At 71.4% G+C, this 56,960-nt stretch carries 57 protein-coding genes (1 of these 57 running past the window's edge); 28 read left to right on the top strand and 29 right to left on the bottom strand.

The annotated features are described in order from the left end of the window. From ACIBD9_RS16865 to ACIBD9_RS16845, 5 genes are all read right to left on the bottom strand, one after another. Positions 1–70, bottom strand: the 5' portion of a protein-coding gene (locus ACIBD9_RS16865; RefSeq protein WP_396718540.1) for a PQQ-dependent sugar dehydrogenase. 2,762 nt of this gene lie to the left of the window's left edge; only the first 70 of its 2,832 coding nucleotides appear in the window; its start codon is at positions 68–70; its stop codon lies off the left edge, out of view. Positions 71–156: 86 nt separating this feature from the next. Continuing rightward, positions 157–1,296 (bottom strand): ThuA domain-containing protein, encoded by a 1,140-nt coding sequence (locus ACIBD9_RS16860; RefSeq protein WP_396718868.1) that lies wholly within the window; start codon positions 1,294–1,296, stop codon positions 157–159. Positions 1,297–1,749: 453 nt separating this feature from the next. Next, entirely contained in the window at positions 1,750–2,460 is a 711-nt protein-coding gene (locus ACIBD9_RS16855) for an alpha/beta fold hydrolase (protein ID WP_396718538.1), read from the bottom strand. An 87-nt stretch (positions 2,461–2,547) separates the two neighbouring features. After that, positions 2,548–2,862 (bottom strand): hypothetical protein, encoded by a 315-nt coding sequence (locus ACIBD9_RS16850; protein WP_396718536.1) that lies wholly within the window; start codon positions 2,860–2,862, stop codon positions 2,548–2,550. A 203-nt stretch (positions 2,863–3,065) separates the two neighbouring features. After that, positions 3,066–3,809, bottom strand: a complete 744-nt coding sequence (locus ACIBD9_RS16845) for an SAM-dependent methyltransferase (protein WP_396718534.1) — start codon at positions 3,807–3,809, stop codon at positions 3,066–3,068. Positions 3,810–3,871: 62 nt separating this feature from the next. Here ACIBD9_RS16845 and mug point away from each other — a divergent pair, with 62 nt between their 5' ends. Then, positions 3,872–4,441, top strand: a complete 570-nt coding sequence (mug, locus tag ACIBD9_RS16840; RefSeq protein WP_396718866.1) for a G/U mismatch-specific DNA glycosylase — start codon at positions 3,872–3,874, stop codon at positions 4,439–4,441. Here mug and ACIBD9_RS16835 read toward each other — a convergent pair. After that, entirely contained in the window at positions 4,438–4,941 is a 504-nt protein-coding gene (locus ACIBD9_RS16835) for an SRPBCC family protein (protein WP_396718532.1), read from the bottom strand. The genes mug and ACIBD9_RS16835 overlap by 4 nt on opposite strands. Beyond that, positions 4,938–5,300, bottom strand: coding sequence for a metalloregulator ArsR/SmtB family transcription factor (locus ACIBD9_RS16830; protein WP_396718529.1), 363 nt, complete (start codon positions 5,298–5,300; stop codon positions 4,938–4,940). Before ACIBD9_RS16830 ends, ACIBD9_RS16835 begins: the two co-directional genes overlap by 4 nt. A 111-nt stretch (positions 5,301–5,411) precedes the next feature. On the opposite strand from ACIBD9_RS16830, the gene ACIBD9_RS16825 reads away from it, so the two are divergent. Further along, positions 5,412–6,512, top strand: a complete 1,101-nt coding sequence (locus ACIBD9_RS16825; protein ID WP_387169829.1) for a calcium:proton antiporter — start codon at positions 5,412–5,414, stop codon at positions 6,510–6,512. 86 nt (positions 6,513–6,598) lie between these two features. Here the strand turns inward: ACIBD9_RS16825 and ACIBD9_RS16820 are convergent, their stop codons facing one another. Further along, positions 6,599–7,855: an RNA polymerase sigma factor gene (locus ACIBD9_RS16820; RefSeq protein ID WP_396718526.1), complete on the bottom strand. Its 1,257-nt coding sequence runs from the start codon at positions 7,853–7,855 to the stop codon at positions 6,599–6,601. 4 nt (positions 7,856–7,859) lie between these two features. Next, positions 7,860–8,252 carry a YciI family protein gene (locus ACIBD9_RS16815; RefSeq protein WP_396718864.1) on the bottom strand — a complete coding sequence of 131 codons (393 nt, stop codon included), beginning with the start codon at positions 8,250–8,252 and terminating at the stop codon, positions 7,860–7,862. Positions 8,253–8,561: 309 nt separating this feature from the next. On the opposite strand from ACIBD9_RS16815, the gene ACIBD9_RS16810 reads away from it, so the two are divergent. Both ACIBD9_RS16810 and ACIBD9_RS16805 read left to right on the top strand, forming a co-directional pair. Beyond that, entirely contained in the window at positions 8,562–9,305 is a 744-nt protein-coding gene (locus ACIBD9_RS16810; protein WP_396718524.1) for a neutral zinc metallopeptidase, read from the top strand. Positions 9,306–9,425: 120 nt separating this feature from the next. Then, positions 9,426–10,082 carry an HAD family hydrolase gene (locus ACIBD9_RS16805; RefSeq protein WP_396718863.1) on the top strand — a complete coding sequence of 219 codons (657 nt, stop codon included), beginning with the start codon at positions 9,426–9,428 and terminating at the stop codon, positions 10,080–10,082. A gap of 14 nt (positions 10,083–10,096) precedes the next feature. Here the strand turns inward: ACIBD9_RS16805 and ACIBD9_RS16800 are convergent, their stop codons facing one another. The 5 genes from ACIBD9_RS16800 to ACIBD9_RS16780 all read right to left on the bottom strand — a co-directional run bounded on the left by ACIBD9_RS16800 (position 10,097) and on the right by ACIBD9_RS16780 (position 16,123). Beyond that, positions 10,097–10,474, bottom strand: coding sequence for a carboxymuconolactone decarboxylase family protein (locus ACIBD9_RS16800; RefSeq protein WP_396718521.1), 378 nt, complete (start codon positions 10,472–10,474; stop codon positions 10,097–10,099). Between the two features lie 158 nt (positions 10,475–10,632). Beyond that, entirely contained in the window at positions 10,633–13,188 is a 2,556-nt protein-coding gene (locus ACIBD9_RS16795) for an ABC transporter permease (RefSeq protein ID WP_396718518.1), read from the bottom strand. Next, positions 13,188–13,955, bottom strand: a complete 768-nt coding sequence (locus tag ACIBD9_RS16790) for an ABC transporter ATP-binding protein (protein ID WP_124771116.1) — start codon at positions 13,953–13,955, stop codon at positions 13,188–13,190. The genes ACIBD9_RS16795 and ACIBD9_RS16790 overlap by 1 nt, the downstream gene beginning before the upstream one ends. A gap of 354 nt (positions 13,956–14,309) precedes the next feature. Then, positions 14,310–14,996 carry a response regulator transcription factor gene (locus ACIBD9_RS16785; RefSeq protein ID WP_112673568.1) on the bottom strand — a complete coding sequence of 229 codons (687 nt, stop codon included), beginning with the start codon at positions 14,994–14,996 and terminating at the stop codon, positions 14,310–14,312. Positions 14,997–15,208: 212 nt separating this feature from the next. Further along, the gene (locus ACIBD9_RS16780) at positions 15,209–16,123 is read right to left on the bottom strand and encodes a PD-(D/E)XK nuclease family protein (protein WP_238661266.1); all 915 of its coding nucleotides are present in this window, start codon (positions 16,121–16,123) and stop codon (positions 15,209–15,211) included. A 140-nt stretch (positions 16,124–16,263) separates the two neighbouring features. Between ACIBD9_RS16780 and ACIBD9_RS16775 the strand changes: the two genes are divergently transcribed. From ACIBD9_RS16775 to ACIBD9_RS16765, 3 genes are read left to right on the top strand one after another with little or no spacing between them, the layout of a single operon-like run. After that, on the top strand, positions 16,264–17,355 hold the full coding sequence (locus ACIBD9_RS16775; RefSeq protein ID WP_396718861.1) for a M50 family metallopeptidase: 1,092 nt from the start codon (positions 16,264–16,266) through the stop codon (positions 17,353–17,355). Continuing rightward, positions 17,352–18,353 (top strand): tRNA (adenine-N1)-methyltransferase, encoded by a 1,002-nt coding sequence (locus ACIBD9_RS16770; RefSeq protein WP_396718513.1) that lies wholly within the window; start codon positions 17,352–17,354, stop codon positions 18,351–18,353. The genes ACIBD9_RS16775 and ACIBD9_RS16770 overlap by 4 nt, the downstream gene beginning before the upstream one ends. Before the next feature lie 46 nt (positions 18,354–18,399). Beyond that, on the top strand, positions 18,400–18,972 hold the full coding sequence (locus ACIBD9_RS16765) for a hypothetical protein (RefSeq protein WP_091408625.1): 573 nt from the start codon (positions 18,400–18,402) through the stop codon (positions 18,970–18,972). 49 nt (positions 18,973–19,021) lie between these two features. Here the strand turns inward: ACIBD9_RS16765 and ACIBD9_RS16760 are convergent, their stop codons facing one another. Next, the gene (locus tag ACIBD9_RS16760; protein ID WP_387170389.1) at positions 19,022–19,315 is read right to left on the bottom strand and encodes a ferredoxin; all 294 of its coding nucleotides are present in this window, start codon (positions 19,313–19,315) and stop codon (positions 19,022–19,024) included. 178 nt (positions 19,316–19,493) lie between these two features. Between ACIBD9_RS16760 and arc the strand changes: the two genes are divergently transcribed. After that, on the top strand, positions 19,494–21,278 hold the full coding sequence (arc, locus tag ACIBD9_RS16755; protein ID WP_030332887.1) for a proteasome ATPase: 1,785 nt from the start codon (positions 19,494–19,496) through the stop codon (positions 21,276–21,278). A gap of 64 nt (positions 21,279–21,342) precedes the next feature. Here arc and ACIBD9_RS16750 read toward each other — a convergent pair whose 3' ends face one another. After that, positions 21,343–21,696 carry a GtrA family protein gene (locus tag ACIBD9_RS16750; protein WP_238660968.1) on the bottom strand — a complete coding sequence of 118 codons (354 nt, stop codon included), beginning with the start codon at positions 21,694–21,696 and terminating at the stop codon, positions 21,343–21,345. A 153-nt stretch (positions 21,697–21,849) separates the two neighbouring features. Here ACIBD9_RS16750 and ACIBD9_RS16745 point away from each other — a divergent pair, with 153 nt between their 5' ends. The 6 genes from ACIBD9_RS16745 (at position 21,850) to prcA (ending at position 27,515) form a co-directional block, all read left to right on the top strand. Further along, complete coding sequence (locus ACIBD9_RS16745) at positions 21,850–23,475, top strand: DUF2142 domain-containing protein (RefSeq protein WP_396718510.1); 1,626 nt, start codon at positions 21,850–21,852, stop codon at positions 23,473–23,475. A gap of 37 nt (positions 23,476–23,512) precedes the next feature. Continuing rightward, entirely contained in the window at positions 23,513–25,030 is a 1,518-nt protein-coding gene (gene dop, locus ACIBD9_RS16740) for a depupylase/deamidase Dop (protein ID WP_372492830.1), read from the top strand. Positions 25,031–25,134: 104 nt separating this feature from the next. Further along, positions 25,135–25,350, top strand: a complete 216-nt coding sequence (locus ACIBD9_RS16735) for a ubiquitin-like protein Pup (RefSeq protein ID WP_030332902.1) — start codon at positions 25,135–25,137, stop codon at positions 25,348–25,350. Positions 25,351–25,427: 77 nt separating this feature from the next. Further along, on the top strand, positions 25,428–25,859 hold the full coding sequence (locus tag ACIBD9_RS16730; RefSeq protein ID WP_396718507.1) for an endonuclease VII domain-containing protein: 432 nt from the start codon (positions 25,428–25,430) through the stop codon (positions 25,857–25,859). Further along, positions 25,778–26,617, top strand: a complete 840-nt coding sequence (prcB, locus tag ACIBD9_RS16725; RefSeq protein ID WP_396718505.1) for a proteasome subunit beta — start codon at positions 25,778–25,780, stop codon at positions 26,615–26,617. The genes ACIBD9_RS16730 and prcB overlap by 82 nt, the downstream gene beginning before the upstream one ends. A gap of 58 nt (positions 26,618–26,675) precedes the next feature. Next, a complete protein-coding gene (gene prcA, locus ACIBD9_RS16720; RefSeq protein ID WP_396718503.1) occupies positions 26,676–27,515 on the top strand; it encodes a proteasome subunit alpha in 840 nt (279 codons plus the stop codon). 49 nt (positions 27,516–27,564) lie between these two features. Here the strand turns inward: prcA and ACIBD9_RS16715 are convergent, their stop codons facing one another. The 6 genes from ACIBD9_RS16715 to rfbB are packed head-to-tail and all read right to left on the bottom strand — an operon-like array spanning position 27,565 to position 32,844. Then, positions 27,565–28,593: a glycosyltransferase family 2 protein gene (locus ACIBD9_RS16715; protein ID WP_396718500.1), complete on the bottom strand. Its 1,029-nt coding sequence runs from the start codon at positions 28,591–28,593 to the stop codon at positions 27,565–27,567. Beyond that, positions 28,590–29,900 carry a lipopolysaccharide biosynthesis protein gene (locus ACIBD9_RS16710; protein WP_396718498.1) on the bottom strand — a complete coding sequence of 437 codons (1,311 nt, stop codon included), beginning with the start codon at positions 29,898–29,900 and terminating at the stop codon, positions 28,590–28,592. The genes ACIBD9_RS16715 and ACIBD9_RS16710 overlap by 4 nt, the downstream gene beginning before the upstream one ends. Continuing rightward, positions 29,897–30,598, bottom strand: a complete 702-nt coding sequence (locus ACIBD9_RS16705; RefSeq protein WP_396718496.1) for a glycosyltransferase family 2 protein — start codon at positions 30,596–30,598, stop codon at positions 29,897–29,899. The genes ACIBD9_RS16710 and ACIBD9_RS16705 overlap by 4 nt, the downstream gene beginning before the upstream one ends. Next, the gene (locus ACIBD9_RS16700) at positions 30,591–30,962 is read right to left on the bottom strand and encodes a DUF2304 domain-containing protein (protein ID WP_139584287.1); all 372 of its coding nucleotides are present in this window, start codon (positions 30,960–30,962) and stop codon (positions 30,591–30,593) included. The genes ACIBD9_RS16705 and ACIBD9_RS16700 overlap by 8 nt, the downstream gene beginning before the upstream one ends. Next, positions 30,959–31,846, bottom strand: a complete 888-nt coding sequence (gene rfbD / locus ACIBD9_RS16695) for a dTDP-4-dehydrorhamnose reductase (RefSeq protein WP_396718494.1) — start codon at positions 31,844–31,846, stop codon at positions 30,959–30,961. The genes ACIBD9_RS16700 and rfbD overlap by 4 nt, the downstream gene beginning before the upstream one ends. Continuing rightward, positions 31,843–32,844, bottom strand: a complete 1,002-nt coding sequence (gene rfbB, locus ACIBD9_RS16690; protein ID WP_396718492.1) for a dTDP-glucose 4,6-dehydratase — start codon at positions 32,842–32,844, stop codon at positions 31,843–31,845. The genes rfbD and rfbB overlap by 4 nt, the downstream gene beginning before the upstream one ends. 85 nt (positions 32,845–32,929) lie before the next feature. Here rfbB and rfbA point away from each other — a divergent pair, with 85 nt between their 5' ends. The 4 genes from rfbA (at position 32,930) to ACIBD9_RS16670 (ending at position 36,139) form a co-directional block, all read left to right on the top strand. Beyond that, positions 32,930–33,817, top strand: coding sequence for a glucose-1-phosphate thymidylyltransferase RfbA (gene rfbA, locus ACIBD9_RS16685; RefSeq protein WP_387169789.1), 888 nt, complete (start codon positions 32,930–32,932; stop codon positions 33,815–33,817). After that, positions 33,814–34,437 carry a dTDP-4-dehydrorhamnose 3,5-epimerase gene (gene rfbC / locus ACIBD9_RS16680; protein WP_396718490.1) on the top strand — a complete coding sequence of 208 codons (624 nt, stop codon included), beginning with the start codon at positions 33,814–33,816 and terminating at the stop codon, positions 34,435–34,437. Before rfbA ends, rfbC begins: the two co-directional genes overlap by 4 nt. 68 nt (positions 34,438–34,505) lie before the next feature. Further along, a complete protein-coding gene (gene pafA / locus ACIBD9_RS16675) occupies positions 34,506–35,864 on the top strand; it encodes a Pup--protein ligase (protein WP_124771093.1) in 1,359 nt (452 codons plus the stop codon). Positions 35,865–35,944: 80 nt separating this feature from the next. Next, positions 35,945–36,139, top strand: coding sequence for a hypothetical protein (locus ACIBD9_RS16670; protein ID WP_088948118.1), 195 nt, complete (start codon positions 35,945–35,947; stop codon positions 36,137–36,139). 132 nt (positions 36,140–36,271) lie between these two features. On the opposite strand, the gene ACIBD9_RS16665 is transcribed toward ACIBD9_RS16670, so the two are convergent. Together ACIBD9_RS16665 and ACIBD9_RS16660 are read right to left on the bottom strand one after the other, a co-directional pair. Further along, positions 36,272–37,357 carry a DUF3866 family protein gene (locus ACIBD9_RS16665; protein WP_396718487.1) on the bottom strand — a complete coding sequence of 362 codons (1,086 nt, stop codon included), beginning with the start codon at positions 37,355–37,357 and terminating at the stop codon, positions 36,272–36,274. Between the two features lie 49 nt (positions 37,358–37,406). Next, positions 37,407–38,411: a cation diffusion facilitator family transporter gene (locus ACIBD9_RS16660; protein WP_396718485.1), complete on the bottom strand. Its 1,005-nt coding sequence runs from the start codon at positions 38,409–38,411 to the stop codon at positions 37,407–37,409. 117 nt (positions 38,412–38,528) lie between these two features. On the opposite strand from ACIBD9_RS16660, the gene ACIBD9_RS16655 reads away from it, so the two are divergent. From ACIBD9_RS16655 to ACIBD9_RS16630, 6 genes are all read left to right on the top strand, one after another. Beyond that, entirely contained in the window at positions 38,529–39,527 is a 999-nt protein-coding gene (locus tag ACIBD9_RS16655; RefSeq protein ID WP_396718482.1) for a helix-turn-helix transcriptional regulator, read from the top strand. Continuing rightward, entirely contained in the window at positions 39,524–40,579 is a 1,056-nt protein-coding gene (locus tag ACIBD9_RS16650) for a helix-turn-helix transcriptional regulator (protein WP_396718480.1), read from the top strand. The genes ACIBD9_RS16655 and ACIBD9_RS16650 overlap by 4 nt, the downstream gene beginning before the upstream one ends. 10 nt (positions 40,580–40,589) lie before the next feature. Then, the gene (locus ACIBD9_RS16645; protein ID WP_387169776.1) at positions 40,590–40,835 is read left to right on the top strand and encodes a hypothetical protein; all 246 of its coding nucleotides are present in this window, start codon (positions 40,590–40,592) and stop codon (positions 40,833–40,835) included. A gap of 159 nt (positions 40,836–40,994) precedes the next feature. After that, positions 40,995–41,309: a Sec-independent protein translocase subunit TatA gene (gene tatA / locus ACIBD9_RS16640; RefSeq protein WP_387169774.1), complete on the top strand. Its 315-nt coding sequence runs from the start codon at positions 40,995–40,997 to the stop codon at positions 41,307–41,309. Between the two features lie 18 nt (positions 41,310–41,327). Then, positions 41,328–42,278, top strand: coding sequence for a twin-arginine translocase subunit TatC (gene tatC / locus ACIBD9_RS16635; protein WP_396718476.1), 951 nt, complete (start codon positions 41,328–41,330; stop codon positions 42,276–42,278). Positions 42,279–42,416: 138 nt separating this feature from the next. Next, on the top strand, positions 42,417–43,340 hold the full coding sequence (locus ACIBD9_RS16630) for a diacylglycerol kinase (protein ID WP_396718858.1): 924 nt from the start codon (positions 42,417–42,419) through the stop codon (positions 43,338–43,340). Here ACIBD9_RS16630 and ACIBD9_RS16625 read toward each other — a convergent pair. Together ACIBD9_RS16625 and ACIBD9_RS16620 are read right to left on the bottom strand one after the other, a co-directional pair. After that, entirely contained in the window at positions 43,303–44,220 is a 918-nt protein-coding gene (locus ACIBD9_RS16625; RefSeq protein ID WP_396718473.1) for an EamA family transporter, read from the bottom strand. The two genes, ACIBD9_RS16630 and ACIBD9_RS16625, sit on opposite strands and share 38 nt — an antisense overlap. 83 nt (positions 44,221–44,303) lie before the next feature. Beyond that, positions 44,304–45,074, bottom strand: coding sequence for an HAD family hydrolase (locus ACIBD9_RS16620; protein ID WP_396718471.1), 771 nt, complete (start codon positions 45,072–45,074; stop codon positions 44,304–44,306). An 86-nt stretch (positions 45,075–45,160) separates the two neighbouring features. Here ACIBD9_RS16620 and ACIBD9_RS16615 point away from each other — a divergent pair, with 86 nt between their 5' ends. Further along, positions 45,161–47,962 (top strand): RNA helicase, encoded by a 2,802-nt coding sequence (locus tag ACIBD9_RS16615; protein ID WP_238659049.1) that lies wholly within the window; start codon positions 45,161–45,163, stop codon positions 47,960–47,962. A 167-nt stretch (positions 47,963–48,129) separates the two neighbouring features. After that, positions 48,130–49,014: an MHYT domain-containing protein gene (locus ACIBD9_RS16610; RefSeq protein ID WP_396718469.1), complete on the top strand. Its 885-nt coding sequence runs from the start codon at positions 48,130–48,132 to the stop codon at positions 49,012–49,014. A gap of 102 nt (positions 49,015–49,116) precedes the next feature. On the opposite strand, the gene ACIBD9_RS16605 is transcribed toward ACIBD9_RS16610, so the two are convergent. From ACIBD9_RS16605 to ACIBD9_RS16595, 3 genes are all read right to left on the bottom strand, one after another. Beyond that, positions 49,117–49,986, bottom strand: coding sequence for an endonuclease/exonuclease/phosphatase family protein (locus tag ACIBD9_RS16605; RefSeq protein ID WP_396718466.1), 870 nt, complete (start codon positions 49,984–49,986; stop codon positions 49,117–49,119). A 130-nt stretch (positions 49,987–50,116) separates the two neighbouring features. Then, entirely contained in the window at positions 50,117–51,055 is a 939-nt protein-coding gene (locus tag ACIBD9_RS16600; RefSeq protein ID WP_396718463.1) for an SMP-30/gluconolactonase/LRE family protein, read from the bottom strand. Between the two features lie 160 nt (positions 51,056–51,215). After that, positions 51,216–53,549 carry a beta-L-arabinofuranosidase domain-containing protein gene (locus ACIBD9_RS16595; RefSeq protein ID WP_396718461.1) on the bottom strand — a complete coding sequence of 778 codons (2,334 nt, stop codon included), beginning with the start codon at positions 53,547–53,549 and terminating at the stop codon, positions 51,216–51,218. 681 nt (positions 53,550–54,230) lie between these two features. Between ACIBD9_RS16595 and ACIBD9_RS16590 the strand changes: the two genes are divergently transcribed. Both ACIBD9_RS16590 and ACIBD9_RS16585 read left to right on the top strand, forming a co-directional pair. Beyond that, on the top strand, positions 54,231–56,015 hold the full coding sequence (locus tag ACIBD9_RS16590; RefSeq protein ID WP_396718856.1) for a family 43 glycosylhydrolase: 1,785 nt from the start codon (positions 54,231–54,233) through the stop codon (positions 56,013–56,015). Between the two features lie 340 nt (positions 56,016–56,355). Next, positions 56,356–56,960: endo-1,4-beta-xylanase (locus ACIBD9_RS16585; RefSeq protein WP_396718458.1), on the top strand; the 605-nt coding region annotated here is incomplete at its 3' end.

Raw genomic sequence — 56,960 nt, 5'->3', positions numbered from 1 at the left:
GGGCCGCGCTTGCGACGGTGAGAACCGCCGCGAAGAGCGCCCGGGGCCAGCGCCGGGGATAGGAGAGCATGATCGTCCTTTCTCGACGACCGGGGGACGGGCGCGCGGGGGCGCACCACGACCAGGTGGTGGTGGAGAGCGAGCGGGGGGACCAGGTCAGTTGGTGGTGACCAGGTCGAACTTCTCCCACTGACCGATGGAGGTCCGGTTGGCGATCAGCGGGGAGGCGCCCGCGTTGTCGGCGGCGACGTAGCGGTTGTTCACCGTGGCCCGCAGGCTCACCGTGCCGTCGGAGTTGCGGACGAGCTGGAACGTCTCCCAGGCGCCGGCGGTGGCCCGGTTGGCGATCAGCGCGGCGGCCCCGGCGTTCTCGGCCGCGACGAACTGCCCGTTGCCCTTGGCGCGCAGCGCCACGTTGCCGTTGGCGAGGTTGACCAGGTCGAACCGCTCGGTGGTGCCGACGCTGGCCTTGTTGGCGATCAGCGCGGTGGTGGCGTTGGGCGCGCTCACGTACTGGTTGTTGGCGCGGGCCCGCAGGGTGGAACCGCTGGCGGTGGGCGGCGGGGTGGTGGTGCGCGGCGAGCAGTCGGCCGTCACGGAGCCCGCGGCGACCTGGAGGCCACCGAGCAGCATCCTGGTGAAGTTCGGGTCGGTGTACGACGCCTCGGTGTGCCCGAGGCCGGTGTACCAGGCACGCCCGCCGCCGTACGCCTTGCACCAGGTGATCGGGTGGTCGCCGCTCATGTTGCCGCCGCTGTAGGACGACTCGTCCAGGCTGGCCAGGACCCGCGCGCTGGACCGGGGGTTGGTGCGGTAGTTGTACCACTCGTCCGAACGGACCCAGGTGGTGCCGAGGTGCGCGGTCGACGGGTTGGTCTGGTCCTCGATCTTCACGGTCGCCGTCTGGATCGCCGGGTGCGAGTCGAACCACGCACCGACAAGCGAGCCGTACCACGGCCAGCTGTACTCGGTGTCGGCGGCGGCGTGCACGCCGACGTAGCCACCACCGGCGGCGATGTACGACTCGAACGCCGTCTGCTGGCTGGCGTTGAGGACGTCGCCGGTCGTCGACAGGAACACCACCGCCTGGTACTGGGCCAGGTTGGAGGTGGTGAACTGGGCGGCGTCCTCGGTCGAGGTCACGGTGAAGCCGTTGGCCGAGCCGAGCTGCTGGATCGCGGCGATGCCGTTGGGGATCGACGAGTGCCGGAAGCCGGCGGTCTTGCTGAACACCAGGACCTTGGTCAGTGGTGCCGCCGAGGCGGGGGTCGGCAGGGCGACCAGGCTGGCCAGCATGACGGCCAGGCCGGTGACGAGTGCCAACAGGCGGGGACGGGAACGCATGGTCTTGCTCCTCTGCTGAGCGTCGACCTCAGGCTGTGCACACGGGCATGCCGGAGGCCGCGATGGCGGTGGTGCGGAAGCCGGGCCGCCGATGCTCGGCTGAGGTGGTGCGGGGTGGTGGGGGATGGGGCGGGTGCAATCAGCCGACGATTTCGAACCGCCCACAATGGACGGTCAGAATTCATCGACTGGCATCGTTGACGCAGTAAACCTCCGATGTCTACGCCCCGTCAAGCCCACGTGGTCGGGCCCGAGGACGTCCGCGCACGGCCGGCGGCGGTGTGGAGGTGAGACGTATGACGTATGGTCGATGGCATGGCCACCGTCGACTATCGAGAACCGCCCGTGGGGCAACTCGTGGTGCTGCCGGTCCGCGAGCTGGTCGAGAGGACGGCCACTGCGCGCCTACGCTGGTCCGGTGCCCCGGGTCGCCATCAGAATGAGGTCGGCGATCGTCTCCGGGTGGGTCACCATGGCGAGATGCGACGATTCGACCTCGATGGTCGTCGCGTTCATCCGGTCGGCCAGAAACCGCTCCAGCTCCGGCGCGGTCGTGCGGTCCTGCGTGGAGATCGAGTAGTAGCAGGGTCGGTCCCGCCAGGCGGCCGCCGTCGTGCGGCCGTGGAAGAGGTCCTTGGCGATCGGGCCCTGCACCGCGTAGAGGGCGCGAGCGCGGGTTTCCTCGATTCCCCCGGCGAAGTCGGCCAGGAAAGCGCTCTCGCTGAGCTGCGCGTACCCGTCGTGGTGCACGAGGCCGGCGTTCGCCGGCGGCGTGGGGTACTTCGCCGCGAGCGCGGCGTAGTCCTCGCCGGCGTCCGGCGCGCGGGCCGCGACGTACACCAGGGCGGTGACCCTCGGGTGGTTGCCGGCCTCGCTGATGATTGTGCCGGCCCAGGAGTGGCCCACCAGCACCGTCGGGCCGTCCTGCCGGTCCAGGGCACGGTTGGTGGCCGCGACGTCGTCGGTCAGGGAGGTCAGCGGGTTCTGCACCGCGGTGACCGTCAGCCCGGCCCGCTGCAGCAGCGGGATGACGTCGGACCAGGAGGAGCCGTCGGCGTACGCGCCGTGGACCAGGACGACGTTGCGGGCCGGCTGGGCCGAAGATGTGTCGCTCACCTGAAAACCTCCGCACGCGGCCGACGACAGCTCTCGCCTGCCACTCTTCCCCTTTCCGGTGGGGCCGGTGGGCCAAACGCCGAGGCTTCAGCCGCTCTGGCGCACCGGGCCCGGTGCGAGGGCGCGCCAGTTCAGGTGGTCCCGGTAGCGGTATCGCAGGACCAGCCAGCTGACCGAGAACGGAATGGCCCCCATGGCCACGACTCCCAGGACGTCCGCGCCGACCACGTCGAAGACCGCTCCGACGTCGCCGAACAGCTGAGCGACCGTCTGGAAGGCCACGTGCAGGCCGATGCCGGCCCAGATGTCGCCGGTGGCGGCGCGGAAGGCACCCAGGAGCAGCGCGAAGACGAAGAAGAGCGCCGGCCCAGGGGCGTCGGTCCAGGACGCGACGGGCGACAACCACCAGGGGTACGACGACAGCGGTGGTGAGGACCGCCCCGACCACATGCGTGGGTCGGTCGTAGTCACGGTCGAGCAGGGCGCCCAGGAACAGCCACACCAGTACGGTGCCGGTGACCACGACGAGGATCCGCCAGTGCAGGGCGGGACGAGGTCCGGCGCTCACCACGCGCAGCGTGGCCAGCGGCGTCAACGACGGACCGTCAGCGGCCGAGAACGAGGTAGGCGAGGCCCAGGACACCTCGGTAACCCTCGACGTACTGGCGCAACCGGTCGTCGAGTTCCGCACGGACGTCGGCCGCACGGGGATCCTCCGGGTACGCCAGCAGCCACTCCTGCCGGCCGGCAAGCCAGGTGGACTCGAAGTCGTCCCATTCCCGCTGGTCGGCGGTGCTCAGGTGCAGCAGCCGCCAGCCCCGCTCGCGGGCGGCCTCGACCAGCCCGGGGAGGCTCGGGACGTCCGGGCCGAAGACCTCGGCGATCTCCGCCGTGGGCGACCGTTCCCAGTAGGCGTCGCCGAACAGCAGCCGCCCACCGGGCCGGACCACGGCGGCGAGGGCGTCGAGGGCGGCCTCGGTGCCGCCGAAGGCGTGGGCCGAGCCGATGCAGAGGACCCGGTCGGCCGGCTCCTGCCAGGCCGCCGCTTCCCCCATCACGAACGCGACGTGCCGGTTCAGCGACCGACCCGCGGCCAGCCGCCGCCCCCGGGCGAGCGCGGCCTCGTCGGTGTCGACGCCGACGCCCCGGGTGGCGACCGGGCCGGACACACCGCCGGCGGCCACCGCCCGCAGCAACAGCTCACCCCAGCCGCAGCCGAGGTCGAGCACGCGCGCGCCCGGGCGGACGTCGAGCCGTTGCAGCAGCAACGCGGCGTGCTCCGGCGAGAGCGGAGTGTTCCAGCGCATCCGCGCGTAACGGCTGGCGGCGAGGTGGTCGGTTGACTGCATCCGTTGAGGGTGTCAAGCCGTGCGCCGAGCCCGACACCGGGGCGTACGGCAGGATCGGTGGGGTGGACGCGGAGCGCGCGAGGCCGCCGCGGCGGCCGACCCCGCAGGAGGTGGCGGCGGCGGCCGGCCGAGGTCTGCCGGACATCATCGGCCCCGGGCTGCGCGTGCTGTTCTGCGGCTACAACCCGGGCCTCTACTCGGCCGCGGTGGGGGAGCCCTTCGCCCGCCGCGGCAGCCGATTCTGGCCGGCCCTGCACGGGGCCGGCTTCACCGACCGCCAGCTGCACTCGTGGGAACGCGACGAGCTGCTGCGGCAGGGCCTGGGCATCACCAGCCTGAGCAACCGGGCCACCGCCCGCGCCGCCGAACTGACGTCGGAGGAGTTGGTGGCCGGGGTGACCGGGTTGGCGGTAAAGGCCGAGCGCTACCGGCCGCGTTGGGTGGCGATCCTCGGGGTGACCGCGTACCGGATCGCCTTCGCCCGCCCGGAGGCCGCGCTGGGCCCGCGACCGGAGCGGCTGGGCCCGGCCCGGGTCTGGGTGCTGCCGAACCCCAGCGGCCTGAACGCGCACTTCCCCCTGCCGGCGTTGACCGCCGAGTTCGCCAAGCTGAGGCGGGAGCTCGACTCCTAGCCGGCGGCGGCGACCAGCCCCTGGTAGTACGGCTGCATCGCCGGGTGGTACTCGTCGAACTCCGGGCGGGGTGAGCCGTCCCGGGAGGCGACCAGCAGGTCCAGGTAGTACTCCCAACCGGCGCCCACCTCGGCGATGCCCTCCACGCTGCTCAGGTGCTGCACGAACCGCAGCTCGGTGGTGCCGCCGGTTTCGGTCAGCGACAGCTCCAGCAGCCAGCTGCCGTAGCTGTCGACCATCGACACGGCGAGGCGCTGGAGCGGTTCGCACGCGTCGATGCGCACCTCACACCAGGGCTGCTCCTCCTCGTACGCCATCTGGACCCGGATGGTCCGTCCGGGCCCGGCCTCGCCCTCCCACGGGCCGAACCAGCGGGCCGTGCGTTCGGGCTCGGTCAAGCTGGCCCAGACATCCGCCACCGGGGCGCGGAAGGTCCGAGTGAGGACGAGATCGTGCCCGGTGGCGGTGCGAAACAGGCGTCCGGCGGGTGTGCGGGTCATGCCGTGTGCTCCCTTCGGTGTTCCGCCGGGCCGCGGCTGCGGCGCTCTCGGCGGGTGCGATAGACCTCGGTCTCCAACGCGTCGAGGTGCCGTTCCCACCTGTCGACAGTGGTGAGCGCGGTGAGCCAGTCGAGCAGCGGGGCGAGCGGGCCCGGGTCGAGCCGGTAGATCCGCTGCCGTCCGACCAGCTCGTCACGGACCAGCCCGCTCTCGCGAAGCACCCGCAGGTGGCGGCTGATGGCGGGTCGGCTGATCGTGAACCGCTGGGCGATGTCGCCGGCGGAGAGGGGTTCGTCGCGCAACATGGTCAGGATGTGCCGCCGTACCGGGTCCGCGATCGCGACGGCCACCTCATCCACCCGAGAAGCGTAACCTACAGGTTACGGGTCTGCCGGTTGTGGACCTCGGACACCGCAGAACGCTGCGTCGATGGTGGGCACATGATCACCTGACCTGGCACCCTGGACGGCATGGCCGCCCTGCTTCGCTCCCGCCTGACCGACTGGACCGTCGCCGTACCCGTGCTCGCTGTGCTGGTGTTGATCCTCACCTGGGGGCGGAACCTGCCCGGCCCGATCATCGTGGTGGTCGCGCTGCTGCTGGGCGGTGCCGTGCTGGCGGCCGTGCACCACGCGGAGGTGGTCGCCCACCGGGTGGGGGAGCCGTACGGGTCGCTGGTGCTCGCCGTCGCGGTCACCGTGATCGAGGTCGCGCTCATCGTCACGCTGATGATCAGCGGACCGGAGAAGACCCAGTCGCTCGCCAGGGACACCGTCTTCGCCGCCGTCATGATCACCTGCAACGGGATACTCGGCCTCTCCCTGCTGCTCGGGGCGCTGCGCCGTCGCGTCGCGGTGTTCAACCCGGAGGGCACCGGCGGAGCCCTGGCTACCGTGATCACCCTGGCCACCCTGAGTCTGGTCATCCCGACCTTCACCACGGCCCGGCCCGGCCCGGAGTTCAGCCCGGCCCAGCTCGCCTTCGCCGCCGTCGCGTCGCTGGCCCTCTACGGGCTGTTCGTGCTCGTGCAGACCGGCCGGCACCGCGACTACTTCCTGCCGGTCGACAGCCGGGGTCAGGTGATCGACGCGGAGGAGCACGCCAAGCCGCCGACCACCCGGGCGGCGCTGGTCAGCCTGGGGCTGCTGCTGGTGGCGCTGGTCGCGGTGGTCGGCGACGCCAAGACCGTCTCCCCGACCATCGAGGCCGGCGTCGCCGCGGCGAACCTGCCGCACGCGTTCGTCGGCGTGATCATCGCCCTGCTGGTGCTGCTGCCGGAGACACTGGCCGCCGCCCGCGCCGCCCGCCGCGACCGCGTGCAGATCAGCCTGAACCTCGCGCTCGGCTCGGCGATGGCCAGCATCGGCCTGACCATCCCGGCCATCGCGATCGCCTCGATCTGGCTGGACGGCCCGCTGCTGCTCGGCCTCGGCGGCACCCAGCTCGCACTGCTCGCGCTCACCGCCGTGACCGCCGTCCTCACCGTGGTGCCCGGCCGGGCCAACGTGTTGCAGGGCGGCGTACACCTGGTGTTGCTGGCCGCCTTCGTCTTCCTGGCCGCCAGCCCCTGACCCGCACCGCCGCCAGCTCAGCCCCTGCCCGCTCAGCCCGTGACCCGCATGGCCTGCCGGCCCGCGTGGCCCACACGGCCCGCCGGTCAGCCGGCGGGCGGCGGGTCGCCCGCGAGGCGCTCCGCGCGGGCGTTCAGGTAGCGCTGCTGCGCCAGGTTCGTCGAGCGCGTCGCAGCCATCCGGTACGCCTCCCGCGCCGCGACCCGATCACCCTCCAGCTCCCACAGGTGAGCGCGGGCGGCCGGCAGTCGCGGGTCGTCGGCGAGACGGGGATCGTCGGCCAGGTCGGCGAGCAGCGCCAACCCGGCCGGCGCGCCCCGGCTCATCGCCACCGCCACCGCGTGGTTGAGCGCCACCACCGGGTTGTCGGACATTCCGAGGAGCACCTCGTACAGCGCGGTGATCTGCGCCCAGTCGGTGGCCGCCGCGCTGGTTGCCTCGTCGTGCACGGCCGCGATGGCCGCCTGGAGTTGGTACGCCCCGACCACCCCGCGCGGCAGCGCCCCGGTGATCAGCTCGACCCCCTCGGCGATCTGGTCGGCCCGCCACCGGGCGCGGTCCTGCTCGGCCATCGGCACCAGCTCGCCGTGCGGGCCGATCCGCGCAGGCGCCCGGGCGTCGGTGAGCAGCATCAACGCGAGCAGCCCGGTGACCTCCGGGTCCTCCGGGACCAGCCGGCGCACCAGGCGGGTCAGCCGGATCGCCTCGGCGGTCAGGTCGGCGCGCAGCAACCCGGGCCCGGCCGTGCGGGCGTACCCCTCGGTGAAGATCAGGTAGAGCACGTGCAGCACGGCGGCGAGCCGGTCGGCGCGCTCCGCGCCGGTGGGCGGCGCGAACCGCAGCCCACTGTCGCGGATCCGCTGCTTGCCCCGACTGATCCGCCGGGTCATCGTCGCCTCCGGCACCAGGAACGCGCGCGCCACCTCGGCGGTGCTCAACCCGCCCACCGCCCGCAGGGTGAGCGCGATCTGCGACGCCGCCGACAGCGCCGGGTGGCAGCACAGGAACAGCAGGATGAGCGTGTCGTCGGCGTCCGCCGGTGGGCGGTCGGCGGCGGGGGCACGCCACTGCTCCGGTAGCACCCACCGGGCCACCGTGTCCTCCCGCCGCATCCGGGCCTGCTCGCGACGCAGCAGGTCGGTCAGCCGACGGGACGCCACGGTGATCAGCCAGCCACGAGGATTGTCCGGCACGCCGTCGCGCGGCCAACGGTCCGCCGCGGCGATCAGCGCCTCCTGCACCGCGTCCTCGGCCGTGTCGAAGTGCCCGTAGCGGCGGACCAGCGCGCCGAGGACCTGCGGCGCCAGCTCGCGCAGCAGGTCCTCGGCGGGATTCTCCGGCACTGGCTCAGCCGGCCAGGTCCTCGACACCGTCGAGCACCGGCCGCACGTCCACGTACCCGCCGGGGGCGTCCGGGTCGACCAGGCCGGCGGCGATCTCGGTGGCCCGGTCGAAGCTGGCGCACTCCACGATGGTGTAACCGGCGAGGACCTCCTGCGTCTCCGGGTACGGGCCGTCGGTGACCACGGGCGCCCCCTCGCGCACCTGCACCCGGCGGGCGTGCACCGGCTCGCTCAGCCCTCGGGCGTCGACCAACTCCCCGGACTCGGCCAGCGCCTGGTGGAACGTCTCCATGTGCTGGTGCATCGCCGCGATCTGCTCGGCCGACATCGCCGGCCGCTCGGAAGCCCGCCCCGACAGCACGTCATAGTCCTGCTGCGACCCGTAGAGCAAAATCATGTACTTCACGGTTCTTCCCTCCTCCTGCCAGGAGCGCCACCCCGACGCCCCCACAGGAAACGTCGAACCCCAACCCCCCCACCCGGACACACCCCCGGGCCTACCTCCCCCACCCGAACCGTTGATCATGAAGTTAGCGTCACGACACGCCGAGTGGGATGACGCTAACCTCATGATCAACGGGATGCGGCCCACCCGGGGCCAGGGCGTGAACCGTGCGGCAGCGCCGTGCGTGGAACCGGTGACGGGCGTTTCGGTCGTGTCGTCGGGGTACTACCAGCACGAGCACCAGATGTCTGGGGAGGCACAGTGGGCGCACGGTTCGGACGCGACGCGCGGGGCCCGTTGGCGGGACTGCTGATCGCCGCCCTGGTCTCCCTCGCCTGCGCCGGCGGTGGGCTGGCCGAGCCGGAGGCCGAACGCCCCGGGGCTAAACCCTCGGCCGCCTCGCCGGGGCCCAGCACCACCCGGGCCGACAGCACCACAAGCGTCGCCGAGTTCAAGCAGGACGTCGCCGACGCGCAGGAGGTCGCCGAGCGGTACTGGGCGGCCCAGTTCAAGGAGTCCGGGCAACGGTTCCGACCGATCCGGCGGATCACCCCGTACCAGCGTGACGGCGAGGTGTCCTGCGGCGGCCAGCCGTTGCCCCGCAACAACGCCGTCTACTGCTCGCAGGGCGACTTCATCGCGTACGACATCGCCTGGTCGGTGGCGGCGTTCCGCCAGGTCGGCGACGCGTTCGTGTTCTACCTGCTCGGGCACGAGTACGCGCACGGCATCCAGGTGCGCCTCGGCATCAACTACAGCTTCACCATCCAGCAGGAGTTGCAGGCCGACTGCATGGCCGGGGCGTACCTTGGCGACTCGGTGCGCTCGCGTGCCCTGACCCTCGCCGAAGGCGACCTGGACGAGTTCCGGGAGGGGGTGGCGGCGGTCGGCGACGACCCGGACCAGCCGTGGTTCGCGGAAGGGGCGCACGGCACCGCCGAGCAGCGCACCGACATGTTCTTCCGGGGTTACGAGGGCTCCCTGAAGGAGTGCGACCTGGGCTGAGTGAGGTTGCCCGGATCACCCTGGCGCCCGTTGCCGCCACCGGCCACCGGCGCTGCTGGCAGGATCGCGGTGTCGGTCACGACCCTGGAGGTTCCGCTGAGCAGCCATCACCCCGCCGCTGTGCTCTTCGACATGGACGGCACGCTGGTCGACAGCGAGAAGCTGTGGGACGTCGCGTTGCAGGAACTCGCGAAGGAGTACGGCGGGAAGCTCTCCGACGACGCCCGCCAGTCGATCATCGGCACCGCCATGGCCGAGTCGATGCGCATCCTGCACGACGACCTGGGGCAGCCCGAACGGGATCCGGAGATCAGCGCGGCGTGGATCAACGCCCGGATCCTGGAACTGTTCCGGACCGGTCTGCGCTGGCGGCCGGGGGCGTTCGACCTGTTGCGCGCGGTCCGCACGGCGGGAATCCCCACGGCGCTGGTCACCTCCAGCCCTCGGGCGCTGGTCGAGATCGCCCTGGACACCCTCGGTCGGGACAACTTCGACACGGTGGTCGCCGGCGACGAGGTGGTGGCGGCCAAGCCGCACCCCGAGCCCTACCTGACCGCGGCCCGGCTGCTGGGTGTGCCGATCGAGCGCTGCGTCGCGATCGAGGACTCACCGACCGGGGTGGCCAGCGCGCTCGCCTCCGGCGCGGCGGTGCTGGCCGTACCGGCGGAGGTGGCTTTGCCGAGCACTGTCGGCGTACACCAGGTGGAGAGCCTGACCGGCGTGGACCTGGAGCTGCTCGCGGCGCTGCTGACCGATCGGGCCGCGGCGACCGGCTGACAAGCCCGGCGCGGTCACTGGCGCTCGGCGAAGACCGCGGCGACCACCTGATAGCTGTCGAATGCCCGCGCGGCACCCGCGTACGCGGCCAGGTGGATGAACAGCTCGACGATCTCCTCCCTGGTCACGCCCGAGGTCAACGCGATGCGCAACTGCCCGCGCAGCGGCTCGTGGGTGCCGAGGGCGGCGGCGATCGCCACCGAGACCAGGCACCGGCTGCGCAGGTCCAGGCCCTCGCGGGGCCACGCCGCGCCGAAGGTCTGCTCGGTGGCGAGACGACGAAAGTCGTGCCCCACCGACGGCTCACCCTCGCCGAGCGGCAGGACCAACGGCTGGCCGAGCAGCCGCTCGGCGTTGTCGAGTGCCCGCTGGTACGCGTCCTGATCGGTCATGTCACCGGCCCCGGCTCTGCGGCCGCCCGGGTCGCGGGCGGGCCGGCGCCCTGCCGGCAGCACCAGCCTGACAGTCGCCTCCGGGCGGCCGAGGGCGAATGGGACAGGCCGAGGCCCCCAGCCGCGCGGATGGCGACCGGGGGCCTCGGTAGTGCCGATCAGTCGTGGGCGATGGCGCCCAGGACGTTGATCCGGGCCGCCCGGACGGCCGGGAGCACCGCGGCCACCACGCCGATGATGGCGGCGAGACCGAGGAAGACACCCATCTGCCCCCAGGGCAGGATCAGGTCGGTGATGCCCTCGTCCTTGAGGGCCTCGACCACCGCGGCGCCGAGGCCGGTGCCCACCGCCACGCCGAGCAGTGCGCCGAACACCGAGATCACCACCGCCTCCACGGTGATCATGCCCATGGTCTGCGACCGGCGTAGGCCGATCGCCCGCAGCAGACCCAACTCGCGGGTCCGCTCCAGCACCGACAGGGCCAGGGTGTTGATGATGCCCAGAACGGCGATCACGATGGCCAGCGCGAGCAGGATCTGGATCATCGTGAGCAGTCCGTCGAGCGAACTGGTCTGCTGCTTGATGAACGCGTCCCGGTCGGCCACCGACACCTCGGGGCTGTCCGCGAGCAACGCTTCCACCTGCGGCTGAACGTCGGACACCCGGGTGCCCGGGGCAAGCTGGATGAAGCCCTGGATGGGCTGCGGGATGGCGAAGTCCTTCGCCGCGGTCGCCGGCAGGGTCACCGGGTTGGTCAGCTGCGACGACTCGTAGATGCCGCTGATCGTGTAGGTGCGTGCCTCGCCCCGGGTCAGCTGCACGTTGACCGTGGAGCCCACCGACCAGCCACGGGAGGTGGCCGTGTCGGAGCTGGCGAGCATCTGGGTCGGCCCGAGCCGGTCGATGTCACCGGCGGTGGGCTTCGCGCCGAAGATCTGCCGCAGCGACGCGATGTCGCTGCTCGCGGCGACCCAGGTGCTCTCGCCGTCGATCCGCCCCATGTCGCCGTACTCGCCGTCGACCATCCGCACACCGGGCAGGGCCTTGGCCCGGTCCAGTACCCCCGGGTCGAAGGTCGGCGGACGCGGGCCGCCCTGCTGGCCAGCGATCACCAGCTCCGCCTTGATGGTGTCCTTGGCGAGCGCGCTGATGCTGCCCTTGGCCGAGTCGAGGATCACCGTGACGCCGGTGACCAGCGCGATGCCGACCATCAGCGCGGCGGCCGTGATCGCCGTACGGCGCGGGTTGCGCCCGGAGTTGAGCCGGCCCAGCTTGCCCGGCACCGACCAGGAGAAGATCGCGCCGAGCAGGCTCACCACCGGCCGGCTGATCAGCGGGGTCAGCAACGCCACCCCGATGAAGGCGAACAGCACCCCACCGAGGATGGTGGCCAGCGTCTGACCGCCGGCGTTGCCGCTGAGCCCGAGGAACAGCAGCACCGCACCGACGCCGGTGACCAGCGACCCGGCCACGGTGACCTTGGTCAACGGCCGGTCCGGGGTGGCCACGTCCTGCATGGCCGCGATCGGCGGGATCCGGGACGCCCGCAGCGCCGGCAGCAGCGCCGCCACCACGGTGATCACCAGACCGACGCCGAACGAACCGATCACCGCGGCCGCCGGCACACCGATCCCGGCCAGGGTGAGCCCACCGGCGAGCTTGCCGAACAGGAACGCCAGCAGCGCGCCCACCCCGATGCCGGCCGCGAGGCCGAGCACCGACGCGATCAGACCCACCGCGATGGCCTCCAGTACCACCGAACCGATGATCTGCCGGCCGCTGGCCCCGATGGCGCGCATCAGCGCCAACTCCCGGGTCCGCTGCGCCACGATGATCGAGAAGGTGTTGAGGATCAGGAAGGTACCCACCAGCAGCGCCACCGCGGCGAAGCCGAGCAGGATCTTGTTGAAGAAGGACAGGCCCTCCTTGAGGCTGGCCGAGGCGTCCGCGGCCACCTGCTCGCCGGTCTTCACCTCGAAGTCCGCGCCCAGGGTGCGGGCCACGTCGTCGCGCAGTTTCTCGTCGGAGACCCCGTCGGCGGCCTGCACGGTGATGCTGCTGAACACGTCCGGCTCGCCCAGCATCAGCCGCTGCGCCACCGGCGTGGTGAAGAAGACCTCGTTGACCCCGCCGATCGAGTCCCGGTCACCGCTGTAGCCGAACACGCCGACCAGCGTGAAGTCCCGCTTCTTCGACTCGAACGCGGTGAGCACGCCGACCTTCTGGCCGACCTGCACCTTCGCGGCCGTGGCCAACGCCTTGTTGATGACGATCTCGTCCTCGGCCTGCGGCGCGCGCCCCTCACGCAGCTGCAGCAGCTCACTCTCGCCGGTCCAGTTCTCGCCCAACTGCGGCGGGCCGAACGAGGTGACCACCTTGCCGTTGCTGCCGATCACCCGGGCGCCGTCGGCGTTGACGACACCCGTCGCCGAGGCCGCCCCCGGCACCTGCTTCACCCGGTCCACCAGGGCGGCCGGCAGCGGGGCGACGGTCTGCTCGCCCTCCATCTCGTTGACCTGCACCTTCGGCTTCGCCGCGACGTTCACGTCGATCTCGGAGAAACCGTCGGCGAAGACCGAGTCGAAGGAGCGCCCCAGCGTGTCGGTGAGCACGAACGCGCCGGAGACGAACATCACCCCGAGCACCACCGCCAGGCCGGACAGGATCAGCCGGACCTTACGGGCCAGCAGACTCTTCAGCGTCGCGCGGAACATCAGTTGCCCACCTCGGCCGGAGTGTCCAGCTTCTTCATGGTGTCCAGCACCGTCTCGGCGGTCGGCTCGATCAGCTCCGAGACGATCTCACCGTCGGCGAGGAAGACCACCCGGTCGGCGTACGCGGCGGCCGTCGGGTCGTGGGTGACCATCACGATGGTCTGGCCGTGCTCCCGCACCGAGTTACGCAGGAAGTTGAGCACCTCCGCACCGGAGCGCGAGTCCAGGTTGCCGGTCGGCTCGTCCGCGAAGATCACCTCGGGGCGGGAGACCAGCGCCCGCGCGCACGCCACCCGCTGCTGCTGCCCGCCGGAGAGCTGCGCCGGCCGGTGGTCCAGCCGGTCCTTCAGACCCACCGTCTCGATCACCGTGTCGTACCAGGCCGGGTCCGGCTTGCGCCCGGCGATCGACAGCGGCAGCAGGATGTTCTCCTTGGCGGTCAGCGTCGGCAGCAGGTTGAACTGCTGGAAGATGAAGCCCACCTTGTCGCGTCGCAGCTTCGTCAGCCCCGCGTCGCCCAGCCCCGTGACGGTCGTCTCACCGATCGCCACCGTCCCCCGGGTCACCGAGTCCAGACCGGCCAGGCAGTGCATCAGCGTCGACTTACCGGAACCCGAGGGGCCCATGATCGCGGTGAAGCGGCCACGTTCGAACTCCGCGCTGACCCCCCGCAGCGCGATGACCTGAGCCTCGCCGCTGCCGTACACCTTCCACACGTCGTTCGCCCGGGCCGCGGCCTGCGCCTGCTGGCCTACCGTCGCGGTCACGTCATCTACCTCTTCCGTCTGTCCGAAAATGCACGCCGCCCCCCGATGGTCCGGCGCGACTGTTCAATCATCGGTGCTGCGTACGCCCGTTCCGTCCAACCCTGGGGGGACCCGGCGCGGATTTCCCGCTGCGGGTGCACCCCCATGTCTGATCAGGGTTGCCCCTGAGTCGACGGCCGGTCGACCGCTTTTCCCCCGGCGTCCGGCGGCAGCACCGACACTTGCACCTGACGCCACAGGAGGGTCAACCGAACCAGGCCGTCTCCGGTCACGGTAGGTGACGACGGCAACGGCGGCCGTCCCCCCACGGAGGGATCTTCGAGTACGCCGAGTGAGGTACCCGGGCCGCTGCGGCTACGCCCGAGGGCGGACCAGCCCCGACTCGTACGCCAGCACCACCGCCTGCACCCGGTCGCGCAGCCGCAGCTTCGTCAGCACGTGTCCGACGTGCGTCTTGATGGTGGTCTCGCTCACCGACAGGACCGTCGCGATCTCGGCGTTGGACAGCCCCCGGGCGACCTGCACGAGCACCTCGCGCTCGCGGTCGGTGAGCGCGTTCAGCGCTGCCGACGGTGTCGCCGCCGGGTCGGGCAGCAGCTCCGCGAAGCGGTCCAGCAGGCGCCGCAGGATCCGAGGTGTCACCACCGCGTCCCCGCCGGCGACCGTGCGGATCGCCGCGATCAGATCCTCGGCCGGCACGTCCTTGGCCAGGAACCCGCTGGCGCCGGCCCGCAACGCGCCCACCACGTACTCGTCCAGGTCGAAGGTGGTGAGCACCAGCACCCGCACCGGCAGTCGGGCGTCGACGATCGCCCGGGTCGCCGCCACCCCGTCCATCCGGGGCATCCGGATGTCCATCAGCACGACGTCGGGCAGCAACCGGCGGGACAGCTCCACCGCCTCCACGCCGTCACCGGCCTCGGCCACCACGTCCAGGTCGCTCTCGGCGCCCAGCACCATCCGGAACCCGGTCCGCAGCAGCGGCTGGTCGTCGGCGAGCAGGATCCGCACCGGCCGCGCCGAGGGCGCCTGATCGCTCATTCCGTCTCCCGTCCCGCCGACGTCGTGACACGCACCGGTCATCCTCGCGTACGGGAGCCGGTGCGTCGCGGATCACCGTAGAGGCCGGCCGGTCGCCCTGTCCCGACCGCGACGGCACCGCTGCGGTCGGGTCTTCAGCGGTGTCGGCGTGCGGCCGGCGGTCCCGGCGGCCTGAGTCGCCGCGCCGGGCGTGCACGTCGGTCAGGAGGCCGTCACTCGTCGGCGCCCGGCGCCACCGGGGTGGAGCGGGAGTCGCGCAGCGGGTCGGCGCTCGCCGCGGCGACCGGGAACGGCGGCGGCGTGCCGCCGAAGCTGGGGCAGAGCGCCTGGTGGCTGCACCAGTCACAGAGCCGGCTCGGCCGGGGCCGAAAATCCTGCCGGGCGGTGGCCTGCTCGATCGCCCGCCACAGCGCCACCACGGTGCGCTCGAAGCGGACCAGCTCGTCGGCGTCCGGGGTGTAATCCAACACCTCGGCGTCGCGCAGGTAGAGCAGCCGCAGCACCCGGGGCACCACCCCCCGGGTGCGCCACAGCACCAGGGCGTAGAACTTCAGCTGGAACAGCGCCCGCGCCTCGAACGCCTCCCGTGGAGCGCCGCCGGTCTTGTAGTCGACCACCCGCAGCGCGCCGTCCGGAGCGACGTCGAGCCGGTCGAGATAACCCCGGATCAGCAACTCCTCGTCGACGACCGCGGAGATCAGGCTCTCTCGTTCGGCCGGCTCCAGCCGGGTCGGGTCCTCCACCGCGAAGTAACCCTGCAACAGCCCGGCGGCGGAGCGGAGGAACTCCACCGGGCCGGCCGGCTCCGCGCCGTCGAAGATCCCGGCCAGCTCCGGCTGCTCGGTGACCAGCCGGTCCCACTGGGGGGCCACCAGGTCGCCGGCCGCCTCCGGTGTGCGGCCGGTGGCGGGCAGGTCGAACAGGCGCTCCAGCACCGCGTGCACCAACGTGCCCCGGGCCTGCTCGATGGTGGTGCGCTCGGGCAGCCGGTCGATGCTGCGGAACCGGTAGAGCAGCGGGCAGGTCTTGAAATCCGCCGCCCGCGACGGGGACAGCGAGGCCCGCACCGTCGGCGGCGCCTGCACCGCGGGGGAGGGTTGGGAGGTGGTGACCGATTCCGCCGTCATGTCGGCAAAGGTTAGGGCACCGGTGTGACACCGACCGCCGCCCGCCCCACACAGCGACGGTCCGTAGCATCGTGGCGATGGAGCAGACAACCCGGCCGCCGCGCCGACCAGACCGACGCCTCGGCCTGAACGTCGGCCGGGTGTTCGGGGTGCCACTGCACCTCAACGGCTCCATGGTCCTGCTCGCGGTGCTCATCGCGGTGCTGTACGGCGAGTTCGCCCGCCGACAACTGGACCTGCCGCAGCTCAGCGGCTACCTGATCGGGTTCGGGTTCGTCGTGTCGCTGCTCGGCTCGGTGCTGCTGCACGAGCTGGGCCACGCCCTCACCGCCCGGCGCTACGGCATCGGTGTGCGCGGGATCACCCTGGAGCTGCTCGGCGGCTACACCGAGATGGACCGGGACGCCCCGTCGCCCCGCGTCGACCTGCTGGTCTCGCTGGCCGGCCCGGCGGTCTCCGCGGTGCTCGGCGTCGCGGCCGTCGCCGCCACGCTGGCCCTGCCCGAGGGGACCGTGGCGCACCAGCTCGCCTTCCAGCTCGCGGTCAGCAACGTCATCGTCGCGCTGTTCAACAGCCTGCCCGGGCTGCCGCTCGACGGCGGCCGGGCGCTGCGCGCCGCCGTCTGGGGGCTGACCCGCGACCGGCACCTCGGCACCGAGGTCGCCGGGTGGGCCGGCCGGGTCGTCGCCGTCGCCACCGCGGCCCTGGTCCTGCTCCTCACCGTCGAGCGGCGGCTGGCGCCGCTGGCACTGCCGCTGATGCTGCTGGTCGCCGTCACCCTCTGGCGCGGCGCCGGTCAGTCGATCCGGGCCGCCCGGGTCAGTCGCCGGTTCCCGCTGATCGACCTCGCCCGGCTGGCCCGCCCGGCCTGGCCGGTGACCACCGGTACGCCACTGGCGGAGGCCCAGCGCCGACACGCCGAGAGCGGGCAGCCCGGCTCCGCGCTGCTGGTCACCGACTCCACCGGTCGACCGGTGGCGCTTGTCGACCCGGCCGCCGCCGACGCGGTGCCCGTCGAGCGCCGACCGTGGCTGGCGGTGGACGCCGTCGCCCGGTCACTGGGCACACTTCCCACCTTGCCGGTCGGGTGGGACGGCGAGCGGGTGATGGAGGCCGTACAGACCCACCCGGGCGCGCAGTACGTGGTGACGTCAGGCGAAGATGTCGTCGGCATTCTGCACATCGCGGACCTGGCACAGCTCCTCGAACCCAACCGGAAGATGACACCGTGACCGCAACTCCCTCCACCGTCGCCGCCGACCCCGCCAACCCGGCGCTGACACCCGTGCACCGGGGCCCGTTCCGGCCCGGCGACCGGGTCCAGCTGACCGACCCCAAGGGGCGGATGCACACCGTGACGCTGGAGCCCGGCAAGGAGTTCCACACCCACCGCGGCATCCTGGCGCACGACACGCTGATCGGGCTCCCCGACGGCAGCGTGGTGACCACCGCCGGTGGCGGCACCGCGTTCCTGGCCCTGCGGCCGCTCCTGTCGGACTACGTGCTGTCCATGCCGCGCGGCGCCCAGGTGATCTACCCGAAGGACTCCGCGCAGATCGTCGCGATGGGCGACATCTTCCCCGGCGCGAAGGTCCTCGAGGCCGGCGCCGGCTCCGGCGCGCTGAGCTGCTCCCTGCTGCGCGCCGTCGGCACCGAGGGCGAGCTGCACTCGTTCGAGCTGCGCGACGACTTCGCCCAGATCGCCAAGCGCAACGTCGAGGCGTTCTTCAACGGCCCGCACCCCTCGTGGAACCTGCACGTCGGCGACGTCGCGCAGTGCCAGGAGACCGGCTTCGACCGGATCATCCTGGACATGTTGACCCCCTGGGAGACCCTCGACATGGTCGAGCGCGCGCTGGTGCCCGGTGGGGTGTTCATCGGCTACGTCGCCACCACACCGCAACTCTCCGAGCTGGTGGAGGCGCTGCGTGAGCGCGGCGGCTGGACCGAGCCGCGGGCCTGGGAGTCCCTGGTGCGCGACTGGCACGCCGAAGGGCTCGCCGTCCGCCCGGACCACCGGATGATCGCGCACACCGCCTTCCTGGTGTCCGCGCGCAAGCTGGCCCCGGGGGTCACCGCGCCGCCGCGCCGGCGCAAGCCCAGCAAGGGCACCGAGGCGTACGCGCAGCGCCGCCAGGACCTGCGCGAGGCGGAGGCCGCCCGACAGGCCGCGGCCGCCCAGGCGGCAGGCGCGCAAGCCAACGGTGCGGGGGAGATGGACAGGCCGTGACCATCGAGCTGGGTGTCGGCACCGCCGACCAGGGGGAGACGCTGGCATGAGCCGACCGGGCTACGGCGGTGGAGACCTCCCCGCGGTCTTTCCCGACTGGTCGCCCTACCAGGACCTGGAGTCGGCGGCGCGGGCCTACCTGCGCGACCCGGACGTCGCCCTGGAGGCGCTCGGCGGCGTGCTGCGCGGCGCGTCGGTGCTCGGCTTCACCCTGGAACGCTTCGTCAACGAGGTCAACGGGGTGTGGCAGGAGGTCGTCGTCTGCGACGGCAGCCGGCTCATCCTCTGGCACGGCGAGGACGTACCGCCGGAGGAGGGCCCGCCGGGCTCGATGACCTCGTCGCTGCGGGTGGTGCCGGTCTCCACCGTCACCGAGGTGGGCTGCCGGCGGCGGCTCAACCGTGCCGAGAGCGGCGAGATCCGGGTCGACAGCATCGACGTCTACCTGCTGCTCACCTCGTTGGACGAGGCGCCGCCGAGCGAGGAGATGGCCGGCACACCCCGGCACGACGCGCTGCGCTTCGGCAAGACCCTCGACGACGGCGGGGCCGGGCAGATCGCCCGGTTGGAGGAGTTCGCGCGGTTGGTCGCCTCGGTCGTCGGCCGTCCGATGCTCTGAGGCGTACCCCGATCTGGACCCGGCCGGGCCGTGCGGCCCGGCCGGTGGGTCAGTCTTCCTCGGCCTCCGGGCCGGCGACCTCGACGCCGTCGCCGCGCACCACGTGGATGCAGTCGCCCGGGCACTCCTTCGCGGAGTCGATCACCTCGAGTCGTAGGTGCGCGGGGACGTCGACCCGGCTGCCCGGGGCCATCCGCAGCTCACCGTCGACGCCCTTGACGTAGGCCAGGCCGTCGATGTCGAACTCGAAAACCTCCGGTGCGTACTGCACGCAGAGCCCGTCGCCCGTGCAGAGATCCTGGTCGACCCAGACCTGCAACTCGTCGGTCGCGACCTCCGCCACCTGTGCACCCCCCATGTTCTCCCGTGCCACGCCTCGACGGTACCCGAACGCCGGTAACGGCCCGTCAGGCCACCCTTGGCGATCAAGGTTCGGTGACGAGGGTGTTGCGTGGGACCGAATCGGCCTCATAGCGGCTAGTGTTAGGGCAGAACGTTCAAGCCCCCCGGGGAGGTGGGACGTGGCAGCACGTAGCGACGACGCGGACTCGCGCGCCGCACGGTGGGAGAAGGAAGCCCACGATCTCTCCACGCAGGTCGCGTTCCTGCAAGAGGAACTCGCCCTGGTGCGGCGCAAGTTGACCGAAAGCCCCCGACACGTCCGGCAGCTCGAAGAGCGGCTGGCGGCCACCCAGGCACAGTTGGCGCGGCTGACCGAGAACAACGACCGGCTGGTGAGCACCCTCAAGGAAGCTCGCACGCAGATCGTGACGCTCAAGGAGGAGATCGACCGGCTCGCGCAACCGCCGAGCGGTTACGGAGTCTTCCTGGCCAAGCACGAGGACGGCACGGTGGACGTCTTCACCGGCGGCCGCAAACTACGGGTCGCGGTCTCGCCCTCGCTCGACGTGGGTGACCTGCGGCGCGGCCAGGAGGTCCTGCTCAACGACGCGCTCAACATCGTCGACGCGTTCGGCTACGAGCGGGTCGGCGAGGTGGTGATGCTCAAGGAGATCCTGGAGGGGCCGAACGGCGGGCCGGGCGACCGGGCGCTGGTGGTCTCCCACTCCGACGAGGAGCGCATCGTGCACCTCGCCGAGACGCTCATCGGCTCGGCGATCCGGGCCGGCGACTCGCTCATGATCGAGCCCCGCTCGGCGTACGCGTACGAGCGGATCCCGAAGAGCGAGGTCGAGGAGCTGGTCCTGGAGGAGGTGCCCGACGTCGACTACGGCGACATCGGCGGCCTCCAGTCGCAGATCGAGCAGATCCGCGACGCGGTGGAGTTGCCGTTCCTGCACGCGGACCTGTTCCGTGAGCACCAGCTCCGCCCGCCCAAGGGCATCCTGCTCTACGGTCCGCCCGGCTGCGGTAAGACGCTCATCGCCAAGGCCGTGGCCAACTCGCTGGCCAAGAAGATCGCCGAACGCCAGGGCAAGGAGAAGCACACCAGCTTCTTCCTCAACATCAAGGGCCCGGAGCTGCTCAACAAGTACGTCGGTGAGACCGAGCGGCACATCCGGCTGATCTTCCAGCGCGCCCGGGAGAAGGCCGGCGAGGGCACGCCGGTGATCGTGTTCTTCGACGAGATGGACTCGATCTTCCGGACCCGCGGCTCGGGTGTCTCCTCCGACGTGGAGAACACCATCGTCCCGCAGCTGCTCAGCGAGATCGACGGCGTGGAGGGGCTGGAGAACGTCATCGTCATCGGCGCCTCCAACCGGGAAGACATGATCGACCCGGCGATCCTGCGCCCCGGTCGCCTCGACGTGAAGATCAAGATCGAGCGACCGGACGCCGAAGCGGCCAAGGACATCTTCTCCAAGTACATCCTCTCCGGGCTGCCCCTGCACCCGGACGACCTGGCCGAACACGGCACCGACCCCCAGGCCACCGTCGCGGCGATGATCGACGCCGTGGTGCTGCGGATGTACTCCGAGACCGAGGAGAACCGGTTCCTCGAGGTCACCTACGCCAACGGTGACAAGGAAGTCCTCTACTTCAAGGACTTCAACTCCGGCGCGATGATCCAGAACATCGTCGACCGGAGCAAGAAGATGGCCATCAAGGAGTTCCTCACCTCGGGCCGCAAGGGGCTGCGCCTGCAGCACCTGCTCGATGCCTGCGTCGACGAGTTCCGCGAGAACGAAGATCTCCCCAACACCACCAACCCCGACGACTGGGCGCGCATCTCCGGCAAGAAGGGCGAGCGGATCGTCTACATCCGCACGCTCGTCTCCGGCGGCAAGGGCGCCGAGGCCGGGCGGTCCATCGAGACCGCCAGCAACACCGGCCAGTACCTCTGACCCCAACAGCGAGGGTGTCCGCCGTAACGGCGGACACCCTCGCTGCGGGTAGGTCAGGAGCCGGTCACGCAGCGAAGATCCACCGCTTCGACACCACGTAGTTCGCCGCCGACAGCGACGCCGTGACCAGCAACTTCGCCAGCAGGTACGGCGTGCCCGCCCAGGTCAACGCGGACACCAGCACCACGTTCGCGGTCAGGTTGGCGAGGACCAGCGCGAAGTAGCGCCCCACCTGCGGCACCATCTGCGCGGACGAGCCGAACGACCACGCCCGGTTCAGCCCGAAGTTGACCCAGAACGAGGTCAGGAACGACAGGGCGGCCGCAACCGGTAGGACAATCCGGAGAACTCCGTGGTAAACGAAGAGTGACCCCGTGTCCACGGCAACGCTCAGGCCCCCGACGACCAGGAACCGCACAGCACTGTGTCGGGACAGGTGGCGGACGGAATCGGCAACAGGTGACAGCAAAGAGTTCTCCAAGGGGGGACCCGGAGCGGTGAGGACGACGAGGGAGTCTATCGTCTGTCCATCCACCCAGCGGGGCCTGCCCGCGCGAGCCGCGAGGTTGACGTGCCTGATCCCGGAAGAGTGACGCCGCCGGCCACCGCCGCAAGCCCGGCGGCCACCACGAGCGCAGCCCGCCGACACTGGGCCCTCGCCTTCGCCGCGTTCTTCCTGATCATCTTCGCCTGGTCGATGGCCGCCCCCTACGACGGCACCCCGGACGAGCGCGAACACATCGTCCGCGCGGCCGGCGTCGCCGCCGGGCAGATCGCGCCCCCGCCGGCCGCCGCGAAGAAGGGCACCGGAGCCTTCCAGACCGTCCCCGGCGGTCTCGTCCGCGAGCAGTGCTGGCAGTTCAAGAAGGACGTCTCCGCGGCCTGCGCCCAGCCCCCCGGCAGCGACGACACACCCACCCGCGCCGGCACCGGAGCCGGTCGGTACTTCCCCGCCTACTACGCCCTCGTCGGCGCGCCGACGGTGCTCTGGCCCGGCTGGTCCGGTGTCCTGCTCGCCCGCATGATCAGCGCCCTGTGCTGCGCCGCGCTGCTCGCCTGCGCGTACGTCGTGATCCGCAACCGATCCCGCCGCGGCCTCATGATGGGCGCACTGGTCGTCGTCACCACCCCGATGGCCGTGCACATGGCCAGCGCGGTCAACCCGAACGGCCTGGAGATCGCCGCCGGCATCGCCTTCTTCAGCGCGGTCATCCCCCTGCTGCTCGGCCCACCCGGCCCACGACGCGGCCTCATCCTCCTCGTCGGGATCAGCGCACTGCTCCTGGCCATCCTGCGCCAGACCGGCCCGCTCTGGCTCGCGACCGCCTTCGTCGCGTTCGCCTTCCCACTGCGCCGCGGCAACCTCGTCGGCCTGCTACGGGACCGGGCCGCTCAACTCTGGGCGGGCGGCATCGTCCTGTCCACCCTCGTCGTGCTCGCCTGGTCCGTCCGCCAACAGACCTCCGACCTCGGCAACTACTCCGCCGACCGGCTCACCTACGGGCAGGCGGCCCTGCGCGAGGCCGACCGGTGGCGGGGATACCTCGACCAGATCGTCGGAGTCACCTCCTGGCTGGACACCCGGATGCCCGCCCCGCCGTACCTGATCTGGCAGCTCGTCGCCGGAGCACTGCTGCTCATCGGCGTCGTCTGGGGCAGCACCCTCGACCGGTGGCGCCTGCTCGTGCTGCTCGGCGGCGGCGTGGCCGTCCCCTCCCTCATGCAGATCGCCCTGGTCAACGAGAGCGGCTTCGTCACCCAGGGCCGCTACATGCTGCCCATGCTGGTCGGCGTTCTGCTCTACGCCGCGTGGACCGCCGAACAACGCGGCTTCGAAACCGCCCGGGCCCGCTCGTTCACCCGACTCGCCGTGCTGTTCCTCCTGCCGATCCAGCTCTTCTGCCTGGCGTACACGATGGTCCGCTGGCAGAACGGCCTGCCCGCCAACATCGGACTGAGCAGCCTCAACCCGCTCGCCGGCGACTGGCACCCGGTGGTCGGTTCGGTGATCCCGCTGCTGAGCGCCAGCGTCGGCCTGGTGCTGTTCGGGTGGCTCGTCTGGACCACGCGCTCCGCCGCGAGCGACGATCCGACGCCGACCGCCGAGCGTTCTGACCCGGAATCCACCGAACTGTTCCGGCCCGCCGGCACTCACCTACAGAGTGCAGGTGCCCAGGGCGGACTACGCTCGACCTGACGGTGGACCGGGTCGGGCGAGCGAAGCGGGTAGGTCGATGAGCGTAAGACGGATCATGGGCACCGAGGTCGAGTACGGCATCTCCGTGCCCGGGCAGGCCGGAGCCAACCCGATGGTCACCTCATCGCAGGTGGTCAATGCCTACGGGGCACGTCCGGAACTCAACCGGGGCGGCCGGGCCCGATGGGACTACGAGGAAGAATCGCCGCTGCGCGACGCCCGCGGGTTCACCTACTCCGGTGCCGCGTACGACCCCGCCGAGGCACTCGCGGACGAAGACCTCGGCCTGGCCAACGTGATACTCACCAACGGCGCACGGCTCTACGTCGACCACGCCCACCCCGAATACTCCACCCCTGAGGTCACCACCCCCCGCGACATCGTGCGCTGGGACAAGGCCGGCGAGCGGGTGATGGCCGAGGCGTCCCGCCGCGCCGCCACCATCCCGGGCACCCAGCCGATCCACCTCTACAAGAACAACACCGACAACAAGGGCGCCAGCTACGGCGCCCACGAGAACTACCTGATGCGCCGGCAGACGCCGTTCGCCGACATCGTGGCGTACCTGACGCCGTTCTTCGTCACCCGGCAGATCGTCTGCGGCGCCGGCCGGGTCGGCATCGGCCAGGACGGCGGCCAGAGCGGCTTCCAGATCTCCCAGCGTGCCGACTTCTTCGAGGTCGAGGTGGGCCTGGAAACCACCCTCAAGCGGCCGATCATCAACACCCGCGACGAGCCGCACGCCGACGCCGACAAGTACCGCCGGCTGCACGTCATCATCGGCGACGCCAACCTCTCCGAGATCTCCACCTACCTCAAGGTCGGCACCACCGCGCTGATCCTCACCATGATCGAGGAGAAGGCGCTCGGCGGCGACCTCGGCATCGCCGACCCGGTCAGCGAGCTGCGCGCCGTCAGCCACGACCCCGCCCTGACGCACCGCATGCGACTGCGCGACGGCCGCCGGCTCACCGCACTCGACCTGCAGTGGGCGTACCTGGAGCGGGTCCGGTCCTTTGTCGACGACCGGTACGGCACGGACGCCGACGAGCAGACCATCGACGTGCTCGACCGCTGGGAGAGCGTCCTCGACCGGCTCGGCCGGGACCCGATGCTCTGCGCCGACGAACTGGACTGGGTGGCCAAGCTGCGGCTGCTGGAGGGCTACCGGGAGCGGGAGAAGCTCGGCTGGGGCTCGCACAAGCTCCAGCTCGTCGACCTCCAGTACTCCGACGTCCGGCCGGAGAAGGGTCTCTACCACCGGCTGGTCAGCCGGGGGGCGATGAAGACGCTGCTCACCGACGACGAGACCCGTAGCGCGATGACCGAGCCGCCGGAGGACACCCGGGCCTACTTCCGGGGACGCTGCCTCGCCCAGTACGCCTCCGAGGTGGTCGCCGCGAGCTGGGACTCGGTGATCTTCGACGTGGGCCGGGAGTCGCTGGTCCGGGTGCCGATGATGGAGCCGGAGCGGGGCACCCGCGCGCACGTCGGTGCCCTGTTCGACCGTTGCGCCAGCGCCAAGGACCTGCTGGAGACCTTGACCGGGGGCTGAGCCCGGCTGCGATTGCCCGCCGTGTGCCGCAAGCCGGCGCGCGGCGGGCTTTTCGTCGCCCGCGCGAGGTAAGTTCATCGCAGACGATCGTGGAGGAGGCAGCAATGGCCACTCATGACAGCGGCGGCCAGTCGCAGTCCGGCAAGTCCCGTCAGGGCGAGGAAATCGAGGACGTCACCACCGAGGCCAACCCCGAGGTGGCCGAGCGGCACGCCGAGATCACCGAGGACGTCGACGACCTCCTCGACGAGATCGACTCCGTCCTCGAAGAAAATGCAGAGGAGTTCGTGAGAGGTTACGTACAAAAAGGAGGTCAGTGAGCATATAGGGTCAATTCGGACATGCCTAAAGCTGGCGATGATCGGGACGGACTCCGCCGCTGTCGAGATTGCAGCGAATGGAAGGCGCTCGATCAGTTCTGCGTGAGTTCCAAGCGGCCGCCACCTACTGCAAGCCCTGCCACGACACGAAGACCAGAGAGAACAAAGTGCGCCTCTACGGAGGCAACCGCGAGTATCACCTGCGGCGGCGGTACGGCGTGGGTGAGAAGGAGTTTCAGGAGCTCCTGGCCGAGCAGGGCGGGGTCTGCGCGATCTGTGGCGGTGCCGACCCGCAACATCTGGACCACGATCATCGCACCGGATGGGTGCGCGGGATACTCTGCTTCAACTGCAACGGTGGTCTTGGCCAGTTCCGTGACAGTCCCATGAGGCTGGCCAGGGCGATCACGTACCTGAGAGGAACCACGTGGCAGCGGGCTTTGATCCATCCGGGCGTCTACCAGATGTGTTCACCAACGCGGGGACGTCCTCCTTCACGACGTTTCTGAGTCGGGTGGCCCCCGAGATGTTGCCCGGTCGGCGACCGCTGCCGCCGGGCATGGCAGCCGACCTGGCACCGCACGCGACCACCATCGTGGCCATCGCGGCCGCCGAGGGTGTGGTCATGGCGGGCGACCGACGGGCCACCATGGGCAACCTGATCGCCCAGCGCGACATCGAGAAGGTGCACCCCGCCGACGCGTACTCACTGGTCGGCATCGCAGGCACGGCGGGTATCGGCATCGAGCTGATGCGACTGTTCCAGGTGGAGTTGGAGCACTACGAGAAGATCGAGGGCGCGATGCTCTCGTTGGACGGTAAGGCCAACCGGTTGGCCTCGATGATCCGGGGCAACCTGGGGGCGGCGATGCAGGGGCTGGCCGTGGTGCCGCTCTTCGCAGGGTTCGACCTGGCCGCCGCCGACCCGTCGCGGGCCGGTCGGATCTTCAGCTTCGACGTGACCGGTGGCCCGTACGAGGAGACCGGCTACGACGCGATCGGGTCCGGGTCGCTGTTCGCCAAGTCCGCGTTGAAGAAGCGGTTCCGGGCCGGGCTGTCCGTCGAGGATGCGACGCGGCTGGCGGTCGAGGCGCTCTACGACGCGGCCGACGACGACACCGCGACCGGTGGGCCGGACCTGACCCGCCGGATCTACCCCGTGGTGATGACCGCGACCGCCGAGGGCACCCGCCGGTTGACCGACACCGAGACGGCGGCGATCGCCGAGGGTGTGGTTGCCGGCCGGATGGAGAACCCGGGCGGTTGAGACCCGCACCTCACCAGTCAGCAGTCGTCAGCACAGCGCCGTAAGGAGAACCGCCGACGTGGCCATGCAGTTCTACGCCTCTCCCGAACAGATCATGCGCGACCGCTCCGAGTTGGCCCGCAAGGGCATCGCTCGGGGTCGCAGCGCGGTGGTCCTCAGTTACTCCGGCGGGGTCCTCTTCGTCGCGGAGAACCTCTCCAGCGCCTTGCACAAGGTCAGCGAGATCTACGACCGGATCGGGTTCGCCGCGGTGGGCCGGTACAACGAGTTCGAGAACCTGCGCCGCGCCGGTGTGCGGATGGCCGACCTGAACGGGCTCAGCTACGACCGCCGGGACGTCACCGGCCGGGCCCTGGCCAACGCGTTCGCGCAGACCCTGGGTGCGATCTTCACCGAGCAGTCGAAGCCGTTCGAGGTGGAGATCTGCGTGGCGGAGGTCGGTGCCACCGCGGACGCGGACGAGCTGTACCGGCTGACCTATGACGGCTCGGTCAACGACGAGCCGGGTCGGATGGCCATGGGTGGTCAGGCCGAGGCGATCACCGGTGTGTTGAAGTCGCAGCACCGTGCGGACATGTCCCTGGGTGAGGCGGTCAGGGTGGCGGTGCAGGCGTTGAGCACCGTGGGTGGTGAGGGCGGTGCCGCCCGGACGATCGCCGCGAACCAGCTTGAGGTGGCGGTCCTGGACCGTCACCGGGTGGGGCGGACGTTCCGGCGGATCACCGGTGCCGCGTTGACGGCTCTGCTGGACGGGGACGCGGCGGCCGAGGCGCAGTCGACGGAGGCGGCGGGCGGTCCCGATGAGCCCGTCGTGCCGACCACGGAGGCGCACAAGCCGACGACGTCGGCCGGCTCCGCGGATCTGGAGGACCGGCCCGCGGAGGGCGGCGAGCGTTAGGGTTTCGCCCGCTGGTGCCGGGCCCGTGTTCGGGGCCGGGCACCAGCGGTCATCCTCGGCGCAGCAGGGGTTTGGTCAGGGCCCAGTAACCGCCGGCGACGGCGTTGAAGGCGCCCAGGCCCGGCGTGGTGGGCACCCCGGAGGGGGTGACCCGACCGGTCATCAGCTCCGCGATGACCCCGTCCGGCACTCGGCGTTCGGCCTGTAGCTGCCGGCGACGGCCGCGTACCCAGCTGCGATTGCGCCACAACCAGCCCCAGCCCTGCAGTTTCTGCCGCGACCAGCCGCCGACGACCGCGGCGGTGAGCATGGCGGCCTCGGTGAGCAGCAGCGCCGGGGCGAGCACGACGAGTGTCCGCGCCTCGTACGCGGTGAGCAGGGTGACCAGTCGGTTCCGCTCGACCAGGTAGAGCTTGAGGGCGTTGCGGGAGAACTCGTAGTGGTGACGCACGATGGCGTCCGGCACGTACTCCAGCCGTAGTCCGCGCTGCCACAGTCGCAGGCTGAGTTCGGTGTCTTCGTGGTAGGCGAAGTACTCGGCGGCGAAGCCGTCGAGTTCGCGCCAGAGCTGCCGGCTGATCACGAAGCAGCAACCGCTGAGGGAGGGCACGACTCGCCGCTCGGCGTGGTTGCTGGCCGGTTCACCGTTGCCGCCGGCCCAGGAGAGCCCGGTGAAGTGCAGCGGGTTGCCGCTGGTGTTGATCAGTTCGGGGGTGTCGGCCAACCGGATGGACGCCATGGCGGCGCCGACGCCCGCCTCGGCGGCGACGGCGGTGGTCTTGGCCAGGGCGTCGGGTGCGACGACGGCATCGGAGTTGACGAACGCGAGCCAGTCACCGGTGGCCTCGGCGGCGCCGACCCGGCAGCCGCCGGAGTAGCCGGTGTTCTCCTCCGGTCGGATGACCCGCACACCGGGGAGGCCCTTGACGATGTCGATGCCGTCCCCGGTGCAGCCGTTGTCGACGACGATGAGGTCGATCTCGACGTCGGCGCTGGCCAGCACCGCCCGTGCGGCGTCGACGAGGTAGGGCTCCGGGCCGTAGGCGAGCATGACGGCGCTCACCCGGGGTCGGGTCATCGGATGCCTCCGGGTACGGCAGGAGCGACGGCCTCGGCGAGCGGCCGGGTGGGGGTGGTGGGTCGACGGACACCGCCGCGCAGCAGTATCGCCATGGTGGCGGCCACGATGACGGAGCCGATGGTGTACGCCAGTTCGACTCGCAGGGTGACCGGCGCCGGGATCAGCGTCACGGCGATCAGGGCGGCGACGCCGGCGGTCCAGGCGAGGGCCTGGGCGCGGTGCCGGTCGAGGGCGAGGAGAGCTTGGCCGAGCACCATCGCCCACAGGTAGGCCAGCGTGGCGGCCCCCAACCAGGCGAAGTCGCCGTGGCCGAGGACGCCGGGTGCGTCGAAGAGTGTGCCGACCAGCCACGGGCCGAGCAGCACGGCGCCGAGGGCGCCGGTGAGGCCGAGCGCGGTGACGATGCCGAGCGCCCGGCGCAGCAGGCTGTGGAAGCCGGCCTGGTCGCCGGTGGTGGCGGTGGTGGCCAGGCCGGGCAGCAGTGACGCCTGGAGGGAGCCGAAGACGAACAGGGGGATGCGGACCAGCACGAGGGCGGAGAGGAGCGCGCCGGCGGCTGCCGCGTCGGAGGGGGCAAGCAGTTGCACGTTGATCACGCCGATGTTCACCACGACCTGGGAGAGCAGGCTGGAGGCGGTGAGCAGGCCGAGGCCGCGCAGCAGGGTGGCCCAGGCCACCGGTGGGCCTCCGCCGATGGTGCGCAGCACCGGCGGCAGGGTGAGCAGGACGCTGACCAGTGGGGCGGCGACGAGCACGAGCCCGTACCAGACGGGGGAGGTCACCCCGGCCATTCCGAGCAGGGCGACCATGATGATGCGCAGGCCGCCGTCGATCCCGAGTTGGGCGCCGTACCAGGGGAACAGTTGCAGGCCGGAGAGGACGCCGCGGGTGGCGTAGGCGACGGCCATCGCGGCGAGTGCGCCGATCAGCACGGTGACCAGGTCGTCGTCACCGGCGAAGAGCTTGTCGGCGAGCGGCTGACGGCCGATCGTGACGGCCAGCACCAGCACCGCGAGCAGCACGGCGGCGACGGTGACGCCGCGGGCCAGCACCGGCCCGGGGGGCAGCCCCTGGCTGTGTCGGGCGGCGACGACCCGGGCGACCTCCTGCTCGATCGGCATGAACACGCCGATGCCGAGGGTGAACACGATCGACCAGAGCACGGAGAGGGACGAGTAGTCGGCCTTGCTGAGGCTGTGGCCGGCGACGGCGAGGTGAACGTAGGAGGCGAGCCCGAGAAGGGCCAGCCCGGCACCGACAGCGACGGTGCCGGGCGGGACCAGGCTCAGTAGCCGTCGGATCACCGGCGGATGAGCGCCAGCGTGAGGACAGCGAACGCGCGGCCGAGGTAGACCATCGCCTTGGCGGGGGAGTGGCTGGGTGTGCCGGCCATCCGCTTGCGCATGGCGACCGGCACCTGGCGGATGCGGTAGCCCCGGCGGGCGGTGTGCACCAGGGTCTCCACGGTGTCGCCGAGGTACTCGGCCGGGTACCAGCCGGCGAACATCTCGATGACCCGCCGGTTGGCGGCCCGGAAGCCGGAGGTGGTGTCGGTGAGTTTGGTGTGGGCGACCCGGGACAGCACGGCGGAGAGCATCACCATCGCCCAGCGGCGGGGGCCGCGGACGTTGTAGTCGCCCTCACCGGCGAAGCGGGCGCCGATGACGAGGTCGTTGTCGTCGAGCAGGTCGACGAGCTTCGGCACGTACCGGGGGTCGTGCTGGCCGTCGGCGTCGATCTGGATGGCGACGTCGTAGTTGTTGTCGCGGGCGTAGCGGTAGCCGAGGCGCATGGCCCCGCCGACGCCGAGGTTGTACGGCAGTTTGGCGACCTTCGCGCCGGCGGCGGCGGCGACGGCGGCGGTGCGGTCGGTGGAGCCGTCGTCGACGACGAGTACATCGACGCCGGGCAGTTCGCCGCGGACCTCACCGACGACGTCGGCGATCGAGCCCGACTCGTTGAGAGCCGGGATGATGATCAATGTGCGCTTGCCGTTAACCATCGGTCGACACCAGTTCGTCTCGGGCTGCCCGGTCCGCGTCGATCTGCGCGCGGAGCAGGGCGAAGTCTTCGGCCAGGGTGCGGGTCTCTTCTTCCAGGGCGCTGACCTCCCAGCTGAGGTGTACGCACACCAGCAGCAGGAAGACGATGCCGAGGAAGAGCACCAGGCTGACACCGGAGGCGACGCCGAGGAGTTCGGCGACGTTGTCGAGCAGCCGGGGGAACAGGGACAGCGGGATCACGATGATCAGTACGGCGAGCCAGAGCATGCCGTACTTCTCGCGCAGCTGACGGCGGCGCAACAGCTCGACGATGGTGCCGAGGAGCAGCAGGCCGGTCAGGCCGGTGACGAGGGTGAGCTTCATGCGACCTTCCACGGGGCGGGTGGAGCGGGGGAGTGGAACGCGTCAACCAGGGCGCTGTGCCAGTCTGGAAGCGGGGCCAGACCCACGGCTGCCCAGCGGCTGTGCCCTAGCACACTGTACGCAGGCCGCGGGGCGGGACGCGGATACCGGTCGCTGGTGGTGGGTCGGATCCGCTCCGGGTCCAGCCCGGCCAGCGTGAACGCGGCGCGCGCGAGCCCGTACCACGTCGTCTGGCCGGCGCAGGTGCCGTGGTAGACGCCGGGCGCCGCAGAACCGGCCAGCGCGGCGTCGGCGAGCGCGACGAGCCGCTCGGCGAGCGCGTAGGACCAGGTGGGCTGGCCGTGTTGGTCGTCGACCACGTCGAGGTGCTCGTGCTGGGTGGCGAGTCGGAGCATGGTGGCCACGAAGTTCGGGCCGTGCGCGCCGTACAGCCAGGCGGTGCGTACGACGTACCCGGTGTCGGGCAGCAGCCGCGCGACGGCCTGTTCGCCGACGAGCTTGCCGCGGCCGTAGGCGTTGACCGGCGCGGTGGGCGCGTCCTCCGGGTAGGGGGTGTCCGCGTTGCCGGCGAGGACGTAGTCGGTGGAGACCTGGATGAGCCGGGTTCCGTCGGTGGCGCAGGCCGCGGCCAGGTTGGCCACGGCGTCGCCGTTGACGGCGGTCGCGGCGGCCTCGTCGGTCTCGGCGGCGTCGACGTTGGTCCACGCGGCGGCGTTGATCACCAGGTCGTGCCCGGCGACGGCGGCGTCCACCGCCGCGCGGTCGGTGATGTCCAGGTCGGCACGGGTGGCGGCGGTCACCTTGAGGTCGGGCCGTGCCCCCAGCACGGTGACCAGGTCCCGGCCGAGCATCCCGCCCGCGCCGGTGACGAGTAGTCGGGTCATGCGCTCGGCGCGGACTTGAGGGGTTCCCACCAGCTGCGGTTGTCCCGGTACCAGCGGACGGTGTCGGCGAGGCCCTGGTCCAGGCTGATGCTGGGGTGGTAGCCGAGCTCCTCGCTGATCTTGGTGATGTCGAGGGAGTACCGGCGGTCGTGGCCCTTGCGGTCGGTGACCGGGACGACCCGGTCCCACCCGGCGCCGCAGGCGTCCAGGAGCAGGCCGGTGAGTTCCTTGTTGGTCAACTCGGTGCCGCCGCCGATGTTGTAGACCTCGCCGGCGCGGCCCTTCTGCTGCACGAGGGCGATGCCGCGGCAGTGGTCGTGCACGTGCAGCCAGTCACGGATGTTGCCGCCGTCGCCGTAGAGGGGCACGGTGCCACCGTCGAGCAGGTTGCTGACGAACAGCGGGATGACCTTCTCGGGGAACTGGTACGGGCCGTAGTTGTTGGAGCAGCGGGTGACCACCACGTCCATGCCGTGGGTGCGGTGGTACGACAGCGCGAGCAGGTCGGAGCCGGCTTTGGACGCCGAGTACGGCGAGTTGGGGGCGAGGGGCCAGGTCTCGGTCCAGGAGCCCTCCTCGATCGAGCCGTAGACCTCGTCGGTGGAGACGTGCACGAACCGGCCGGTGCCGTGGCGCAGCGCCGCGTCGAGCAGCGTCTGGGTGCCCAGCACGTTGGTGGTGACGAACGGCGCGGCGCCGGCGATCGAACGGTCGACGTGTGACTCGGCGGCGAAGTGCACGATCACGTCGTGCTGGGCCACCACCTCGTCGACGACGACCGGGTCGCAGATGTCGCCCTGCACGAACCGCAGTCGCGGGTCGTCCCGGACGGGCTCGAGGTTGGCCAGGTTGCCGGAGTAGGTCAGTTTGTCCAGCACGGTCACGACGGCCGGCTCGAGCGGCGGCACGCCGTCCGCACCGCCGAGCGGCTTGCCCAGCAGCAGACGAACGTACTCCGACCCGATGAATCCGGCTCCGCCGGTGACGAGGATCCTCACGGGTCCGGAAGTATACGCGACGGGCGACGCGACACCTGGGATGCGACCCCCGCACAATGTGCCGGGGTGCGGCTAGGCTTCCCCGGTGCGTGGAATCCTACTTGCCGGCGGCACCGGATCCCGGCTCTGGCCGATCACCCGGGCGGTCTCGAAGCAGCTGATGCCGGTCTTCGACAAGCCGATGATCTACTACCCGCTCTCCACCCTGGTGATGTCCGGGGTCCGGGAGATCCTGGTGATCACGACGCCGGACGACCAGGACCAGTTCCGTCGGCTGCTCGGCGACGGCAGCCAGTTCGGGCTGCGGCTGGAGTACGTCAGCCAGGAGCGCCCGGAGGGCATCGCACAGGCGTTCATCCTCGGCGCGGACTTCATCGGCACCGAGTCGGTGGCGCTGGTCCTCGGCGACAACATCTTCCACGGCGTGGGTCTGGGTCGGCAGCTCGCCGACCACGGTGACCCGGTCGGCGGGCGGGTCTTCGCCTATCAGGTCGCCAACCCGCAGGAGTACGGCGTGGTCGACTTCGACGCCGATGGTCGGGTGCTCTCGATCGAGGAGAAGCCGGCCCGGCCGAAGTCCCGCTACGCGGTGCCCGGCCTCTACTTCTACGACAACCGGGTCGTGGACATCGCCCGCAAGCTCACCCCGAGCGCCCGCGGCGAGCTGGAGATCACGGCGGTCAACGAGGTGTACCGGGAGACCGGGGAGCTGTCGGTGACGGTGCTGGACCGGGGCACCGCCTGGCTGGACACCGGCACGTTCACCTCGATGATGCAGGCCGCCGAGTTCGTCCGGGTGGTCGAGGAGCGGCAGGGGCTCAAGATCGGTTGCGTCGAGGAGGTCGCCTGGCGGGCCGGCCTGATCGACGACGCGCAGCTGCGCGCGCTCGCCGAGCCGCTGACCAAGAGCGGTTACGGCGACTACCTGCTCCGTCTGCTCACCGAGCAGGCCGGCGACGGGGGTTCCTGGTGAAGATCCGGGAGTTGAGCATCGAGGGCGCCTGGGAGATCACCCCCCAGCAGCACGGTGACCCGCGCGGCATGTTCATGGAGTGGTACCGCTTCGACAAGCTCGCCGAGGCGGTGGGGCACCCGCTGCGGCTGGCCCAGGCCAACCTGTCGGTCTCCGCGCGGGGCGTGGTGCGCGGCGTCCACTTCGCCGACGTCCCGCCCGGGCAGGCCAAGTACGTCACCTGTGTGCGCGGCGCGGTCCTCGACGTGATCGTGGACCTGCGGGTGGGTTCGCCGACCTTCGGCCGTTGGGAGGGCGTCCGGTTGGACGACACCGACCGGCGGGCGGTCTACCTCAGCGAGGGGCTGGGCCACGGGTTCTGCGCGTTGACCGACGACGCGACGCTGAGCTACCTCTGCTCGGCCACCTACAACCCGACCGGCGAGCACGCGGTGCACCCGCTGGACGACGAGTTGGGCATCGAGTGGCCCGCCGATGTTCCGCTGTTGTCCGCGCGTGACGACGCGGCGCCGACTCTGGCGCAGGCCCGCGAGCGGGGCCTGCTCCCGGAGTACGACAGCTGCCGGCGGTTCGTGGCGAGCCTCGGTCCGGACGGAATGTCGCACTCAACCGGTATGTGACCGCGCTCGGAGCACGACCTGTGGTCTGACAGTGACGAACCGGGCCTCCGGGCGGCTAATGTCACATCATGGAGCGGCGAATCTTCGGCCTCGAGACCGAGTACGGCGTCACCTGCACCTATCGCGGGCAGCGGCGGCTGTCCCCGGACGAGGTCGCGCGGTATCTGTTCCGTCGCGTGGTGTCCTGGGGCCGGTCGAGCAACGTCTTCCTGCGTAATGGAGCCCGGCTCTACCTGGACGTCGGGTCGCATCCGGAGTACGCGACACCGGAGTGCGACTCGGTGACCGATCTCGTGGCCCACGACCGGGCCGGCGAGCGGATCCTGGAGGGCCTGCTCGTCGACGCGGAGAAGCGGCTGCACGACGAGGGCATCGCGGGTGAGATCTACCTGTTCAAGAACAACACCGACTCGGCCGGCAACTCGTACGGGTGCCACGAGAACTATTTGGTCTCCCGGCACGGCGAGTTCGGCCGGCTCGCCGACGTGCTCATCCCGTTCCTGGTCACCCGGCAGTTGATCTGCGGGGCCGGCAAGGTCCTGCAGACCCCGCGCGGCGCGGTCTACTGCCTCTCGCAGCGGGCCGAACACATCTGGGAGGGCGTCTCCTCGGCGACCACCCGCAGCCGCCCGATCATCAACACCCGCGACGAGCCGCACGCCGACGCCGAGCGCTACCGGCGGCTGCACGTGATCGTCGGGGACTCCAACATGAACGAGGTCACCACGCTGCTCAAGGTCGGCACCGCCGACATCGTGCTGCGGATGATCGAGGCCGGGGTGGTGATGCGCGACCTGTCCCTGGAGAACCCGATCCGGGCCATCCGGGAGGTGTCGCACGACATCACCGGCCGGCGCAAGGTGCGGCTGGCCAACGGCAAGGAGGTCAGCGCGCTGGACATCCAGCAGGAATACCTCTCCAAGGCCACCGAGTTCGTCGAGCGACGCGGTGGCGACCAGGCCGCGAAGCGGGTCGTCGAGTTGTGGGGCCGGGTGCTCAACGCGGTGGAGACCGGCGACCTGGAGCCGGTCTCCCGGGAGATCGACTGGGTCAGCAAGCTGCGGCTGATCGAGCGCTACCAGCGCAAGCACGACCTGCCGCTGTCGCACCCCCGGGTGGCGCAGATGGATCTGGCGTACCACGACGTGCGCCGTGGGCGGGGCCTCTACGGGCTGCTGGAGCGCCGCGGCGACGTGGACCGGGTGGCCACCGACCCGGAGATCTTCGAGGCCAAGGAGACCCCTCCGCAGACCACCCGGGCCCGACTGCGGGGCGAGTTCATCCGGCACGCCCAGGAGAAGCGCCGGGACTTCACCGTCGACTGGGTGCACCTGAAGCTCAACGACCAGGCGCAGCGCACCGTGCTCTGCAAGGACCCGTTCCGGGCGTACGACGAGCGAGTGGAGCGGCTGATCGCCAGCATGTGAGCGGGTTGCCGGCCCCGGCGGTGCGCTGCGCCGACGGGGCCGGTCAGCCCGGCGTACTGAGCGGTTAAGCTGAGCTCGCCATGACGACTTCTGGACCTTCCGACCGCTCCGAGCGCGGCACCGAGCGGCAGAACTGGGTCGAACGCCGGCGCGAGAAGATCCGCGCCGAGGTCGACCGTAACCGGCGCGGTGAATACACGGTGCCGACGTGGGTGCTGGCCCTGGCCCTGGTGCTCATCGTGGGCGGCTGGCTAGCCCTCATCTTCCTGGCCTAACCCCCACCCCACCCCCGTGCCCTGCCCCCACCCCAGCGCGCGTCGATCATGAAGTTGTTGCCATGACACACCGAGGCGGCGGGCAATAACTTCATGATCAACCGGGGTGGGCAGCCCCGGACCGGGGGCGGGTTAGGGGAGGAGGCTTACGGCGTGCCGGCCGGCGGCGGCTGCCGCAAGGAAGTACGCGCGGTCGGCGTCGAGGCCACGGCCCATGGTGGACAGCGGCACGGAGCTTGCCCGAAGCGCGGCGTCGAGACCGTCGGTGAGCACCCGGACGATCCGGTGCCGGGCCGAAAGGGGAGCCAGCGCCGCGTGCACCTCGGCCGCGAGGGACGGCGCCAGGTCCTCGGGCACCACCAGCTCCGCCGGGGCGAGCGCCACCCGGCCGTACGCGGTGAGGCTGTGGTGTGACACGCCGCGGTGCCGGGGGCGGGGGTCGGCGTCGGAGATGCGCAACGAGCCGACCGGCTTCCCGCCCAGCGTGGCGATCGCGTTGACGGCCTCGCCGACGGCGACGCCGGAGAAGCCCCAACGGGTGCCGGTGCCCAGGTTGCCCGGTCCCTGAGCCACGATCGCCACGTCCGCGTGGAGCACGTACCGGGCGGCGAGCAGACCGCCGTGCAGGGTGGTGGCCTCCAGGTCGCCACCGAACGCCTGCCCGACGGTGATCGTGCCGGCCAGCTCGGCCCGCAGGCCGGCGAGGGTGCGGGAGAACCAGGCGGGCAGCGCCCCACCGTCGGTGAGCAGGTACGCCACCCGCGCCTGCGGGGCGTCGGCCCGGATACCGGCCAGGATCGCCGGGAGCGCCGAGTGCAGGTCGGCGGTGACCACCGGCAGGCCGCCCAGGTCGTCCGCGTCGGCCAGCACGTCGCGGTGCGGGGACGCCTCCTCGTCGACGCCGAGGAGGATCGGCTGCAACGGCGTGTATCGGGCCTTGACCAGGTGCCCGGCGTCGCGGGTGTCGGCGACGTCCGGCGGGTCCGGCGGCAGCCGGTCCGGCAGGGCGACCACCAGGGCGTACCCGCCGGTGCCCAACCCCATCAGCAACGCGCCGGCGTTGAGCAGCACCCGGTCGCCGGGCTCCGGCGTGCCGACCAGCTCCGGGTAGGCCAACGCCCGCATCCGCGTGCCGTCGGGCAGGTCGACGTCCAGCTCCACCGCCCCGGTCCACTGCCGTCGCAGCGTCGCCACCGTCCCCGTACGCCATCGCACCATGACGGGCACGCTAGCCGCGCGGGCCCGGCGGCCCGCGCCGGGGTGTGGTTCAGGTCGGTTCGGGGCCGCCGGCGTCCGGGCTCGGCCCGGCCTGGGTGCCCCGGGCGGTGCCGGTGGCGCCCGGGAGCGAACGGGTGGGGTCGAGGAAGACGAACCGGATCTCCGGGTACCGGTCGGTGAGCCGCCGCTCGGCCTCGTCGGCGGTGGCCTCGATCTGCGCGCCGGTGGCCTGGTCGCGGAAGTCGACCTTCGCGGCGACCAGGATGTCCTGCGGGCCGAGCTGCATGGTCAACAGGGTGTCGATGCGCTCCACCTCGGGCAGCCCGGCCAGCTCCCGCTCGATCTCGCGGCGCAGCCGCTCCGGGACGGCCCGGCCGACCAGCAGCGACAGGTTGTTGCCGGCGAGGACCCCGGCGACCGTCAGCAGCAGCAGCCCGATGAGGATCGACGCGACGCCGTCCCACACCTCGTCGCCGGTGGCGTGCGACAGGCCGACGCCGAGCCCGGCCAGCACCAGACCGACCAGGGCCGCGCTGTCCTCCAGGAAGACCGCCTTGACGGTGGTGTCGGCGGTCAGCCGCAGGAACCGCCGGGGCGTGGTCTCCCAGCGTCGTGACTCGCGGCGGACCTGCCGTACGGCCCGGGCCAGTGAGACCGACTCGATGGCGAACGACACCCCGAGCACGATGTACGAGATCAGGTAGTCGCCGCTGTGCTCGTGCACCAGGATCGTGGTGACGCCGTGGGTGACGGCGAAACCGGCGCCGGCGACGAACGTGAACATGGCCGCGAAGAACGCCCAGACGTAGCTCTCCTTGCCGTACCCGAAGGGGTGTCGTTGGTCGGCCGGACGGGCGCCGCGGCGCAGCGCCTGGAAGAGCAGCACCTCGGTGGTGGTGTCGGCGACCGAGTGCGCCGCCTCGGAGAGCATCGCGGCGGATCCGGAGATCAACCCGGCGATCAGCTTGGCGACCGCGATGGCGAGGTTGGCGGCACCGGCGACGACGACCGTGCCGACGCTCTCGCTCTCGGGCCTGGCGTCCGCTTGCGACATGAGGATCACCCTATGACCGGGAACGGCGGCGCGCCGGGGGAGGCCCGATCCGAACAAGTGTGCGGCACGCCCGCGTGGGTGCACGGTGTGAGCGTGTCGGCTGCTAGCGTCTACCGCGTGTCGCGGACCCGCACCGAACGCCTGGTCAACCTGGTGATCTGCCTGCTGTCCACGCGACGGTTCCTGACCGCCGCGCAGATCGCCGCGACCGTGCCCGGTTACGAGCACGATCCGGACGACGCGCGCGACCACGAGGCGTTCCAGCGCAAGTTCGAGCGGGACAAGGCCGAGCTGCGCGAGCTGGGCGTGCCACTGGAGACCGGCACGGCGAGCGCCTTCGACGCCGAGCCCGGCTACCGGATCGCCCACCGCGAGTACGCGCTGCCCGACATCCTCCTCGAACCGGACGAGGCCGCCGCGGTCGGCATCGCCGCCCGGCTGTGGCAGCACGCCGGGCTGGCCGCCGCCGCGTCGTCCGGGCTGGCCAAGCTGCGAGCCGCCGGGGTGGACGTGGACCCGCAGGCGACCCTCGGCCTGGAGCCGATGGTCACGGTCGACCCGGCGTTCGCGCCGCTGACCGCCGCCGCTCGGGACCGCCGCGAGGTGGGGTTCGACTACCGAGTGCCCGACCGCGACGCGCCCAGCCGGCGGCGGCTGCAACCGTGGGGCGTGGTCTGCTGGCGCGGCCGGTGGTATGTGGTCGGCCACGACCGGGACCGGGAGGCGACCCGCTGTTTCCGGCTGTCCCGGGTCGTCGGCGCCGTCCGGGTGACCGGTGCACCCGGCGCGTACGAGCCACCGGCCAACGTCGACCTGATCAGCCACGTGGCCCGTTGGTCGGGTCCGGTGGAGCGCACCGGCCGGGCCACCGTGTTGGCCGCCCCGGGGCGGGCCGCCGGGCTGCGCCGGTGGGCGGTGGAGGTGACCGCCGGGCCGGACGGCGACCGGCTGGTCCTGCCGTACGCGGACCCGGACGGGCTGGCCGGTCACCTCGTCGGCTACGGCCCGGACGTGCGGGTCCTCGACCCACCGGAGGTCCGCGAGGCGGTCATCCAACGACTCAAGGAGATCGCCGTGCGACACGACGAGCTGGCCGCCAGCGGGGGCGCCCGGTGACCCGCCCGGCCTCCCGCAACGGTTCCCGCGCGTCCGCCGACCGGCTGGCCCGACTGCTCAACCTGGTGCCCTACCTGCTGGCCCGGCCCGGCATCGAGATCGCCGAGGCGGCCGGTGACCTGGGCGTCACCGAGCGGCAGCTCCGGGAGGACCTGGAGCTGCTCTGGGTGTGCGGGCTGCCCGGGTACGGCCCCGGTGACCTGATCGACATGGCGTTCGACGGTGACCGGGTGACCATCACCTACGACGCCGGCATCGACCGGCCGTTGCGGCTGACGCCCGACGAGGCCCTCGCGCTCGTGGTGGCGCTGCGGATGCTGGCCGAGACGCCCGGGGTGGCCAACCGGGAGGCCGTCGAACGGGCCCTCGCCAAGATCGAGGACGCGGGTGACCTGGTGGGCGCCCCGGTGGCGGTCCGGTTGCCCGGGGACACCCGGCGGGTCGAGGCGCTGCGCGCCGCCGTGGAGGGCGGCAAGGCCCTGCGGATCACCTACTACACGGCCGCCCGGGACGAGACCACGGAGCGCGTCATCGACCCGCTGCGGGTGCTCATGGTCGGCGGCCGGGCGTACGTGGAGGCGTGGTGTCGGCGTGCCGAGGCCGTCCGGCTGTTCCGCGCCGACCGGATCGACGCGATCACCGAGTTGGACGAGCCGGCCACGGTGCCGCCGCAGGCCGTCCCGCACGACCTCACCGAGGGCGTGTTCCGCCCGTCGGCCGACCTGCCGCTGATCACCCTGCGTATCGGTCGGGGCGAGCGGTGGATCACCGAGTACTACCCGTGTGAGCGGGTGGAGGCCGGCGACGGCGACCAGTGGCTCGTCTCCCTGCGGGTGACCGACCTGGGCTGGGCCCGCCGGTTCGTGCTGGGCCTCGGCCCGGAGGTGACGGTGGTCGCCCCGGTCGAGTTGGCCGAGCAGGTGCGGGCGACGGCGGCCGCCGCACTGGACGCGTACGCCGTGCCCGCGCCCACGGCCGTGCCCCTGCCGACCGAGGTCGACCCGCGGCGCGCCCCGTCGGGTGACCCGGCGGTGGCCGGCCGCACCCAGTAGGCTGACCGCCGTGCTGATCTGGATCGTGCTCGCGGTGGTGCTGCTACCCCTCGTGGCGCTGGCGCTGGCCGTGCGCCCGGTGCTGGCCCGGCTGCCCCGACTGCGCCGCGCCGCCGTGGCGTTGCAGCGGCGGGCCGTCGAGGCCGAGGCGCTGCGGGAGACCGCCGAGGCGCTGCAACAGCGTGCCGAGGACGTTCAACGTCGGGTCGACACCACATCCCGGCGGCTCGCGGTGATCAAGGCCAAGCGCGGCTGACCGAGCACGCGCCCGGCGGTGGTTGACGGATCATCGCGGGTTGGTCAAGACTTCACCCCTTCGCCCAGACCACCACCACCCAGCGGGTGGCGGGCAGCCGATCCGCACGTACGATGGGCTGCGTACCACCCCCCGGACACAGAGCGACTGGAGCTTCTCATGGGTGCCCTCAAGCCGTGGCACATCGCTGTTCTCGTGGTTGTGCTGATCCTGCTCTTCGGTGCGAAGCGGCTCCCCGACGCGGCCCGTTCGCTGGGTCGGTCGCTGCGGATCATCAAGGCCGAGACCAAGAGCCTGCAGGACGACGACCGCGACCTCGCCGAGAAGGCCGACGCGCAGGCCGGCTACCAGCCGCTGCCGCCGCACGTCGGGCAGCAGGCGCCGTACGCTGGCCAGCCGCAGCAGGCCCCGTACCAGCAGGCGCCGCCGCAGCAGCCGGTCGTCGACCCGGTGCACCGCGTCCGCGACAACTGACCGAAGGGCCCCACTCCCGTGGCCTTCGCACTGCGTAAACGCGGCCCGAGCACGTTCGAACGGGCCGCCGACGGCTCGATGACGCTCATCGAGCATGTCCGTGAGCTGCGTAACCGTCTCTTCCGTGCGTCCGTGGCGATCCTCATCGGCTTCGGCTTCGGTTTCTGGCTGGCGAAGCCGGTGCTGCACCTTCTCCAGCAGCCCTACTGCAAGCTGCCCCAGGCCAGATTCGTCGACGGCAAGTGCGAGTTCGTGCAGCTCGGCCCGGCCGACCTGTTCCTGCTCAACCTGAAGGTCGCGCTCTGGGTCGGGTTGATCGTGGCCGCGCCGATCTGGCTCTACCAGCTCTGGGCGTTCATCGCGCCCGGCCTGCACCGGCACGAGCGGCGCTACGCGTACTTCTTCACCGCCCTCGCCGCGCCGCTGTTCGCGGCCGGCGCGGTGCTGGCGTACTTCGTCACGGCCAAGGGCCTGGAGTTCCTGCTCAGCATCTCGGACAGCGAGATCAGCACGACACTGGAGATCACCAAGTACATCTCCTTCGTCACCAACCTGATCCTGTTGTTCGGTGTGGCGTTCGAGTTCCCGCTCGTCGTGCTGATGCTCAACTTCGTGGGCATCGCCAGCGCGAAGCGGTTGCTCAGCTGGTGGCGGGTGGCGATCTTCGTGTTCTTCGCGTTCTCCGCCGTGGTCACCCCCACTCCGGACCCGTTCGGGATGACCGCGCTGGCGATCTGTCTCTCCGCGCTCTACTTCGGCGCGGTGGGCATCGCGTTCCTCAACGACCGGCGGCGTGGGCGGGGCAAGGAGATCTACGCCGGCATCGACGACGACGAGGTGTCGCCGTTGGAGTTCGACGCGGACCCGGTCGTGGCCGGGCAGCGGGTCGACTCGACCGCGCCGATCGGCGTACCCGAGCCGATCGCCAAGCCGGCCCCGATCGAACGCCGCTACGACGACATGACCTGACGGCCCCGCGCCGCCCGGTCCACCGACGCCGTCCCCGTTTCCGCGGGGGCGGCGTCGTCGCGTCACGTCGAGCGCCGGCGGCGGAACCGATGGTGACGGCGCCTGCCCCTGGTGAACGGCGGGTGTCCGACCGGTACGGTGCTGCCCGTGACCGCAGACGATCACCGGCCCGGCCCGGTCGCCGTGCTCGCCAACCCGACCGCCGGTCGCGGACGGCACCGCGCCCTGCTGCCCCGGCTGCTGGACGCCTTGGCCGCCGCCGGGCGGCCGGTCCGGCTGTTGCCGGCGTCCAGTCCCGCCGAGGCGGAGGCGGCGTGCCGGGCCGCCGTCGCCGACGCCGCCGGCGCGTTGGTGGCGGTCGGTGGGGACGGCACCGTGCACCGGGCGTTGCAGGCGGTCGCCGGCACCGACGTGCCGTTCGGCCCGATCCCGGCCGGCACGGGCAACGACTTCGCCCTGGACACCGGTTTCCCGGCCGACCCTCTGGAGGCGGCGGCGGTGATCGCCGAGGCGGTGCGCGACGGCCGCAGTCAACCGATCGACCTGGCCCGGATGGTCGGGGTCGACGGCGTCGAGCGCTGGTTCGGGGCGGTCCTCGCGGCCGGGTTCGACGCGATCGTCAACGAGCGGGCCAACCGGATGCGCTGGCCCCGCGGCCCGCGCCGGTACGACCTGGCGATCCTCGTCGAGCTGGCCCGGCTGCGCCCACGGCGTTACACGCTGCGCCTCGACGGGGTGCCGCACGACCTGGACGCGGTGCTCGTGGCGGTGGGCAACTGCCCCACGTACGGCGGTGGGATGCGGATCTGCCCCGACGCGGACCCGACCGACGGGCTGCTCGACGTGGTGGTGGCGGGTCGGGTCAACCGGCGGACCCTCATCCGGGTGAAGCCGCGCATCTACCAGGGCACCCACGTCAGCCACCCGCTGGTGCGCAGCTTCCGGGCCCGCACCGTGGAGTTGGCCGCCGAGGGCATCACCTCGTACGCCGACGGGGAACGCTCCCTGGAGCTGCCGGTGACGGTCAGCGCGGTTCCGGGCGCCCTGCGGCTGCTGCGTTGACCCGTACCGCGCCGATGCTCGCCGCGATGACCAGCACGATGGCGGCGCACTCCAGCAGGGTCAGCGCCTGCCGCAGCACCAGCCACCCGGCGAGCGTGGCGATGGCGGGGCCGAGGCTCATCAGTACCGCGAAGGTGGCGGTGGGCATCCGCCGTAGCGCCAGCAGCTCCAGGGTGTAGGGCAGCCCGGAGGCGAGCACCGCGAGGGCGGTGCCGAGCGCCAGCACCGGCGGGTCGAGCAGCACCGCACCGCCGTCGACGATGCCCAGCGGCAGGGTGACCAGCGCGGCGAGGGTCAGCGCCAGGGCCAGTCCGTCCGCGCCGGGAAAGCGGCCGCCGACCCGGGCGCTCAGCACGATGTACGCGGCCCACATGGCGCCCGCGCCGAACGCGAAGGCCACCCCGACCGGGTTCAGCCGGTCGAAGCCGCCCTGCCCGAGCAGCGCCACCCCGGCCAGTGCGAGCCCCGCCCAGCCCCAACTGGCCAGTCGGCGGGCGGAGAACACCGACAGCGCCAACGGGCCGAGCACCTCGAGCGTCACCGCCGGGCCCAGCGGGATGCGTTCGATGGCCTGGTAGAACAGCGAGTTCATGCCGGCCAGCGCCAGCCCGAACGCGCCGGCCGCGAGCCAGGCCGACCGGTCGTGCCCGCGTAGTCGGGGCCGGCACACGACGAGCAGCAGCACCGCCGAGATGGTCAGCCGCAGGGTCACCGCGCCGGCCACCCCGGTGCGCGGGAAGAGCAGCGCGGCCACGGCGGAGCCGAACTGCACCGACAGGGCCCCACCGAGCACCATTCCCACGGCGGCGACGCCACCGCGCCCGGCCGGTCGTGTCTCGCCCGACCGTGGCGTGGGCAGCAGGGTGTCGGTCACGGGCACGACGGTAGGCGCTCCGACGCTGCCATCCTGCGGCGGTGTCCACCCGTGTGACCAAGAACGGGCACGGGACGCGCCGGGGTCGCTCAGGCCGGCAGGGCGAGGTCGAGCACGGCGCCCAGCCCGTTCTCCCGGCCCGGCTCGGCCGCCGGGAGCACCAGCACCGAGCAGCCGGCCGCCACCGCGCCCGCGTCCGCCGGGGTGTCACCGACCATCAGCGTCTGCTCCGGGTCGACGCCCAGCATCCCGCAGGCCCGCCAGAAGATCGCCGGGTCGGGTTTGCAGCGCCCCACCTCGTACGAGAGCACGAACGCGCCGACCAGGTCGGTCAGCCCCCAGGCGTCGAAGTGTGGCCGCAGGTCGAAACCGATGTTGCTGACCACCGCCACCGGCACCCCGGCGTCGCGCAGCGCGGTCAGCGTGGGGGTGGTGTCGGCGTACGGTAGCCAGCCCTCGGCGGTCAGCAGCCGCTCGTAGAGCGCGTCGGCGAAGCCGTCGATGCCGGCGTCGACGGTCTCGGCCAGCCCGGTGTACGCGCCCCGGTGGGCGTGTTGGTAGAGGTCCCGGTCGGCCCACAGTTCGGCCAGTCGGGGTGGCACCCGCGCCGGCAGTGGCCCGCCGGCGCGGCCGGCGGTCAGCAGCCGGTCGGCCAGCGAGGTGGCGCGGACCCGGTCCAGGGTGACACCGCACGCCGCCGCGGCCTCCAGCACCCACTGCCGGGGGTCCTCCACCTGGGCCAGGGTGCCGTGGAAGTCGAAGAGCACCGCCTTGACAGGGCGTCGGGACGCCCGGCGGGCGGCGGGCGCCTCGGAGGTGCCCGGCGGACTGGTCTGGGGCGGTTCGGCATGGTCCGGCACGCCGTGCACCCTACCGACCGCCCCCGACCGCGCCTCCGGACGGCCTTGTGGGGTGGTGTGACTCGGCACGCACTAATCTTGGAGTCATGTCGAGCCCCGCCGAGCGGTACGCAGCGGCGCGCCGCAAGGCCGCACAAGCCGCACAGTTTCCGGCGCTGAACGAGTTCGCCCTCGAGTTGGGGTTCGACCTCGACGACTTCCAGCGGGAGGCGTGTCAGTCGCTGGAGCGGGGCAGCGGTGTGCTGGTCTGCGCCCCCACCGGTGCCGGTAAGACGGTGGTCGGGGAGTTCGCCGTCCACCTGGCGTTACGCGGGCGGCCCGACGACCCGGTGCCCGCGGCCGACGCGACGACCCCGCCGGCGCGGCGCAAGTGCTTCTACACCACGCCGATCAAGGCGTTGTCCAACCAGAAGTACCACGACCTGGTCGCCCGGTACGGCGCCGAGCAGGTCGGCCTGCTGACCGGCGACAACGCGATCAACGGCGACGCCCCGGTGGTGGTGATGACCACCGAGGTGCTGCGCAACATGCTCTACGCGGGCTCCAGCACCCTGCAGGGTCTCGCGTACGTGGTGATGGACGAGGTGCACTACCTGGCCGACCGGTTCCGCGGTGGGGTGTGGGAAGAGGTGATCATTCACCTGCCCGCCTCGGTCACCCTGATCTCGTTGTCGGCGACCGTCTCCAACGCCGAGGAGTTCGCCGACTGGCTGGTCACCGTGCGCGGCGAGACCGCCGTGGTGGTCAGTGAGCACCGGCCGGTGCCGTTGTGGCAGCACATGCTTGTCGGCAAGCGGATGTTCGACCTGTTCCACGACGCCGACGCCGCCCGCAAGCACGACGTGCACCCGGAGCTGCTGCGTTACACCCGGGAGACCGCGCGGCGGCTGGAGTTGGGCGAGGGGCGCAGCGCGGGGCCGGGTGCCGGCCGGCGTGGCCCGCGCTGGCGTGGCCCGTCGCGCCCGGACATCGTCGACCGACTGGACCGGGAGGGTCTGCTACCGGCGATCCTGTTCATCTTCAGCCGGGCCGGCTGCGCCGCCGCGGTGCAGCAGTGTCTCGCCGCCGGGCTGCGACTCACCTCGGCGGAGGAGCGGGCCGAGATCCGCCGGGTCGTCGAGTCCCGGGTCACCGCCATCCCCGGCGAGGACCTGTCGGTCCTGGGCTACTGGGAGTGGCTGGACGGCTTGGAACGGGGCCTGGCCGCCCACCACGCCGGCATGCTGCCGGTGTTCAAGGAGGTCGTCGAGGAGTTGTTCGTCCGGGGCCTGGTCAAGGCGGTGTTCGCCACCGAGACCCTGGCGTTGGGCATCAACATGCCGGCCCGCTGCGTGGTCCTGGAACGGCTGGTGAAGTACAACGGCGAGGCGCACGTCGACTTGACCCCGGGGGAGTACACGCAGCTCACCGGGCGCGCCGGCCGCCGTGGCATCGACGTGGAGGGGCACGCCGTCGTGGTGTGGTCTCCGGAGGTCGACCCACGGCAGGTGGCCGGGCTCGCGTCCACCCGCACCTACCCGCTGCGCTCCAGCTTCCGACCGTCGTACAACATGGCCGTGAACCTGGTCGGCACGGTCGGCGCGGAGCCGGCCCGGGCTCTGCTGGAGTCCTCGTTCGCCCAGTTCCAGGCGGACCGGTCGGTGGTCGGCCTGGCCCGGCAGGTGCAGCGCAACACCGAGACCATCGAGGCGTACGGCGCGGAGGCGGCCTGCCACCACGGCGACTTCGACGAGTACTTCGCGCTGCGGGTGGCGATCGCCGACCGGGAGAAGGCGATCGCCCGGCAGGGGCAGACCCAGCGCAAGGCCGCCGCGGTGGCCTCGTTGGAGCGGCTGCGGGTCGGCGATGTGATCCGGGTGCCGTCGGGCCGTCGGGCCGGGCTGGCTGTGGTGCTGGACCCGGCGACCGGCGGGTTCGGTGAGCCCCGGCCGCTGGTGCTCACGCAGGACCGCTGGGCCGGGCGGGTCAGCCCCGGCGACTTCACCACCCCGGCCGAGGTGCTGGCCCGCATCCGTGTGCCCAAGCACTTCAACCACCGGTCCCCGGGCGCCCGGCGGGATCTCGCCGCCGAGGTCAGCGGCACCGGCCTGGACCGGCACGGCGGCCGACGCGGGGGTCGTTCCCGGCAGGTGACCGGCGAGGACCACCGGATCACCCAGCTCCGCACCGAGCTGCGCAACCACCCCTGCCACGCCTGCCCGGAGCGGGAGGAGCACGCCCGCTGGGCGGAGCGGCGTCGGCGGCTGGAGCGCGACACCGAGGAGTTGCGCGAGCGCGTCAGTGGTCGTACGGGGTCCCTCGCTCGGACGTTCGACCGGATCGTGGCGTTGCTGACCGAGCGGGGTTACCTGGCCCGCGACGGCGCGGTGACCGACGCCGGTCGGATGCTGGGCCGGATCTGGACCGAGGCGGACCTGCTGGTCGCCGAGTGTCTGCGCCGGGGGGTGTGGAACGGGCTGTCCCCGGCCGAGCTGGCCTCCGCGGTGTCCGTGGTGGTGTTCGAGGCACGGCGTGACGTCGACGAGCGGGCGTCGCTGCCGCGCGGGCCGGTGGCCGACGCGGTGGACGAGACGCTGAAGCTGTGGGGGGAGATCGAGGCCGACGAGGCGGCGCGGGGGTTGACCGCGACCCGGGAGCCGGATCTTGGTTTCGCCTGGCCCGTCTACCGGTGGGCGCGCGGCGAGGCGCTGGCCAAGGTGCTCGGCAGCGGTCACGAGATCGATGGTGAGATGCCCGCCGGTGACTTCGTCCGGTGGGCCCGACAGGTCGTTGACCTGCTCGGTCAGATTGCCGACTCCGGTGGTGCCACAACGGAACTGCGGTCCACCGCGCGACAGGCTATAGCGGCCGTCAATCGGGGCGTTCTCGCGTACCACACGTCAGCCTGATCATTACGCTCGGTTCATCTTCGTCGGGGAATCGACGCAGCTGACGGTCACCGCAATGGCACCCCTCGGATAGCCCCCGGGGGCAGTGTTGCGCCTGATCACGGCACCCCTGATCATTGCCGAGGCGTCTTGTTGACGCGTCGGTAACGAATGGGGAGAAACCCGCCGTGGCGGAGATCAATCACTTTGAGTACGGGTGGATCACGCCCGCGCTGAGCTACGCGCTGTCCGTGCTCGGTTCGATCCTCGGTCTGGTCTGCGCCGGTCGCATCCGCACGGCCCGGACGAGCGGTCAGCGGGCGTGGTGGGGTCTGCTGTCGGCCTGGGCACTGGGCGGCACCGCCATCTGGGCGATGCACTTCATGGCCATGCTCGGCTTCGCCGTCGAGAACACCCGGATCCGTTACGACGTGCCGTTGACCGCGGCCAGCACGGCCATCGCCGTGGTGGCGGTCGGTATCGGCCTGGCCATCGTGGGCACCGGCCGGCTGAACCCGGTCCGACTGATCGCCGGCGGCGTCTTCACCGGTGTCGGGGTGGCCTCCATGCACTACACCGGCATGGCCGCCATGCGCCTCAACGGCAGCCTCGGTTACGACACCGACCGGGTCGTGCTCTCGGTGGTCATCGCCCTGGTGGCGTCCACGGTCGCCCTGTGGCTCGCGATGACCGTCCGGCGGGGGCTGGCGATCTTCGCTTCCGCGCTGGTCATGGGCATCGCCGTCAACGGGATGCACTTCACCGGCATGAGCGCCCTGTCGGTGCACCGCCACGACGGCGCCGGCGAGGTGACCGGCACCGGCGTGAGCACCCTGCTGGTACCCATCGTGCTGGCGGTGGTCTTCGGGGTGGTCGGTCTGCTCTACGCGCTGCTCGCCGCCCCGACCGACGACGACCGGGCCGCCACCGCGTACCTGGACGGGCGGCGGCTCTCGGAACCGGCGGCTCCGACGCCCACCGCTGCGCCCGACCCGGTCGGGTTGCGCGCCCGCTCCGCCCTCGGCCAGCCGGGTACGCCGTTCCCGTCCCGCCGGGACACGCCGCCGCGCTGACACCGTGCGGCGGGCGGGCCGCGTCCTGCTGCGCGAGCACGGTCTGCTCGGGCTGGCCGGCCGGGCGTTGCCGCCCGCCCCATCCGCGCCCGGACCGGGCGGTCAGGACGGTCGGCGGCCGGGCCGGCTGCGGTCGATGGTGAGGGTGACCAGCAGGCCGGGGTGGTCGGTCGCCCCGTGCATGGGCACCAGGGCGCGACAGCAGAGCGTGATGTCGGTCGTCGCCGTGATGTGTTGCAGTCGGCCGTCGTCGATCCGCTGGTGGCCCGGCGGTGTGCAGGCCCGCACGTCGGGGTCGTGGCCGGCGAGCAGGTTGAGGTCGCCGCCCAGCACGGTGGGCTCGTACCCGGCGTGGCGACTGATCCTCGGCAGGATGGTGTCGAGCAGGTGGTCGCACTGGGTCAGCGCGACGCGGTAGCCGGTGGCCGACAGGTGGGTGGTGCAGGCGAGCAGGGCGCCGTCGACGTCGACGCAGAGCCAGGCTCGTTCCTCGGGGTCCGCCAGGTCCTGCGTCGGGTGGGTCCCGGCGTACACGGTGCGCGGGCTGGTCGGCGCCGGCACGTGGGTCAGCAGCCCGATGCCGAACCGTTGACCGTTGCGGCAGCGGGTGTCGTCGCCGCTCGGGCGGTCGCCGGCGGCCTGGAACGCGCTCACGACGGTCCGGCCAGGGTGAACGGTTTCGAACACGTCGTGCAGGGCGGGGAGGTCGTCCGCGCAGATCTCGTTGAGGGTGACCAGGTCGGGTGCCTCGGCGGTGATCACCTCGGCGGCCCTGGTCATCGCCCGGCCGGTGTAGCAGCCGGCGCGGCCACTGTTGCAGAGGTTCAGCTGGAGCATCCGCACGACCGTGGCCTGCGGGGCGTCCGTGGCGTCGGTGGGGAAGGTCGGCGGTGCGGCCGGCAGTGCGGCGGCGACGAGTAGGCAGCCCACGGCCAGGGTTCGACGCAGGAACCGGTACGGACGGGCGGCCACACGGACTCCGGGGGGCGCGAGGCGACGGTCATCGCCGAGGTGCCAGTGATCCTACTGGCGGCCGATCGGCGTTCGAGATCCACAGCGGTGGGCCGAGGGGGTACGCGTGGCGCGTACCCCCTCGGGTCGCTCAGTGGGCGCGGACCGCGACGGCCGTGTACGGCGTGGTGGGGGTCGGCGGTGTGGTGAACCGGGCGTTGGGCAGGTAGAGCCGGCCCGACGCCTTGGCGACGGTGGTGGGCACGTCGAAGTTCGGGTCGGTGATGGTGCCGGTGAGCGCTCCGGCGGTGCCGGCGTTGTTCAGCCGGACCACCGCGATCTGGTTGAGACGGTTCTGCACGACGTAGAGGGTGCGGCCGAGCAGCAACAGTCCGTCGCCGTTGGCGAAGGTGTGGCCCGGCACGTCGACGACGGTGCTCGCGCCGGTCCGCGGGTCGACCCGGTACAGCGTGCCGGTGTTGGACTGGACGACGATCAGCGCCCGGCCGTCCGGTGTGGTGGCGATGCCGTTGAGGTTCACGCCGGTGCCGACCTGCTCGTACGCGCCGGTCAGCGTGATGGTGGTGAAGGCGTCGGTGGGCGGCAGCGCCCCACCGCGACCGAGCGGCAGCCGGTAGAGCACCGGCCGGTTCGAGTCGGTGAAGTACGCGGCGTCGCGGGTCAGGACGACGTCGTTGACGAACGTCGGGGCGGTGGCGAACTGGTAGCGGGCCAGCAGCTCGCCGGTGCGGGTGTCGAGCACGCGGGCGTCGCCGGCGGTTCCGCCGGAGACGAAGAGCCGGCCACGTGGGTCGACCTTGAGACCGAGCGACGGGGTGCCGGTGGCCGCGCCGATCGTCGTGCCCCGGCCGGTGACCAGGTCGACACGGTGGATCTCACCGGTGGCGCGGGAGCCGAAGTAGGCGTACCGGCCGGCGGTGGCGATGCCCTCGGGCTGGAAACCGTCGGGGAGGTCGAGGACGGCCGGCGGCCGCCCGGTGGGGTGCGCCTGCGCCGGCGCGACGGCGACGGTGGCCAGCATGACGGCGGTCAACGCGCCGACGAGCGTGGTGCGGAGGGGGCGGTTCACTGTGCTCCTTCCGGGCGGAAGCGGCACGAGCCGACACGTCCGCCACGTTCACTGGGGCCAGGACCCTCCCCACTGTACGACCGCTCGCGGGCGTCCGCCCGGCGTCACCGGCGCGGCCTTCGGGTGACCGCGCCGGTGAGCCCGTCGAGCGGGGCGGCTGTCAGGCGTTGCGGACCAGCCGCCACCTGTTGTCCGCGCTGCCGTTGTCCGAATCCTGCACGGCCTGCGCACCCATGGCGGTCGACCCGTTCAGGATCCCGAGCAGCTTGTTGCTGTTGACGTTGCGGATCTTGTAGGTCCCGTCGCCGTTGTCCACGAGGATCCACCGGTGGTCGGCGGTGCCGTTGTCCGCCCACTGCAGGACCCGGGCGTTGTCGGCGGTGGACATGTTCTCCACACCCAGCACCTTGCCGCTGTTGACGTTGCGGAACCGGACCGCGTTGCCGTCGGTCACGACCACCCAGTTGTGGTCGGCGGTGCCGCTGTCGCTCCACTGCACGGCCAGACCACCGTCTGCGGTGGACATGTTCTGGACACCGAGGACCAGCCCGGTGCCGACGTTCTGCAGGCGGTAGCTGCCGCTGCCGCCGCCGCTTCCGCTGGTGTTCCAGTAGACCGTGTAGTTGAAGCCGTGGGCGTCGTAGAAGGGGCCGAGGTTCACCGTGGACCCGTTGGCGCTGGCGGTGAACGCGAGCGAGCTGGTGCTGGTCCGGGTGATCGAGGAGACGGTGAGGGCGGGCAGGGTGCTCAGCGACGTGTTGCCGTAGTTGCCGGCCAGCACCGAGGGGCCGTACGTGATCGCGCCGACGTTGGCGTTGTCGTTGGCGGCCCGGACGGCGACCTGCATCGGCAGCCGCACGGTGATGGTGTCGCCGGCGGCCCAGGTGCGGGTGACCGTGGCGTAGCTGCCCGGTGTGGCGGCGACGTTCTCCACCGTGCCGTTGACGGCGATCGTCGCACCGCTGGTCCAGGACGGGATCCGCACCCGGATGCTCCACGAGCCGCTCATCGAGCCGCTCAGGGTCAGGGTGCTGGTGTCACTGACCGGGAAGCTGGTGGTCTGGGTGACCGTGATGCCGCGCTGCGTCCAGTTCAGCACGGATGGCGCGAACAGGTTCACGCTCAACGTGGTGCCGTTGTAGAAGTAGATGGAGTCCATCAACCTCGTGTTGATTTCCAGGCCGGTGCCCTGGCAGCACCAGAACGAGTTGTAGTCGGTGCTCCAGGTGCCGCCACCCCACGCCGGGCCCACGCCCCGACGACCACCCGGCCGCAGCGGGGTGAAGTAGGTGATGTGGCCGTGGCTGTCGGCCGGGTTCTGGCCGCCGATCAGGTGGTTGATCAGCGCGCGCTCGTAGAAGTCGAAGTAGTCCGCCCGGCTCGGGTCGAGCAGCCACAGCTCCCGGGTCAGTTTGAGCATGTTGTACGTGTTGCACTGCTCGCAGGTGTCGTTGCTGAGGTACCCGGCGATCGCGTTCGGCGCTCGGAAGTGCTCCGCCTGGCTGTTGCCGCCGATGGCGTACGTGTGCGCGCCGACGGTGATCCGCCACGCGTTGCTGGCGATGTCCCGGTAACGGGTGGTCCCGGTGGCCTTGTACTCGCGGGCAGCCCCGATCCACTTGGGCACCTGCGTGTTGGCGTGCAGCCCGTTGAGCTGGTCCTGGTTGGAGGCCAGGGGGTTGAACACGGAGTTGTGGTCGAACCGCTGTGCGGTGGCGAGCCACCGGCTGTCGCCGGTCTGCTGGTAGATGTCGGCGAGCACGTCGTTCATGCCCCCGAACTCGGTGCCGAGCATCGACTGCATCTGGCTGGAGCTCAGTCGGCTCGTCCGGGTGTCGACCCAGCCCGCCAGCGACAGCAGCACCGTACGGGCCTGCGTGTTGCCGATGTAGCGCCAGACGTCGAGCAGACCGGCGAGGGTCTTGTGGATGCAGTAGTAGGGCACGTTGCCGTTGGACAGCGTCCGTGCCTCGAGCGCGGTGAAGTCGGACTCCGGGAAACCGGAGAGGTAACCCGCGCCGAACCCGGCGGCGCCGTTGTTGGCCTGGCACTTGGCCAACTCGGCCACCATGTAGTTGGCCTTGTCCCGGCAGGTGGTGTCGCCGAGCACCGCGTACGCGTACGCCCACGCGCTCAGGAAGTGGCCCTGCATGTGGGTCCGGAACGGGAAGTTCGGCGCGTCCCAGCCGCCGTTGGTGGCGGCGCCGTTGGTGGACAACCGGTGGTTGGCGCGGAAGTTGTAGAGCATCCGGTCGACGTCGACGAACCGCAGGTAGTTCAGCGTCCGGGTCTGGTTGTCCATCCAGCGACCGGAGGTGAGTCGTACCTGACCGGGGTCGAATGCGTACGCCGAGACGCCGATGTCGGACCGGGCCGGGGGCACGACCGCCGCGGACGCGCTGGCGGGGGAGACGACGGCGCCGGTCGCGGAGACCACCACGGTGGCTCCGGCGGCCTGAAGCAGGTGGCGGCGGCTGAGGGGCGGGGGTGGCATGGGGAACCTCCAGGTGGCCGGGTACGTCGGGGCCGCCATCGATGGCGGTGGGGGCGTCGGCGGCGCAGGGCCGACGACGGGTGGGTGGTGGGTCGCGCTCGCGGTCGCCGTGGACGCCGGGTGCCCACCCCTGGCGCTTATCGCGGCACATCGATGTGATCGCTAACATAGTTCGTCGTTAACACGCCCGCAACCCCCGGGGCACCTCGCCGACCCGACCGGTGGCGACGTGACCGGGCCGGTGCCGCGTCCGGTGGCAGCTCTGGTCCGAAACGGACACCTGCTGGGCTCGTGATCGTTGGATCGTGACGGTGGGTGACCGATCCCGATGGTCGCCCTCCCGTTGACGCCCGACCGGTCGCTCAGTACGGTGCATCGTAAATCTTCGATGTCAACGTCGATACACCAATGCTGCGATGTGGTTACGACGGTCATCCCGCACCTCACAAAAATCCAGGTCAGATAGGGGAGGGGGCGTCCGCCAAGAGCTGTTAGCGCTAACACCACCACCGGTCACTGCTGGCATGCGAATGGCGAAGCCCGTTCGGGCGGCAGTCAGGACAGCGGTGGCTCGGCCAGTCAGACATCGCGCACCGCGCACTCTCTGTGGGAGTAATCGTGAAGGTGAAAGATCGAACGACAACCCGGGCCACCAGCCGGGCCAGGCGCGCCGTCGCCTGGCTGGCGAGTCTGGCCTGCGTCCTCGCACTGGTCCCGGGCACGGCCAAGGCCGACAACCCCATCGTCCAGAACATCTACACCGCGGACCCGGCACCATTGGTGCACAACGGCCGGGTCTACCTCTACACCGGACATGACGAGGACGGGTCCACCTACTTCACCATGCGTGAGTGGCGGGTGTACTCGTCCGCGGACATGGTGAACTGGACCGACCACGGCTCGCCGATGAGCCTGGCGACCTTCGCCTGGGCGGACGCCAACGCGTGGGCCGGCCAGGTCGTCGCGCGGAACGGGAAGTTCTACTGGTACGTGCCGGTGCGCCAGCGCTCCAACGGGCAGATGGTCATCGGCGTCGGGGTGGCCGACAGCCCCACCGGGCCGTTCCGCGACGCGCTCGGTCGACCACTTGTCGGCAACAACGAGATCGACCCGACCGTCTTCGTCGATGACGACGGACAGGCGTATCTGTACTGGGGAAACCCGGGCCTGTGGTACGTGAGGTTGAACCCGGACATGATCTCTTTCTCCGGCAGCGCGACGCGTATCCCACTCACGACGGCGGGGTTCGGTACCCGTACCGGAAACGCGAGTCGGCCGACGTTGTACGAGGAGGGGCCGTGGGTGTTCAAGCGCAACGGCCTGTATTACAACGTGTTCGCGGCGGAGTGCTGCTCGGAGTTCATCGCGTACTCCACGGCGACGGGACCGACGGGGCCGTGGACGTACCGCGGCACGATCATGCCGCGGCAGGGCGCCAGTTTCACCAATCACGCGGGTGTGATCGATTTCCAGGGTGGTTCGTATTTCTTCTATCACAACGGGGCGTTGCCCGGTGGTAGTGGTTACACCCGCTCGGTCGCGGTGGAGAAGTTCAACTACACCAGCGGTGGCCTGTTCCCGACGATCACGATGACGAACACGGGTGCCCCGCAGGTGGGCACGCTGAACCCGTACGTGCGGCAGGAGGCCGAGACGATCGCGTGGGGCTCGGGGATCGAGACCGAGGTGTCCGGCGAGGGCGGGATGAACGTCGGTTGGATCGAGAACGGCGACTACATCAAGGTCAAGGGCGTCGCGTTCGGCGCGGGTGCGACCTCGTTCAGCGCCCGGGTCGCGTCGGCCACCAGCGGCGGCCGGATCGAGGTACGCCTCGACAGCGCCAGCGGCCCGACCGTGGGCACCTGCACCGTGGGCGGCACCGGCGGTTGGCAGACCTGGACCACCACCACCTGCGCGGTGAGCGGAGCGACCGGCACCCATGATCTCTACCTGCGCTTCGCCGGCGGCAGCGGCAACCTGTTCAACATCAACTGGTGGCAGTTCAGCGGCACTGGCGGCGGCAGCGGCAACCTGATCACCAACGGCGACGTGGAGAACGGCACGACGGGCTGGGGTGTGCACGGCAGCGGCACGCTCGCCAGGAACACCACCGTCGCGCACGGCGGCAGCGGGTCGCTCTCGATCACCGGCCGGACCGGCGCGTGGAACGGCCCGAGCCAGGACGTGACCGCCAAGCTCACCAACGGCAAGAGCTACACCACAAACGTCTGGGTACGCGCACAGAGCGGCACCCCGTCGGCGAAGGCGACGCTGTCGCTGACCGCGAATGGCACGACGAACTACCTCCAGCTGACCCCGGCGGTGGGGGTGAACGTCAACGGTTGGACCCTGCTCACCGGCACGACGACCGTGTCGTGGAGCGGCACGCTGTCCGGTGCCGCCTTCTACGTGGAGACGGCCGAGGGCACCGACGGTCTCCTCGTCGACGACGTCTCGTTCCAGTGACGGGTGCTGCCGGAGCCGTGCTCGTACGGCTCCGGCAGCACGACGACGTGCCCACCACGGCGGCCGGAGCGACAGGTGCCCGGGCCGGATGGTTACGACTTGACGAACGGCATGTTATCGCTCACAGTCGATGGTTGAGGGCGGCCGCACCTGTGGTTCACCGGGCGAACCTGCTGTGGCCCCTCGGAGCGCGACGTCCGCCCAGGGCATGCCGGACGTCGGGCCAGGACTTCCCCCGCACTGCTGCCGCGACGGCGACCGGCGCTGCCGTTTCCCATGTCGCAGGAGCAGATTCGGGCGTGCGCCTCCATCGCTGCACCACCACAGAGAAGGAATCCGCATGAATCACAGAAGAGCCCTGCGAGCGGCGGTGACCATCGCAGTTACCGGCGTTCTCGCCGCCGGGATGACGATGGCGCTGACCTCCACGGCCAGCGCCGGCACGACCCTCCGGGCCTCGGCGGCCGAGAAGGGCCGCTACTTCGGCGCGGCTGTCGCGACGGGCAAGCTGTCCACCAGCGCGTACACGACGATTCTGAACCGTGAGTTCAACAGTGTCGTGGCCGAGAACGAGATGAAGTGGGACGCCACCGAGCCGCAGCAGGGTCGGTTCAGCTACACCGGTGGTGATCGTCTGGTCAGTCACGCGCAGGCCAACGGCATGAGCGTGCGCGGGCACGCGCTGCTGTGGTACCAGCAGCAGCCGGGCTGGGCGCAGGGCATGTCCGGCAGCGCGTTGCGTAACGCGGCGATCAACCACGTCACGCAGGTCGCGACGCACTTCCGGGGCAAGATCTATGCCTGGGACGTGGTGAACGAGGCGTTCGCGGACGGCAACTCCGGGGCCCGTCGTGACTCGAACCTGCAGCGCACCGGCAACGACTGGATCGAGGCGGCGTTCCGGGCGGCGCGGGCGGCGGACCCGGGTGCGAAGTTGTGTTACAA

Origin of the sequence: Micromonospora sp. NPDC050784 (genome assembly GCF_044456765.1) — a bacterium.
In the GTDB taxonomy this organism is placed as follows: Bacteria; Actinomycetota; Actinomycetes; order Mycobacteriales; family Micromonosporaceae; genus Micromonospora; species Micromonospora foliorum.
Note: the sequence above shows the minus strand (reverse complement) of the source record. Positions and strands in the feature narration are given on the sequence as shown.

Bases quoted from the DNA above. Each gene is read 5' to 3' on its own strand.
- ACIBD9_RS16845 (WP_396718534.1), bottom strand. From the start codon at position 3,809: ATGCAGTCAACCGACCACCTCGCCGCCAGCCGTTACGCGCGGATGCGC.
- rfbD (WP_396718494.1), bottom strand. From the start codon at position 31,846: ATGACCCGACTACTCGTCACCGGCGCGGGCGGGATGCTCGGCCGGGAC.
- ACIBD9_RS16800 (WP_396718521.1), bottom strand. From the start codon at position 10,474: ATGACCGATCAGGACGCGTACCAGCGGGCACTCGACAACGCCGAGCGG.
- ACIBD9_RS16785 (WP_112673568.1), bottom strand. From the start codon at position 14,996: ATGAGCGATCAGGCGCCCTCGGCGCGGCCGGTGCGGATCCTGCTCGCC.
- ACIBD9_RS16615 (WP_238659049.1), top strand. From the start codon at position 45,161: ATGTCGAGCCCCGCCGAGCGGTACGCAGCGGCGCGCCGCAAGGCCGCA.
- ACIBD9_RS16715 (WP_396718500.1), bottom strand. From the start codon at position 28,593: ATGACCCGACCCCGGGTGAGCGCCGTCATGCTCGCCTACGGCCCGGAG.
- ACIBD9_RS16730 (WP_396718507.1), top strand. From the start codon at position 25,428: ATGGAAGGCGCTCGATCAGTTCTGCGTGAGTTCCAAGCGGCCGCCACC.
- dop (WP_372492830.1), top strand. From the start codon at position 23,513: ATGAGCGTAAGACGGATCATGGGCACCGAGGTCGAGTACGGCATCTCC.
- ACIBD9_RS16705 (WP_396718496.1), bottom strand. From the start codon at position 30,598: ATGGTTAACGGCAAGCGCACATTGATCATCATCCCGGCTCTCAACGAG.
- ACIBD9_RS16765 (WP_091408625.1), top strand. From the start codon at position 18,400: ATGAGCCGACCGGGCTACGGCGGTGGAGACCTCCCCGCGGTCTTTCCC.
- ACIBD9_RS16735 (WP_030332902.1), top strand. From the start codon at position 25,135: ATGGCCACTCATGACAGCGGCGGCCAGTCGCAGTCCGGCAAGTCCCGT.
- ACIBD9_RS16835 (WP_396718532.1), bottom strand. From the start codon at position 4,941: ATGACCCGCACACCCGCCGGACGCCTGTTTCGCACCGCCACCGGGCAC.
- ACIBD9_RS16860 (WP_396718868.1), bottom strand. From the start codon at position 1,296: ATGCTGGCCAGCCTGGTCGCCCTGCCGACCCCCGCCTCGGCGGCACCA.
- ACIBD9_RS16670 (WP_088948118.1), top strand. From the start codon at position 35,945: ATGACGACTTCTGGACCTTCCGACCGCTCCGAGCGCGGCACCGAGCGG.
- ACIBD9_RS16815 (WP_396718864.1), bottom strand. From the start codon at position 8,252: ATGATTTTGCTCTACGGGTCGCAGCAGGACTATGACGTGCTGTCGGGG.
- ACIBD9_RS16780 (WP_238661266.1), bottom strand. From the start codon at position 16,123: ATGACGGCGGAATCGGTCACCACCTCCCAACCCTCCCCCGCGGTGCAG.
- ACIBD9_RS16700 (WP_139584287.1), bottom strand. From the start codon at position 30,962: ATGAAGCTCACCCTCGTCACCGGCCTGACCGGCCTGCTGCTCCTCGGC.
- ACIBD9_RS16595 (WP_396718461.1), bottom strand. From the start codon at position 53,549: ATGCCACCCCCGCCCCTCAGCCGCCGCCACCTGCTTCAGGCCGCCGGA.
- ACIBD9_RS16660 (WP_396718485.1), bottom strand. From the start codon at position 38,411: ATGTCGCAAGCGGACGCCAGGCCCGAGAGCGAGAGCGTCGGCACGGTC.
- tatA (WP_387169774.1), top strand. From the start codon at position 40,995: ATGGGTGCCCTCAAGCCGTGGCACATCGCTGTTCTCGTGGTTGTGCTG.
- ACIBD9_RS16665 (WP_396718487.1), bottom strand. From the start codon at position 37,357: ATGGTGCGATGGCGTACGGGGACGGTGGCGACGCTGCGACGGCAGTGG.
- ACIBD9_RS16825 (WP_387169829.1), top strand. From the start codon at position 5,412: ATGGCCGCCCTGCTTCGCTCCCGCCTGACCGACTGGACCGTCGCCGTA.
- pafA (WP_124771093.1), top strand. From the start codon at position 34,506: ATGGAGCGGCGAATCTTCGGCCTCGAGACCGAGTACGGCGTCACCTGC.
- ACIBD9_RS16795 (WP_396718518.1), bottom strand. From the start codon at position 13,188: ATGTTCCGCGCGACGCTGAAGAGTCTGCTGGCCCGTAAGGTCCGGCTG.